The organism is Candidatus Zymogenaceae bacterium (genome assembly GCA_016931225.1).
Lineage (GTDB): Bacteria > Desulfobacterota > Zymogenia > Zymogenales > Zymogenaceae > JAFGFE01.
Map to the genome: position 1 here is coordinate 1 of JAFGFE010000041.1, position 43,089 is coordinate 43,089.

A 43,089-nucleotide genomic window follows, 5' to 3' on the forward strand; every position below is an offset into this window, starting at 1 on the left:
CTCCTTCAACTTTTTGAGTTGTTTGCCAGGAGGTATCTGACCACCTTTCTTTTCAACTGTCAAGTCAAGTTAATCTTGTCACACATAGCAGGACTCTCAAAGTTTCCCTTCCTTCTCATTTCCATTTCGCCGATGTAAAAGTCCCCAGCTTCAAAATATCTTCCGGTTTCCTCGTAATTCATGCGAAGCTGTGTATACAGCCTGTAAACTTCGTAATGATAATTTTCCTTATTATTTTTGAGTTTCTCTAAACCGCGGGCAATCCAGTTTTTTATCTTGCTCCTTCTGCTCATTAATTTATCTATAATCCATCTCAATGTATTTTGGAATACACCACACTGAAACGTGTCATCATACACCATGCACGGCTTCTTATGCCTGATGGAGCCGTATTCCCTGTTGGTCCAGTAGACTTCATGAAAATTGATCCATCTTAAATCAGTTCTGAGAAAACGAGTTTTCCCAAGATTAACTCCATCAAAAGTAATGCTGTCTCTATTTTCATAACTTACATTTATAAAAATAACCTTTGAATCGTTGGAAAAGTTTTTCTCTATAAATGCGATGCTGCCACCAGAAAGTACTTTAATACCGTAAAAACGTACACATTTTTCAAACAGAGTTCCTTTGTTGAAATATGTTTTTCCGTGGAAAGAAACCTCAGAGAAGCGTGCATTGCCTTTAAAACGTGTATGAGCAAAATGAGCTGTTTTTAAAAAACTGGCTTTGAAAAAGTCAACATCTTCCGAAAAATGTGTATCTCCAAAATAAGCGTCTCCATTGAAAAATACGTTTTCGAAATCAACTCTTCTGATAAACTGAGCTCCTTCAAAAGAAACATATTCATTGAATTTATATTTCTGAAATTTTGCCTCGCAATAAAATTTTGATTTTACAAAGAAAGTTCTAGAATGAATAGATCGGACTGATTCATCAAGTTCTTCAAACTTGAAATTTTCAGGAAAAATGAAGCCGCAAAACTCATTGTCACCGTCTGAAAAGAATAATTCTAAAAAAAGTCTGGTGAATCTTTCACAGTCTTTATTTTTATCGTCAAAATGAAAGAAACAAAGTGTTTCCCCTTCGGAGTTTGTTTGTTCGTCAAACTGATGTGGGCATCTACGTATAACGCTGTGATCATTTTCGTTATCCCAGTATTCCATTCTGTAATCACACATATCAATCCATCCACTATTTAAGGATGTTGAATGCTATTTCGGCTTAAATAATCCACCCCCTGAGCGACACGTCCCTTCGATCATGTACTCCCCCGAGAATTTCTCACTATGGGGAGGGGAAAAATGCAATGCTCATGCAATACTGTTAATCAAGATATTTCTCTCTGTTTTGTAAAATTAAGCAATTCATTTGTCAAGCATTTTATACACAAATGCTTGATTATTTATATGACTTATACCTGGACGGTTTTCTCGAAGAAAAGAGAGCGGAATCGAAGCCCTCCGCTGGGCGCTCGGAAAAAACAAGCGTTATAAAATATCCCTTGACACGGAGAAGAAAGTCCGGTAAGAGAAGAAGAAACATCAGACCATATGACCATTAGCGTGGAGCACCATGGAACCGATCAGCAGAACCAATATATCAAAATCGATCGTCGACCAGGTTGTCGATCTTATCGCCAGCGGTGAATACCGCCCGGGGCAGCGGCTTCCGTCGGAACGGGAGCTGATGGAGACCCTGGGCGTGGGGCGGTCCTCCATCCGGGAGGCCTTCCAGGCGTTAGCGATCATGGGCCTCATCGACATCCGCCCAGGCCAGGGGACCTTCGTCCGGGAGATCACCACCGATGTGATCATCCGAAGCAACGTCTTTGCGCCACTGCTGACCCCCGAGGCAACCGGCGAGCTGGTGGAGGCCCGCCTGGCGGTCGAGCCGACCATCGCCGCACTAGCGGCCCAGCGGCACACGGAAGAGGAGCTCTCGGCCGTCGACGACATTCTCTCCCACTGCGAGCGGGCGCTTGCCTCGGGGGAGCCGGTCTACAGCCTCTCCGCCTCGTTTCACCTGTTGATCGCCCGGGCGTCGCACAATACCGTCTTTATCCGCTTCATGGAGACCCTCGCCACCCTGATGGCCGCCCGGGGCGCCCGCATAGAGGAGCACACGGACTTCATACATTGGGAGCTGGAATCCCACCGGACGGTGCGGGACGCGGTGGCGGCAAGGGACGGCGATGCGGCACGAAAGGTGATGGAGGAGCATATCATTGAATCGTCACGCTTCTACTTCGAGGTGGGGGGCGTGTAGCACCGTTTCGGGGCGGGCCCCTTCGGACGCCCGGCCGGATGAGTCAAGTGGCTGGGCGAAGCGTTGGGTTTTCCCTGCGGGATTCCCTCGGTATGCGTGACAACGGTCCCGCACGCAGGGCCCCTTTCACGAATGCCCGTTCTCGCCGCCGGGCGTGTTAACCGAGGCCGGATTTGTCCTCGGCGTTGCCGCCTGTTAGCCCGTCCCCGGCAAAAAGCCGGCGGGGCGGCAGGGCCGGGTCGAGCAGGGAGCGGTGAGTGAGTACGCATCATTTATAAAATATATGACGTGATAGAAAACCGTATTCCGCCTTACCTGCACAGAGGAGGGATCGACTCATGAGCGCTCACACATCCATCGCCTCGTCCGAGCGGCTTTCCGCATGGACGAAGATAAAGTACGCGTTCGCCGGCCTGGGCGGCGGCATGACCGACCTGCCCCTGGATATTCTCCTGCTCCCCTTTTATACCGAGGTGCTGGGCGTGCCCACGGCCATCGCCGGGTGGGTCGCCCTGGCTGCGGGCGTCTGGGACGCCGTCACCGACCCGGTCATGGGTACCCTGTCGGACGCAACCCGCACGCGCATGGGGCGGCGCAGGGTCTATTTCCTCATCGGCGCCGTGCCTCTCGGGTTCAGCTTCTGGTGGCTGTTCAACCCGTTCATGTCTAACTTCGCGGCGTCGTTTTTGGCGGCGTTTTTGATCTTCCGCCTGTCACTGACGATGGTGCTCATCCCTCACTTTGCCCTGGGGGCGGAGCTCTCCCCCAACTACGACGAGCGCACCAGCATCATGGGGTACAACCGGGGGTTCTGGATTTTGGGGCTGCTGTTCGGGGTGTTCATCCCGGTGGCGCTGATGGAGGTCTATACCGATGATCCCCACAAGCCCTACGCCATGATGGGCCTGATCATGGGGATCTTCATCATATTCAGCGTCCTGGTTACCTTCTTCGGCACGAAGGAGAATCCGGAGTGCTGGCGTGAGACCAGGCGGGTGTCCTACCTCCAGGGTCTAAAAATACTGTTCAAAAACAAACCCTATGTGATCGTCCAGGTGGCCTACCTCCTGTACCACACCGCCCAGGCGATCCCGGTGACCCTCCTGTTCTACTACGCGGTTCACTGGCTGCACATTTCAGAATCGGACATGCTGCTCTCCATTCCCTTCTATCTGGTTCTCGCCATCGTCAGCGTGCCGCTGTGGGTAAAATTTACTCAGAAGACCAATAAGAAGCTGGCGTTCGGCGCGGCCCTGTTCGTCTCAACCATGGGCGCGCTGTTGTTCCTGACCGTGCCCGAGGGCGGGGCCGCCGTCCTCTTCTACTGCCTGATGGGATTCATGGGCGTCGGCTACGGCGGCATGATGACGATCCCCAGCTCCATCCTGGCCGACGTGGTGGACGTGGACGAGCTGAAGACCGGCGAGCGGCGGGAGGGGCTCTACTTCGGCACCTGGGACTTCATCCGCAAGCTGGCCTCGAACCTGGGCAAGTGGGCGCCGATGATGGGGCTTGCGCTCCTGGGATACATCGAGGGGGCGGAGGATCAGCTCCCGTCGGTGCGGGAGGGCATCAGGCTGATGTTCTCCGTCGGTCCGGCGATCGTGTTTCTCATCGGTGTTGCGGTGATGCTGAAGTTCCCCATAACCCGGGCGGAGCACGACGACATCAGAAAACAGCTCGACGAGATGAGACGAAAGGGGGAATAGACCAATGAGATACCTGGTTGTAGAGGCCCACCCCGACGACATGGTCTTTTTCTGCGGCGGAACCGTGGCCCGGCTCATCGAGAAGGGCCACGAGATATTCGTCCTGACAATCACCGATGGTCAGCAGGGTACCCTGAATCCGACGTACGATACGACCCAAAAACTCGCAGACATCATGCGAGCCGAGCACGCAAGGGCGTGCACATCCCTGGGGGTGAAAGATGTGACGTTCACAGGGCTCATGAATCATTTTCTGGAGAACACCCACGAGCTTCGGGAGATCATCGTCCGACACGTCCGGGAGGTGCAGCCCGGCGCGGTCTTCACCCTGGATCCGTGGAATCAGGACGAGAACCCGGACCACCGGGCCGTGGGCATGGCGACCCTGGAGGCCTGCTCGTTTTCCCACATGCACCTGTTTCACCCGGAGCATCTCGACCAGGGACTGAAAACGGCGATGGTCGCGAAGGTGATCCTCTACAAGACCGACCGGCCCAACAGCTACTACGATATCTCAAGCACCCTCGCAAGGAAGGTCGAGGCGGCGCTGGCCTATGAGAGCCAGATCGAGCTGATGCGGGACGAGGGGATACGCCGCCTCGAGGTATTGGGGAAGAGCCATCCGCTTTTCGAGGGGGATTTCGCACAGATCGTCGGCGGCGGCGTGCAGGGCATGGCCGCCGAGGCCGGAATGAGTGCGGGCCTCGAGGCGGCGGAGGCATTCCACGTGCGGGGCCTGGGCATCCTTGAGAACATCAAGGAGCTCATCGGCGGCCTCGACGTCGAATAACGGATTGACCGCAACGGGGAGATACGCACCATGACATACACCTATCGATGCACAGGCTGCGGCGGCGTTTTCGGGGGGGAGAAGTTTCTCTCCCGCTGCGCCGAATGCAACGGCGTGCTGCTCATCGAGCCGGACTTTTCGGGGAGGGAGAAGGAGCTGCGGGAGCTTTTCGACGGGACTGTTTCCGACATGTGGAAATACGTCCCCCTGCTCCCGGTTTCGGCCCCCGCCCCCGGAGAGGGGCTTTTTGAGGGGGGAACGCCGCTGATCGAGTCCCGGCGGATCGCGGGGGAGTGCCGCGTCTCCCCCCTTGTCTTCAAGGTGGAGATACCGAATCCCACAGGCTCGTTTAAGGATCGCCAGGTCGCCGTGGGGATTCAGAAGGCGAGGGAGGTCGGCGCGGATACGGTGGCGGTGATTTCCTCCGGGAACGTGGCGGCGGCGGCGTCGGCACTGGCGGCGAGATACGGACTTCGGTGCCTGGTCTTCGTCCCCTCCACGGCGCCCGTGGAAAAGCTCACCCAGTCGGGGGTCACGGGCGCCCGGGTCATCCGGGTGGATACCGAGTCGTCGTCCGTGGTCATGGGGCTTGTGGACGATGCCTGCAAAGAGCGGGGGTGGATGCACCTCTCCACCGCCGGGAGCATCAATCCCTTCGCGGTGGAGGGGTCGAAGACCATCGCCTACGAGCTGTTCGACCAGACGGGCGGGCGGCTTCCCGAGGTGATCTTCGTTCCGGTGGGGGGAGGGGGGCTCTTGGGGGGGCTCTATCGGGGATTCTGCGATCTCATTGCACTGGGCCTGATCGAGAAATCCCCCAGGCTGGTGGGTGTTCAGGCCGAGGGGTGCGCACCCCTGGTGCGGGCGATCACCGACGGGCTGGACGCCGATCGCATCATGGCTGAACCCTGGAAGAATCCGAAGACCGTCGCCGGCGGAATCGCCGACGATATCCTCTTCGACGCCCACCGGGCGCTGCCGGCGGTGCGGGAGTCCAAAGGCTCCGCCGTCGCCGTGACCGATTCGGAGATCATGGACGCCGTGTCCCTCTTGGCGTCGAGGGAGGGGATATTCGCGGAACCCTCCGGCGCCGCCTCCCTGGCGGGATTCATGCGGATGGCCGTCGGGGAAGGCAGAGATAAGTATAAGAATGCATGCTGCCTGATCACCGGCTCCGGGTTGAAAGACATGGACGCCGCCGGTCGGATCGGCGCACGGATTACCCCCGTTAAACCGGAACTCAAAGACATTCTGGATATAGCCTTGATATGAAAGACAAAACGCCGAAAGCTGGGAAGGGCGCCGCTGCGAGCGGCGCCGGGAAATTTGCGATCGATCCCGATACTGTCATCGACTTTCTCCGATCGATTCTCGTCATCAACACGGAAAATCCCCCGGGAAACGAGGAGCCGGTGGCCCGGGTGATCGCGGGTCGCCTGATGCCCCTGGGATTCGAGGTTGAATTTTTTGAGCCGGAACCGAAGCGAACAAGCCTTTTGGCGGTGCTCCGGGGGGAGGGGGGCGGCAGGTCGCTTTTGATGAACGGTCACATCGATATCGGCCCCATCGGTGAGGGATGGACGAAGGACCCCCTCGCGGGAGAAATAGAGGACGGGAAGATATACGGTCGGGGCACCGGAGACATGAAGTCCGGCGTCGCCGCGATGGTCTGCGCCGCCGAGGCGGTTGTCGCATCAAGACTGAAGCGACGGGGAGATCTCTACCTGACATTCGTTGCCGACGAAAGCTCCGGCGGACACAAGGGAAGCGGCTATCTAATCCGCCGGGCGAAGATCGATGCGGATATGGGGGTTATCTGTGAACCCAGCGGCGGCCACATCGGCATCGCTCATCGGGGTACGGTCTGGGTATCGGTGGAGGTAATCGGAAAATCGGGTCAGGCCACGAAACCGAACTCCGGCGTAAACGCCATTTCCTGTGCCGCCGGGGTGATTGCCGCCCTGGACCGAGAGCTGCCGCCCATTCTGAAAGAGATACGTCATCCCATTCTCCCCGAACCGTGCTTCAACTTCGGGACCATCGCCGGCGGGATAAAGACAAATGTCATCGCCGATCGATGCTCCTTCACCATCGACAGGCGGACGATCCCGGGAGAACGCACGGAAGAGGTGATCGAGCAGGTGCGCACCATCGCCGATCGGGCGCTTCTGGGCACCGGGGCGCAGGTTACGGTGAAAGCCGAGATGGTGGTGGAGGCCTCGGAGGTGTCGCCCGATCTGCCGATCATCGACGAGTGCAAAAGGGCGATGGCGAAGGTGGTGGACATGGAGCCGCTGTTGGGCGGAGGCGGCGGATTCACCGACGCACACTGGTTTACGAACGACCTGGGCATCCCGACGGTCATCTTCGGCCCCTGGTATCTCCACTTCGGAGACGGGAGCATCTCGGACATTCCGGACGAGTATAATTATATCGAGGATATCATTACGGGTACCACCGTGTACGCGCATTTGATTGCAAATATCATCGGATAGCGTTAAAATCAGATAAATAATAGTCAAATAAATATTATAATAGTATAGGTGAGGACGGCAATGACTGAAGAAAAGAAGGGCGGCATCCTGTCCCGCTGGCTGCTGATCAAGTATGCCTGTGCGGATCTAGGCGGCGGCATGACCGATTTTCCCATTGCGATTTTTCTCATACCATTCTATACCGAGGTGATCGGCTTGGGACCGGCCCTGGTGGGGTGGATCGCCCTGGCTGCGGGTATCTATGATATCTTCACCGATCCGTTTATGGGGGCCATTTCGGATCGCACCCGCACCCGGTTCGGCAGGCGCAGGATATATTTCCTCGTGGGCGCCGTGCCGCTGGGGCTGTCGTTCTGGTGGCTCTTTTCCCCCATCTCCGGCATGGAGGCAGCGAGCTTTCTCATCGCCTACCTGGTGTTCTATACCTGCATGGATGTCGTCTTCATCCCGCATTTCTCCATGAGCGCGGAGCTGACCCCGGACTACGACGATCGAACCCGGGTACAGGGATACAACCGAAGCTTCTGGATCATCGGCCTGCTTCTGGGCGTCGCCATTCCTCTGGTGCTCATGGAATTTGTTTCCACGGATCGATCATATTATTCTCTTGTGGGCCTCATCCTGGGCGGCATCATGACGGCGTCGGTGTTCATGACGTTCTTCGGTACGAAGGAAAATCCGGAATTCTGGCGGGATGAGAAGGTCTCCCTGAAGGAGGGCATCAAAGCCATTTGTTCCAATAAAAATTACCTCCTTCTCGCCGTGGCGAATCTCCTCTACAGCGCCGGCTGTTCCATTCCGAACACGCTCCTGATCTATTATGCCATCCACTGGCTCGGGGTTGAGGAGGACAAGGTGATCGCCGCTGTGCCCATCTACCTGGTCTTCAGCATGATATCGGTGCCGATATGGGTGAAGATATCGAAGAAGCTCGAAAAGAAGCCGACGTATATTCTGGCGTTTCTGGTCGCCGCCGCCGGGGGATTCTTATCGCTGCTCATACAGCCCGGACAGTTCTATTTTCTGTACGCGGTGTTCGCCGTCGCCGGCATCGGCTACGCCGGACTGATGGCCGTTCCCGGATCGATGGTGGCCGATGTGATCGATCTCGACGAGTACCATACCGGCGAGCGCCGGGAGGGGACCTTCTTCGGCGTGTGGGAGTTCTTCCGCAAGGCCTCCAACAACACCTCGATCTGGCTGGTGCTGCAGCTTCTGGCCCTGGCGGGATTCGTGCAGCAGCAGGAGATTCAGGCCCCCGGTGTGGACAACGTGATCCGCCTGATGTTCGGCGGCCTGGCGGGGTTGGTGTACCTGGCGGGGGCCGTGGTGATGTTGTTTTATAAATACGACAAGAAGGCCGTGGCCGAGATTCAAAGAAAACTCAGGGAAAAGAGGCTGCCGGTGTAATACACATCCCCCTGGTATAGAGAGCGTATCTTAAAAAATCAGATATGTCTTAATCCGCTTCGTTAAAGGCCGGGGGGGAGTGATATCACTCCCCCCCGGCCTCGTTGTCTCCAGCGGCTTCGAGAGGCGGGTTGAGGACGACCATCGTCGCCCGGATTCCCGGGCGGGACCCGCCCACGTGGACGGGGTCACACATCCCCCTGGTAGAAATCGCTCGCGGATTAGTCCGCCAGGGCGATTACTTCTATCTCGATGTCGAAATCCATCGGAAGCTGTTTGACGGCCACGCAGCTTCGGGCAGGGGGATTTTCTGTGAAGAATTCCTTGTAGGCCTCGTTCATGACGGGGAAATTCGCCATGTCGGTCAAAAACACGGTGGTCTTGACCGCTTTCGAAAGGTCCGAACCCGCCGCCTTCAGGATGGTGTCGATATTTTTCAGGATGATCCGTGTGGCCCGGGGAATGTCCCCCCGAACCTGTTCGCCGGATTCGGGATCAACGGCGACGTTTCCCGAAACGAAGACGAATCCATTCGCCTTGACAGCGTGGGAATAGGGACCGCCCTTGCCGAAGGCGTCAACATCGATACAGATTTTCATGACCGCTCCATTGTTGTGTGGATAAAAAAGGAAAGAATTCAGTCGTTTGTTTCATATATCATACCGGGGTGATGTCTGCAAGGGCGATGATACCGGTAAAAGGGGGCGTGATGGAAAAAGTTCTTGCATTTATTGCATGAATGAGATACAAAAAGATGACATTGCAACAGTGAAGAGGAACACACATCATGCTCGATACGCTCGCCCGGCCGTACGACTTTTCCGAAAAAAGAGCCCCCAATCGGCTTGTGGCCCAGGCCATGGAAATAAACAGCGCCACCGAAGACGGGCGCGTTACCCCAGAGATCATCCATCGCTACGAAGAACTGGCTCGGGGGGGGTGGGGCATCGTGTTTGTGGAGGCGATATCCATCACCCCGGACCATATGGCGAGGAAGCACGGCCTGGTGATCTCGGAAGACCGCCTGGACGGATACAAACGGCTTGTGGAGCGCTTCAAGGAGAGAAACGATCGATCCCTCATCCTCTTTCAGCTGACCCACTCGGGACGCATGAGCGGAAAATTTTCCCGGCCGGTCAGGGCGTACGGCGGGGACGACTCCGACCTGCCGGTGCTGACTGAGGGAGAGCTGGACGATGTCGCCCGGTCGTTCGTTTCGGCGTGCGCCCTCGCCCGGGAGGCCGGGGCAGACGGGGTGGATTTGAAGTCCTGTCACGGCTACCTGGGGGGGGAGCTCCTTCGGCCCGGGAATACCCGCAATGATTCCTACGGCGGGAGCGCCGAGAACCGCGCCCGGATGATATCCGAGACCGTCCGGGAGGTGAAGGGGCGCTATCCGGATTTTCTGGTCGGGAGCCGGATCTCGCTCTTCGAGGGGGTTCGGGGGGGATGCGGCACGGCCGGGCCTGATGAGATCATCGAGGATCTGTCGGACATCCTGTTGGTGCTGAAATACATCGTGGACGCCGGGGCGGATTTCATCAACGTCTCCGCCGGGATCCCGGCGATTCATCCCCAGCTCACGAGGCCGGAGAACAAGTGCCTCTTCAATTTCTATCACCACTTCAGGTACGCGAAGAAAGTGGTCGATCGCTTCCCCGGCCTCGCGGTCATCGGCTCTGCCTACTCGGCGGGGAAGGAGACGGCCGTCTATTGGGCTTCTGAAAACATAGAAAGGGGGTACGTCCACTTCGCCGGATTCGGGCGGCAGAACCTGGCGGACCCCGGCTTTGCGGGGAAGATCCTCAAGGGAAGCTCAAATATCCACCGCTGCATCCTGTGCGGCGGGTGCTCAAGGCTTTTGGGAAACCAGGAGAGAGTCAGATGCATCCAGTATGACAAAGAGAACGGATAACGGCACATAATACACATAATATATAATATATCGTTCCGTAAAACCCATTGAATCCACCACATCCATGACAAAAGAAAATCACACCGAAACCCTTCCCGTTGGTGGGGTCAAAACCCTCCAGGACATCGCTGCGCTCTGCGGGGTGTCGGCCAGCACCGTCTCCCGGGTGCTCAACAGCGAGCCGAATATCTCTCGGGAGACGACCCGCCGGGTGATGGACGTGGTCGGGGAATACGGGTTTACTCCCGTGAAACGGAAGCGCTCCCTCGCCAGGAGCCGGGCACAGCTTTGTGTGGTCGTGCCCGACAGCACCGCGACGGCGGACAACCCTTTTTTCGACATGGGCGAGCTCCTCCAGGCCATCGGCGGCGCCTTTGGGAATAATCGGAAGAGCATCGAGACCGTCTCCTTCTCGGAGCTGGAGACGGAAAGCGCCCCGGACCTCTCTGCGACAGACGGGGTGATCTTTGCATTCGGGCGCCCCGGCGAGCGGACGAGGAGCCTCCTGGTGGAGAAACGGATCCCGTATATTTTTCTCAACCGGATCATGGATGACGAGAACTATGTGTCGTGCAATCACTACAAGGGCGCGCTCAGGCTCAGAAAACACCTGGAAGAGAGGGGATGCGGCCGGGTCGGGTATCTCGGATGCACGTCCATCCCGGTGAACGGTGACCGACGCCGGGGATACGAAACCGGCACTCGGGAGGCGGGAGTATACAGTGACGATGAGGTCGTCTGTGAGGTTGCGGGCATCGGGGATGTCGGCGCGGATACGGCGGCCTTCTTTGTAAAGCGAGGGTGTGACGGGGTGATGTGCTTCAACGACAACTTCGCCATCCGGTTTGTCGCCGCCCTTAGCAATGCCGGAGTGTCGGTCCCCGGGGACATGAAGGTCACCGGGTTCGACGACTCGCCCCAGAGGCGCGTCTTCACCCCGACCATCACCACCATCAGCCTCTCCACCTTCGAGATGGGCTTTTTCGCCGCCCGGTGGCTGCGGGACAACATCCAGCATCGAGAGACGAGAAGACTCCGCCTGGAGGTGGAGGGGAGCCTGCTTACCGGGGAGACCACCATGGGGGGGAATCGGCATGACTGAGGGAGAAAAACAGATGAAAACGGCCCTGGTGACCGGGGGAAGCGCGGGCATCGGGAGTGCGATCGCTCTGGGGCTTGCCGGGGAGGGCTTTTCCGTGATCATCTCCGGACGCCGGCCCGGGGGGGAGGTGGCGGGATTACTTGAATCCCTGAACGAACGGGCGGGACGGAGTGGTGCCCGCTACGTCCGGGGAGACCTGGCCGACGAGGCGACCAGGGATGAGCTGGTCCGGGTGATCAAGGAGGAGTACGGAATGCTCTCGGTCCTGGTGAACAACGCCGGGGTCACAACGAGGGGGAGAAAGGACATGCTCGAGCTTACCGAGGACGACATGTTGTGGCTGTTGAGGATCAATCTCATCGCCCCCTTCCTCTTGTCCTCGGCCCTGGCGCAGCTTTTGGGGGGAGGGGATGAGCCGGGATACATCGTCAATATATCGTCCATTTCCGCCTATACGGCGTCGGTCAACCGGGCCGACTACTGTATCTCCAAGGCGGGCCTCTCGATGATGACCCTCCTCTTCGCGGAAAGGCTCGCGGCGATGAACGTGCGGGTGTTCGAAGTGCGGCCGGGCATCATCAGGACCGACATGACGGAGGGAGTCGCCGGGAAATATGATCGGATGATCGAAGGGGGACTCCTCCCCATAAAAAGGTGGGGGGAGCCGGATGATGTGGCGAGGGCGGTATTGGGGGTCGTCCTGGGGTATCATCCCTACAGCACCGGCACCGTGATCAACGTGGACGGCGGGTTTCACATCAGGAGGCTCTGAGGGTATGGAGAGGGGATCCATCATCGTAGACGGTATCGATGTGCCGGTGATCGCGTGCCGGGTCTGTGTGGTCGGCTCCGGGGCGGCGTCGCTCAACGGCGCGGTGCATCTGAAGCGGATGGGGGTGGATGATGTGGTCGTCGTTACGGAAAGACTGGGGGGCGGCACGTCCGCCAACGCCGGCTCGGACAAACAGACATACTGCCGGACGAATCCCGCGGCGGAGGGCGGGGACGGCGTGCTCTCATTCGCCCGGGATCTCTTTTCCGGCGGCGCCATGCACGGCGACATCGCCCTGGTGGAGGCGGCCCTGTCCCAGCGGGAGTTCTTCCACCTGGTGGAGCTGGGGGTCCCCTTTCCCCACGATCGATACGGGGTCTACCCCGGATACCGGACCGACCACGATTCTGTGGGGCGGGGGATCTCGGCGGGACCGCGGACGTCCATCGAGATGTTCCAGCACCTGTATGATGAGGTCCGGCGGCTTTCCGTCCCGATCGTAGATAATGTTCGGGTGATCGGCTTGATCGTCGCGGAAGATTCGGACGGGCGGCGAATCCGGGGCGTGGCGGGGATCCGGGAGGACGGAGACGAGAACGACCCGGCGATGGGCCTGGTGGCGATCCGGGCCGATTACGTGATTTTCGGCGTGGGTGGGCCCGCGGGGCTCTATCGAGACAGCGTCTATCCAAAGGTACAGATCGGCGGGCTGGGGGCGCCGCTTCTGGCGGGGGCCCGGGCGAGAAACCTCACAGAATCCCAGTTCGGCATCGCGTCGGTCGGGTTCCGGTGGAACCTCTCGGGCAGCTACCAGCAGGTGCTGCCCCGATATCTCTCTACGGAGCCGGACGGGACCGATCCGAGGGAGTTTTTGGCCGACGTGTTCCCCGCAGCCGATGAGCTTTTTGCCGCCCAGTTCCTGAAGGGATACCAGTGGCCCTTCGACGTACGCCGGGTGAAGGACGGCGGGTCGTCGCTGATCGATCTCGCCGTCTTCCGGGAGACGCATATCCGAAAGCGGCGGGTGTATCTGGATTTTACCGAAAACCCGCGGACGGCCGCGGGCGGCGCCTTCGACTCCGACACGGCCCCGCCCGAGGTCCGGGATTACCTCTTCGCCTCCGGGGCGACGGGCGGACGTCCCGTCGATCGCCTGCGGGCCATGAACGAGCCGGCATACCGATTGTTTCTGGATAACGACGTAGACCTCGCCCGGGAGCGGCTCCCCGTGGCCGTCTGCCACCAGCACGTCAACGGGGGACTGGCGGGATCATCCTGGTGGGAGTCGAACATACGGAACTTTTTCCCGGTTGGGGAGGCGAGCGGCACACACGGCGTCAACCGCCCCGGCGGCAGCGCCCTGAACGCGGGGCAGGTGGGATCGCTCCGGGCTGCGCAGATGATCGCCCATCGGATTCGCTCGGCGGGGGGCGACTCCGGGTCGCTCTCCCTCGACGGGGCCGACCGGCGGTTTCTCGCCGAGACGCTTGATCTGTGCCGCGGCTTTCTTGGGGACGGCCCGGCCGTCGATCCGGCGGCCGAGCTGCAAACGCTTCAGGGGCGCATGTCCCGACACATGGGGATCATCAGGGACAGAGAGGGAGTCGCCCGTGCGATGACGGAAAACAGAGAGATGCTCGCGCGAAACATGGGGGGATCCCTCGCCGACCGAAATCAACTGACGGCGCATCTTGTGACCCTGGACCTCCTCCGGACGGAAGCGGCGGCGCTGTCATCCATGGCGTGTCTCCTGGAGGAGCTCAAGGGGCCCCGGGGGTCGTTTCTGCTGGGCCGCGGGGACGCCGTTCTTGACGGCGTCATCGAGGGGCGGGAGAGGGGTGTTGTGCCGGACACGCACCTTGACGATCGGGCGGTGGAGTGCGTTCTCGGGGAGGACGGTCGATTTCGGGCGGAGCTCGTCCGTGTGCGGCCGATCCCCGAGGAAGATCGCTGGTTTGAAACGGTGTGGTCTGCATATCGGAAGTATGATATATTTTCATGAACCGTGAAGGGGAGATCGACATGACCGAGCGGGTATTGGCGGTATCGGCGGGGCTGATTCACCCGAATTGTGCGGCGCGGGGGAGATTGCGCCGCATCATTGAGGGCATACCGGACATACAGGCGGCCTGGACGGGCGACGTTGCGGATCTTGCGGCCCTGGACGGGGGGGGATACGACGGCGTGATCCTCTATTTTCAGCGAAAGACCATCGATGACGAAACCCTTGACGCCCTCGATCGATTCGTCACGGGTGGTGGGGGGCTTCTGGCGATACATTCCGCCTCGGCGTCGTTCAAGGAGGTCCCCCGATATTTCGACATCCTGGGGGGGCGGTTCGTCACCCACGGGAAGATCGAGCCCTTTACGGTGAGGCGGACAGACAAGGCGGCGCCCTTCTTTTCCGTGACCGATCCCTTCACGGTCACCGACGAGCTCTATATTCATCGGTATGATAATGATGTCACCGTCCACTACGCTGCGGAGGCGCCGAACGGTCCGGAGCCGGTGGTCTGGACGAAGGAATATGGGAAGGGTCGAATCTGTTATCTCTCCCTGGGCCACCGGGCGGGGATCTATCGCGAAGAGGCGGTCCGCCGGATCATCGTCGAGGGGCTTCTCTGGACCCTCGGGCGGGAGAGGGGGAGGGTGTCATGAAAAGGTGCAGAATGGCGATTATCGGCTGCGGGGATATCGCCCGCTTCACCGCCCTGGGGTGCCTTTTGAACAGGAAGATGAAGGCGGTCGCCTGCATGGATATAGACGGTGAGAGGTCCCGTGCCTTCGCCCGGCGGTTTCGCATCCCGAATGCGTATGACGACTTTGATACGCTCCTCGGCCGGGACGATCTCGACGCGGTCTACCTGGCCGTCCCCCACAACCTCCACCGACCGATGATCGAGAAGGCGATTGCCCGGGGGCTGCCGGTGTTGTGTGAAAAGCCCGTCGCCGCCGACATGGACGACGCCGTGGCCATCTGCGAGCTGTCCCAAAAGAGTAAGATCCCGGTGGGGATCAACTATCAGTACCGCTACGACTCCGCGTGTTACGCCCTGGTGGAGGCGTGTCGTGAGGGGGCGCTGGGGGAGGGTCGGTACGGACGAGTAAACGTGCCCTGGAACCGAAAACGCACGTATTTCGACGGCTCCCCCTGGCACAAGAGCATGGCCCACTCCGGCGGCGGGACGCTTTTGACCCAGGCGAGCCACGTGATCGATATCGCCCTCAGCGCCCTGGGGGGACGACCCGTCACCGCGATGGGGATGACGGGTCGAAAGGTCTTTACCGACGTGGAGGTGGAGGATTTCGGGACGGGGCTGATCGAGATGGAGGGGGGTGCGGTGCTTTCCGTCACCAGCTCCATGGTCGCCGTTCCGGAGCGGAAAATCCTCATGGAAATCTACGGGTCCGGCGGCACCGTGACGTATGAGGGACCGGATTTTCCGAAGGTGCGGTTTTACGGGACGAAGGTGACAAAGAGGCGTCCCCCGATCCGGGGGGTGCACGCGCTGTTTCGCAGCATCGAGGGATTCCGTCGCTGGATCACGGGCGGGGAACAATACCTGACTCCCGCGGCCTCGGCCCTCTCGGTGCTGGCGGCGGTAAAGGCGCTGTATCGATCGGCGGAGAGCGGGAAGAGGGAGCCTGTGGACGACAGATATGTGAAATATATATAAATAAGCCACGGGATGTGGGAGGCCGTTTTCAAGGGCGCGCATATCGTATATATAAAAAACCAGTATTTTAAAATGCGGGGTCTCGTATGAATGAGAACGGAAGCGGGAAGCTGAAGCTTTCCACGAAGCTGGGCTTCGGCGTCGGAGATATCTTCGGCGGCGGTGCCATGATGATCATCGGATTTTATTATCTCTATTTCCTCACCGACGTGGTGCTGCTGACGCCGAAGCTTGCGGGAATCGTCTTTCTGATCAGCAAGGCGTGGGACGCGGTCACCGATCCGCTGATGGGGGTGATCTCCGACCGGACCCGCACCCGCTGGGGGCGGCGGCGGCCCTATTTCCTGGCCGGCGTGGTCCTGATCTTCCTCTCGTTTGTCGCCATGTGGTTTCCGGTGGACTTCGGCCGGGAGATGCACCGGTTCATCTTCATCCTTGTGGCCTACGTATTCTTCTCCACCGTCATCACCATGGTGATGATCCCCTACAATGCACTGGTGCCGGAATTGACCCCGGACTATGACGAGCGAACGGCCCTGACCACCTTTCGCATCGCGTTTTCCGGCTTCTCGTCTCTCTTGTGCGCCGTAATCCCCTGGGAGATCGTCAAGGCCTTCGATCCGGACATCCGCCAGGGATTCATCGTCATGGCGGTGGCGTTCGGGCTCCTGTTCGCCCTGCCGTTCATCGCGGTCTTTTTCACCACCCGCGAGCGGATGGAGTTCCAGACCAAGCCGGAGCGGATCGATTTCAAGAAGAACTTCCTGGAGCCGTTTAAGACGCCGACCTTCGTCAACGTGCTGTTGATGTATCTCTTCGCCTTCGTGGCGATGGACGTGGTAATGTCCATCGTTATCTATTTCATGACCTACTATCTGAATCAGGGCGACGCCACCAACTACGTCCTGGGAACGCTTTTGGTGGTGCAGCTTGCGGTGATACCGCTCTATTACCTCCTCAGCAAGAAAACCAGCAAGAAGACGTCCTTTACCACTGCGGCGGTATTCTGGATCGCTTCGATGGGGTTCAGTTTTCTCATCGGGCCGGATTCGCCGGTCTATTTCGTCTACCTGTTCGGCGGACTGGTGGGGGTGGGAACCGGCGGGATCGTCATCATGATTTATTCGATATTCGCGGACGTCCCGGACGTGGACGAGCTGTACTCCGGCGAGCGGCGGGAGGGAATCTATTCGGGGATGTTCATGTTCATGAGGAAGCTCAGCTCCGCCCTGGGGATCTTCCTCGTCTCCACCCTGATCGACTGGGCGGGGTACCTGGCGCCGATCGGCGGCGTCCAGCAGGACCAGACGAACAATTTCATCCTGGTGCTTCGCGTCATCTTCATGGTGATCCCCGTCGTCTTTCTTGCGCTCTGTATTTATAACGCTGTCCGCTACGTCATGACGCCAGCGTTGCACCAGCGGCTCAAGGCGTTCCTGGAGCGGCGCCGGGATGCGGATGTGATGACCGACGAGCTTTCGCAGGAAGAGGCCGAGATCAAGCGTCTTTTTCAAAGGACGTAGACGATGAGTGAGAATGAAAAGAATACGGGAGCGGAACAGGCCTTCGTCCACGAATTTGCGGATACCACCGGTGTGGCCGATTTCACCTTTAAAAACGTGGACCCTCCGCCCGCCGGATACCCCTCTCCCTCTCCCGACGAGTACAGTTTTTTGCCCTTTGCGGAGTCTTTCGAGGATCGAAAAAAGGCCTTTGTGACCCACTGCCTGAACAATCCGGCCTGCGACCACATCAAGGGCTACTACTACGAGCTGATCCGCATCAGTGAGGGGAAGGGGCCGGTGTATGAGTCCCTCATCGACGCCGCCCTCACCTACATCGATCAGCGGTTCGACTGCTCCGACTTCGTCATGCTGGGCATCATCAGGCTTCTGTATCAACTGGCGGAAAATGAGCTCGTCTCGCAGGACCTCCTGGATCACGCAAGAAAGACGATCCTCGATTTCAAGTACATGCCCGACGAGCCGGGGATAGACTCCATGTGCTACTGGACGGAGAACCACGTCATCATGTTCGCCGTCAACGAATACCTGGCGGGGCAGCTCTACCCGGAGAGGGTTTTCACCAATTCCGGCATGACCGGACACGAGAAGATGACCGTTGCCAGAAAGCGTATCGAGAAATGGCTGGAGCTGAGGTTTCAGACCGGGTTTTCCGAGTGGCTCTCCCACATCTACTACGACGAGAACGTGACGGCGCTCATCAACCTCGTCGACTTCGCGAAAGACCCCCAACTGGTACGGGGGGCGGAAATCGTCCTCGATCTCCTTTTTCTGGACATGGCCCTCAACTCGTTTCACGGCACCTTCGGCTCGAGCCACGGGAGGAGCTATGCCGAGGAAAAGAGGGACGGGACGGTTGAATCCACCACCGATATCCAGAAGCTGATGTTCGGCATGGGGAGATACGCCGGGGCGGACAACATGGGGGCGGTGTGCCTTGCCCTCTCCGATTCGTATCGGCTGCCCCGGGCGATCCAACAGATCGTCCTGGATACGGGCCGGGATGAGGTCGAGAACCGACAGCGCATGGGCATCCGCCTGGATCAGGCGAAACGGTGGGGCCTCTCCTATGACGACTTCGACAGCGGCATACACTTCCTCTCCCTGGAGGCGTACCTGCATCCGCTGACCGTGAACCTGGTCATGAGGATGTTCGACGCCTACCGCTGGTGGGACAACCAGTTTTTTTCACCGTTCAAGCCCTTTCGGGGACTCATCCGGGCTCTTCGCTCCCTGGGGTTGATGCCCGCCCTCGCGTGGCTGGTGAAAAAAGACGCCTGCCGCAACACCCGGGAGGAGGTGAACCTCTATACCTATCGCACCCCGGACTACCAGCTTGCCTGCGCCCAGGATTACCGCAAAGGCTACGGCGGTGACCAGCAGCATATCTGGCAGGCCACGCTCTCGCCGAAGGCGGTCTGTTTTACCACCCATCCGGGCCACGAGGAGAACACCAGCGGGGGATACTGGGTGGGCTCCGGGACGCTGCCCCGGGTCGCCCAGGAAAAGAGTGTGCTTGTCGCCTGCTACAGGGCCTCGAAGATGCCGGGGCTGTATATGACCAACAAGCTCTTCTTCACCCACGCCTGGTTCCCGAGAAAAGAGTTCGACGAGGTCCGGGAGGAGGGTGGATGGATATTCGGCCGGAAAGGCGACGGGTACATCGCCCTTTATTCGAGAAACGGCTACCGATGGCAAGATGAGGGGGAGGATAAAGGCTGTGAGGTCATCGCCGACGGCCGAAAGAACATCTGGATATGCCAGATGGGCAGGCGGGCCGTGGACGACACGTTCGATGAATTTATTTCTAAGGTGGCATCCGCCCCCCTTCGCTTTCGGGGATTGTCGGTCGTCTTCGAATCCCCCACGGAGGGGAGCATCCGGTTCGGATGGCGGGGGGCCTTCCAAGTGAAGGGAAAGAGGGTATCCCTTTTTGACTATCCGAGGTATGATAATCGATACGTCGACGCCCCGTTCCCGCCGGATACCGTCGAGGTGGGGGCGGGGGGGCATTCGGTGACACTGAATCTGAAGCGGGGGATACGACGGGTCAGCGAATACTGCGGGTAGGGGCATTGGATCGAAGACGAAGCGCCCGCCCGGGGAGGGGCGTATGAATGAAAAAACAAAAACAGTACGGAGGTCTGCATGGCGAGATTCAGTCGCCTTCACACCCTCACGGCCATGAAAGATACCGGACTGGTGCCGGTGTTTTACCACTCGAATGTGGATACGGCGGTGAAGATCGTCGATGCGTGCGCCCGGGGAGGGGCGGTGACGCTGGAATTCACAAACCGGGGGGACGGGGCCGTGTCGGTGTTCGAGAAGCTGGAGGAATACTGCCGGGAGAGGATTCCCGAAGTCATCCTGGGTGTGGGATCGGTGGTGGACGCCCCCACGTCGGCCCAGTATATCAACGCGGGCGCGAACTTTGTGGTGGGGCCGGTGCTGGACGAGGAGACGGCGTTTGTGTGCAACGCCCGCAAGGTGCCCTACAGCCCCGGCTGCGGCAGCGCCACGGAGATCGCCCGTGCGCACCAGTTGGGTGTTGAGATATGCAAGATATTTCCCGGCGATCTCGTGGGGGGACCCGGATTCGTAAAGGCGGTGCGGGGCCCCATGCCCTGGACGGAGCTTATGCCCACCGGCGGGGTTGACCCCACCGAAGAATCACTTACGGCATGGTTTTCCGCCGGGGTGTGCTGCGTGGGGATCGGCTCGAAGCTGCTGACGAAGGAATTGATACAGCAGGGGGACTTCGACGGGATACGAAAGAACGTGCATACGACGATAGATATTATCAAGAAGATCAGAGGCGCGGCGTAATCCGCGTCCGACAAGGGGAATCGATACCGATGAAAAAATTGGATGTATCAAGCGCCGCGCAAAAACCGGTGGCCGCCTTCGGCGAGATCATGCTGAGGCTCGCCGCCCCAAACTTCGAGCGGTTTTTTCAGTCTCCCGTGTTGTCGGCCACCTTCGGCGGGGGGGAGGCGAATGTCCTGTCGAGCCTGGCGCTCCTGGGGATGAGGGCGAGATTTCTCTCGGTCCTTCCGGACAACGACATCGGAAGGGGCGCGATTCGGGTTCTCAGGGGCCTGGGGGTCGATATGGACCATGTGACGATAACTCCGGGATCCCGGATGGGGATATATTTCCTGGAGCGGGGCGCCAACCAGCGGCCGTCCAAGGTGATCTACGACCGCACCGGCTCCGCCATCGCCGAAGTCGCCCCCGGCATGATAGACTGGGAGGCGGTGCTGTCCGGCTGCGGGTGGTTTCACGTCACCGGCATCACGCCGGCCCTCTCGGAAGGGGCGGCCCGGGAGACGAAGACGGCCCTTGCGACCGCCCGAAAGCTGGGTTTGATCGTCTCCATGGATCTCAACTACCGCTCAAAGCTCTGGAAGTGGGGGAAGAGTGCCCCGGAGGTGATGGGAGAGCTGGTGCGGTATGTCGACGTGGTGGTCGCCAACGAGGAGGATTGCCAGAAATCCCTGGGCGTCGGCACGGACATCGACCCCACCGGCGGGGAGATCGACGCAGCACACTACGAGAAACTTTCGAAAAAGATGTTCGCCGCATATCCGGACATCAAGATTCTGGCGATCACGCTGAGGGAGAGCATCTCCGCCTCGGCAAACCGGTGGGGGGCGCTGATCAGTGACGGGTCTGAGGTTCATTTTTCCCGGAAATACGACATCACCCATATCGTCGATCGGGTGGGCGGGGGAGACAGCTTCGCCGCGGGCCTCATCTACGGGCTCTGTCACCTGGATGGTCCGAAAGAAGCCCTGGAATTCGCCGTCGCGGCATCGTGCCTGGCCCACTCCGTCGAGGGAGATATGAATCTCTCGACCCTCGACGAGGTGATAAACCTCTATTCAGGAGACGCCACCGGGAGGATCAAGCGGTGAGGTGACGGGGGACTCATCGAGGCGCTTCATACACGCCCCCCCCTACACCCCGTCGGATTCCGTGAAATGTAACCCGGCCGCAATCGGTGCGGCCCGAACCATATCGTCGATACAGATTCGGGAGGACGTCATGGGTGTGATGAAACGTGTCCGCAAGAACGGGATCGTGATTTCCTCGGTCTTTTTCTGCCTGACGGTCACGGTCGCAATCGGCTTGGATGCCCGGGCCGCGGACCTGGACGTAACGCTGCGGGTGAAAAACACTCTTTCCGTCCCCCGGGCGGGGGAGCCGGTCACCTCCGGGGTGCCGATTCCCGAATCTATCGGGCTGATGGACGCGGGCGATGTGGTGCTCCTGGGTCCCGACGGTATGCCTCTGCCTCTGCAGGCCGTACCCCTGGCCCGGTGGGGCGGCGGTCCCGACGATCCAAATCGCCCCATACGCTGGCTGTTATTGGATTTTCAGGCGGACGTACCGACCCACGGGATATCGTCGTATCGCCTGACGACCGGTGAAGCGCCGCCTGCGCCCGCACATGCTGTGACGGTGACCGACGCCGGGAATACCGTGACGATCGACACCGGGGCGGGTACGTTTATCGTCAGCCGTGAAGACGGCTCGGTGAGCGGCCCCGGTATCGCCTCTCCGGTGCGCCCGGTCCTGGCGGACGGAAATGGCGTCCGGCGTTATCCCGACGGGCCGGTGACTGTTGATACCGTTATGTCCGGTCCCCTACGGGTGTCAATACACGTCTCCGGGAGCTTCCCCGACGCCGGGGAGGGTTCCGTGGATTTCACCGCCCGGTGGTGGTTTTATGCGGGCACAACCACGGCACGGCTCTTTGTGACGATCGAGAACAACACCCCCTCGCCGCTGGTCGAATACGGCCAGATCGACTGCTACGATATCGGTTCTTCGGGATCGGTGACGTTTGCCGACTTCTCCCTGGTGACGACGGGCGATGTGGGGAAGGGCCTCACGTATCTCGTCGCCGGAGACGACCCGAATCCGGCACCCTGGGCCGCCCCGGCGGGAGGGGGGGAGGCACCCATGACCGGGCCGCTGACGGATGAGCTGGTGCTCTATCAGGATTCCAGCGGCACGGATGAGTGGGATCACTACATCACGTTCACCGACTGGGACGGAAACTCCCTCGATACCCGTCCCCGAATGCAGGCATACGTGGGCTTTCGGGGATACATCGTCACGGAGGGCGGTGGGACCATCGCCGCCGGGGACCACTCCGGGGGGTGGGTCTCCATTTCGGGGGATAAAGGATCGCTGACCGCAGGAATCGCGGACTTCTGGCAGAGCTTCCCAAAGGCGATTCGGGCCTTTCCCGACGGGACGGTGGAGATTGGGCTCTTTCCCGATGAATACGCCGAAGGGTACGGGGGCGGCCGGGGGGGCGCATACCTCCACACCCTGAGGCCCGGCGAGCACAAGACCCACGAGGTGGCGCTGGCCTTTGTCCCGAAAGGGACATCGCCCCCCTCGGGCGACGCATTGTGTGCCCCCCTCTTCGCCGCGGCGGCGCCCTCGTGGTATGTAAAAAGCAAAGCCTTCGGCCCGACGGCCCTGCCGGACAGGGGCCGATACCCCGATTACGAGACGTACCTGGACTACCAGCTTTCTCCGTCGCCGGAAAAGGTTGGCATGGAGGAGTTGTTCGACACCCTCTTCGACGCGATATCCGGCACCGACTTTTTCGGGATATATGATTTCGGCGATTGGCCCATCGACTACGAGGGATACGAGGCGGCCCCCCTCAACGGAAAGTACGACAACGACTACGGCCTGTGGCTCCAGTACCTGCGTCGGGGAGATGTACGCTGGTTCGAGCTCGCCCGAGCGCTCGATCGGCACGTCGCCGATATCGACATCCTCCACACCCTCCACACCCCCCGGCACTGGAGCGACGGCATCGCCTTCGGACACAGCCATCACGACGAGGACGGTTTTACCAATCCCCACAGAAACGGCGGCGGCAACCATCCGGACACCGCATACGGCATGAAGGGGATGCTGCTTCTCTATTATCTGACCGGGTATGAAAAGGCGTATGAATCCGCGATGGAGCTGGCCGACTGCGTCGCCTATCGGGTGGAGAACGACGCCAACGTCTGTCATCTCATCACCGGTGCCGTATGCAGCGGAGAGGGCTACGCGCTGCCGGACGGGATGTACGATTCCGGCTGCCGTCCCGCCGCCAACTGCCTTTCAATCCTGACCCAGGCGTACCGGGCCACGGGAGATGATCGATACCTCGGGCTTGCCCGGACGGTGGTGACCTGGGCCGATCCCGGGGCCCAGCCCTATATCCACGGGGAGACGGGGGGTGACCTCTATGTGAAGCCGTGGCAGTTGAACATGTACCTTTCAGCCCTGGCGGATTACCTGGAGATGCACCGGGAGTTCAGTCTTGCCGACACCGCCGGGGGGCGCACGGCGTATCTCGCCTATGCCGACTGGCTTGTCGATTATGCGCTTCTGGAGCTTGTACCTCTGGACGGCACATCCCGGGCGGCGTATCCCTACGAGTGGTGGCTGGACGGCCGCACCGGCGATCCCGCCGATGAATGGTCCAGCGGCAACAACGTCCCCTCTATAAATAACTGGCTCCTTCTGGGTGCGGACGTCATGGCGTATGCGTACGCATTGGGCGGCGATACGAAGCACCGCGATGCGGCCGGGGCCCTCTTTTTTACCGGCAGTCGGGATCCCTGGTTCGAAGGGGATTACTCCGGCTATTCGGAATCGAAACAGGCGGTCAACGGCATCGCGTTCGGCCATCTTTTTCTCTTCGTGGAGGCGAGAAAATAGCACAGATCGGGTGCAGGCCGCACAGATTTGGTACGTACCTCCTTCAAAATTAAAAAAAAACCCTTATGAACATTTTTATGAAGTTTGTGTAAAGAAAAGCTTGAAATCTCAGTAAGGCTTTGTTATATAACACTCAATATATTCATATCAATCGCGTATCCGCTTTCTCTTTCACACGGGAAATACTTAACACACCCTTTCCTACTCACGATCACGCTGACCATACCGCGCCTTTTAACGGAACAATCCGCACAGGAGCCTTATGGATCTCAAGCGATCGTATTTCGAAGATATCAAGCTGTTCGAGAGCGGCGTCGTTCTGTTTTGGAGCGTCGTCCTCTTGGCCCTCCTCATTGCCTTCCCGCTGTTTGCAAAAACGTACTACATCTACATCGCAAGTCTCCTCTTAATCAACATCATCGTCGCTATCGGCCTGAACCTGCTGGTGGGCTATACCGGTCAGGTATCCCTGGGACATGCGGGATTCCTCGCCATCGGGGCGTACACGTCGGTGTTGCTGATGCTCAAGCTCGGATTCCCGTTCCTTGTGGCCCTGCCGCTGGCGGGATTGGTGTCGGCCCTGTTTGGATTCATCCTGGGGCTTCCCGCCCTGAGGATGGAGGGGCCGTATCTGGCCATCGCCACCCTGGGGTTTGGGATATCCGTCGAGCAGATCCTGGGTTTGATGGAGAAGGTGACCGGGGGCCGCATGGGGCTGGAGACGCCGCCGTTTCGGGTATTCGGGCACACCCTCAAGGGCGACCTGGTTGTCGGGTCATTCGCCCTGGGAGAAGAGCAGCAGATATATTTTCTCATCATGATCGTCACCGTGATCATGACGTTCTTGGCGATCAACCTGGTGCGCTCCCGCATCGGCCGGGCCTTCATCGCCATCCGGGACAGCGACATCGCCGCGGAGAGCATGGGCGTCAACCTGACCTACTACAAGACCCTGGCCTTCGCCGTTTCCGCTTTTTTTGTGGGGGTGGCCGGCGCACTTCAGGCCCATATGATCACCTTCATCGCCCCGGTGCAGTACAACCTTATCCAGTCCATCTATATGCTGGCTATGGTGGTGGTGGGGGGGCTGGGATCGATACTCGGTTCCATCCTGGGGGCGATACTCTTTACCATGCTGCCCCAGCTTCTTGCGGAGTTGGGCTGGCTCAATTCGGTCATCACCGGCGCCATCATGGTTCTCATCATCGTCTTCGAGCCCCTGGGACTTCGGGGACGATGGATAAAGATAAAAATCTACTGGAAGATGTGGCCGTTTTAACGGGACCGTTTGGATAGGGATATATGAGCGAATTTGAAAAGATACTGTTTATCGTGCTCCAGGGGCTGGCCACGGGCAGCCTCTACGGGCTGATCGCCCTGGGGATCGTGATGATCTACAAGACGTCCGAGGTCCTCAATTTCGCCCACGGCAACATGGGGATGGTCATCGCCTTTGTGAGCTATCGGCTGATGGAGAAATTCATGGCTCCCCTGACCGAAATCGTTCATGGGACGATATCGACGGTCCCGTTTCTCTCGTGGATGGGGGAGGGATTCATCGTCTCGGCCATCTTTGCGTGCGTGCTTATTGTCAGCTTCATCGCGGCGTTCGTGCTGGGCATGATCATCGAGTTGACCATCCGCGCGGCGGAGGAGCCGAATATGCTGGGTCTCATCGTCATCACCATCGGCTGGTGGCTGATGCTGGACGGCGCCGCCATCCCGATCTTCGGCACCCAGGATCACCGCATGCCGGAGCCGCTTTCCCATTTTAAAATATACAAGCTGGGCAACGTCCCCCTCAACCAGCTCGACGTGATCATCTTCGCCATTACCGTCATCATTATCGTCATCATGTTTCTGTTCTTCCGCTACGCCCGGGTGGGCGTCGCCATGCGGGCCACGTCACAAAACGTGGACGCCGCCCGGCTGATGGCCATCAACACAAACCGGGTCTTTGCCCTCACCTGGGGGATCAGCTCCATGCTCGGGGCGTTGGCGGGGATTCTGACGGCGTCCAAGTTCTTTCTCAACAACAGCATGATGCTCTATCCGTTCTTAAAGGCCTTCGCCGCCGCCACCCTGGGGGGACTCACGAGCCTCCCCGGCGCCATCGTGGGAGGGTGGATACTGGGGGTGTCGGAAAACCTCTTCGGCCGCTACGTCTCCATGGATTTGAAGACGCCGTTTGCCTTTCTGGTGATCGTCCTCGTTCTGGCGATACGCCCCAGCGGGCTTCTGGCCCGGCATTACGAAAAGAAGGTGTGAGGGATGTCATTTAAAATCGCATGTAACTCTGAAGTAGACTGCCGCGATCATCGATACTCATCATAACCATTTTTTAACCTCATAAAAACATGAGGAGGGAACAATGAGAGCAATCAAAATCATTTTTGTATGTGCGCTGGTCATCGGCCTGTTCTGTGCGGTGGCATCGGCCCAGGAGGTTCCCGGCGTGACCGAGGATACCATCCTCATCGGCACCACCGGCCCTCAGACCGGTCCGGCCAACGCTTGGGGCGCGGTCCAGCGGGCTATGTGGACCTACTTTCAGGCACTGAACGACGCCGGGGGGATAAACGGCAGGAAGCTAGAGCTGATCATCCTGGATGACGGCTACTACCCGCCAAACGCCCTGGCCAACGTCAAGCGGCTGGTGGAGGAAGAGGAAGTGTTCTGTATCGTGGGCGTTCTGGGCGCGGCCAACGCCGAGGCGGTCAAGGAATATCTGGATGAGAGCGACGTGCCCTGGATGGGCGTCATCGCCGGTCATCGGGGCATCTCCGAGCCGCCCCTCGATAATGTCTTCGTGGGTTATCCCCAGTATTATCTCGGCTCCCAGGCGCTGACTTACTACGCCGTGGAGGAGCTGGGCATCGAGAAGATCGGCGTGTTTTACCAGAACGACGAGTTCGGCGGCGACGGCAAGGCCGGCGCGGAGGAGGCACTGGCGGACCTGGGACTGGAAGTTGTGGCGGCGGTTCCCTATGAGGTGTCCGACACCGACTTTTCAAACCACGCTCTAACGATGATGGAGTCCGAAGCCGAGGCGGTGGTGCTCTACGGCACCGCCAAGCACTGCGCCCTGTTTGTGGGAAGCTGTGCCGCCCTGGGATACCTGCCCCAGTGGCTCGGCACCAGCGCCATTTCCGACCCGGTGATGATCAGTCTCTTGGGTGAGGCGTGGGACGGCGCCATAGTGGCAAATTTCGCCCCCAACCCACAGGATGATTCCGAGGCGTCCGTCTGGTATCGGGAACAGCTGGAAAAATACGCCGAGGGTGAGGCCGATACGGCTCCGGGGACTTTTACCATTGCAGGATTTTATTTCGCCGAGTACCTGGTCGAGGCCCTCAAGCGTGCGGAGGAACCGCTGACGAGGGAGGGCCTCATAGAGGCCCTGGATTCCTTCGAGAACGTCACCGGTATGTTTATCCATGACGTCACCTATACCGACGACGACCATCGGGGACAGACTACCTTCTATCTGATGCGGGCCGACGCCGAGACGGGCGAGCTGGTCAAGATCACAGATTGGATATACCCCAGGGAATAGAATCACAGAACAACATATGGGACGGGGCGAAACGCCCCGTCCCGAACGTGTGAGGTGAGGGGAAAAAACCGGTGGAATCCGGTTTCTTGAAGAAAGACAGTACGGCCGACGAAAGCCGGGCGTGCATGATTACAGGTATGCGGGCGGCATATGGCACTTCTTTCGGTTTCCAACCTTTCGATATTTTTCGGCGGGCTTGCGGCCCTCGATGATGTCTCCTTCGACGTCGAGGAAGGTCAGATATTTTCCATCATCGGCCCTAACGGCGCGGGCAAGACCACCATTTTCAACTGCATCAGCGGCAGATACCGACAGGATTCGGGAAAAATCGAGTTTGCCGGTCTGGACATCTCGAAAAAAAGACCCGATTATATTGCCCGAGTCGGCGTGGCGCGGACGTTTCAGAATATCGAGCTTTTTTCCCACATGACGAGCCTCGATAATATTCTCCTGGGTCGCCATATCCATATGAAGCACGGTGTGCTGCGCTCGATGTTACGGTTCGGGAAATGGGCCAACCGGGAAGAGATCGCCCAGCGGGAGGTAGCCGAGGAAATCATCGATTTCCTGGAAATCCAGTCCGCTCGCGATCAGTTCGTCGTCAACCTCCCCTACGGCACCAGGAAGCTGGTGGAGCTGGGACGGGCGCTGGCCCTCAAGCCGAAGCTCTTGCTTCTGGATGAGCCGTCGGCGGGGATGAACCTGGAGGAGCGCCAGGACCTGATGATCTGGATCGGTGATATCCGGGATGAGCTGGGGATTACCGTGGTGCTGGTGGAGCACGACATGAACCTGGTTATGGGTATCTCCGACGAGGTCATGGCCATCAATTTCGGAAAACAAATCGCCCGGGGTACCCCGTCCCACGTACAGGGTCATCCCGAGGTGCTGACGGCCTATTTGGGGAAGCAAAATAGCCAAACGGCCGACGCCGGCCCGCGAATCACCGCGCCTCGATCGAAGGAGGTCGCCGGGCGTAAGGAGGCGAAGCCGCTCCTTTCGGTATCCAACATCGAGACCCTGTACGGAAAGATAAACGCCCTGAAGGGGATTTCACTGGAGGTCAAAGAGGGGAGCATCGTGACGATACTGGGGGCAAACGGCGCGGGCAAGACGACGCTCCTCAAGACGGTGGCGGGTCTCCTTGACGATCAGCCGGAAAAGGGAACGATTACCTTTAAGGAAAAGCGCATTGAGCGCAAAAAGGCGGTGAAAGTGGCGCCACTGGGCATCTCCTACGTTCCCGAAGGGAGGGAAATCTTCCCGGAGCTGACGGTGATGGAGAACCTGAAGATCGGGGCGTACGCCCGGCACGATAGGGAGGCGATGGCCCGGGATCTGGAGCGGGTGCTCGGGTATTTCCCAATACTCTCCCAGCGGGCGCGGCAAACTGCGGGAACTCTCTCCGGCGGCGAGCAGCAGATGCTCGCCATCTCCCGGGGTCTCATGTCCCGCCCCCGTCTTCTCATGCTGGATGAGCCGTCCCTGGGGCTGGCTCCGATACTGGTCAACGAGATTTTCGATATCATCAAGACCATCAACGAGGAGGGGATCACCATCCTCTTGGTGGAGCAGAACGCAAACATGGCGTTATCCGTGGCGGATTACGGATACGTGCTGGAAACAGGCAGGATCGTCCTTTCCGACGTGTCCCGTAACCTCCTTGAAAACGAGGATGTGAAGGAGTTTTACCTGGGGGTGGGGAAAGACGTTTCCGAAGAAGGCCCAAAGCGCTACAAGCGCAAAAAAAGATGGCGATAGTGATACCGGTCACTGGCCCGCGTGCGATGATGTCATAGTATAGGCATTGAAAAGATATCTCGAAAACAGCGAGGTGTTTTTGTGAGTACGGCACAGACACGACAATCGGCACACACCATCAATACGGTGCCGGATCTGTTTTTTTCCCAGGCGGAAAAGTACGGCGGCAGGGTTGCCATGCGTACGAAGGAATTCGGCATCTGGCGGGAGATCGGCTGGGACGAGTACGCCCGGCACGTTCGTGAGGTGGCCGGTGGGCTTCTGGCCCTGGGGCACGAACCGGGAGAGCGGGTCGCCCTGATCTGCGAAAACCGCCCGGAATTTCTGTATATTGACCTGGGTATCCAGTCCGTCTCCGGCATTACCACCGCCATCTACACCACAAACGCCGCCAGCGAGGTGCACTACATACTGGATCACTCCGAGGCCCGGTTCTATTTCGTTGAGGACCAGGAGCAGCTCGACAAGGCGCTGGAGGTGGTCGATGAGCTCCCGAGGCTCGAGAAAATCATCGTCATCGATATGACCGGGCTTCGCGGCTTTCAGGATGAAAAGGTAATAAGCTTCGGTGATTTCATGGAGATGGGGCGGGAATATATACAGGAACATTCGGACGCCCTCTCCCGACGCCTGAACGCCATGAAAACCGATGACCCTGCCCTGATCGTGTACACCTCCGGCACCACCGGCCCGCCCAAGGGGGCGATGCTGTCCCACGGGAATATCCTGTGGACCGTGGATTCTTTGGGAAAGTCCAACCGTATCTATGAAAACGACGAGGTATTGTCCTACCTGCCGCTCTCTCATATCGCCGAGCGGGTCATGACGGTGTTCAACGGCATCCATTTCGGTTACACCATCAACTTCATCGAGAACCTCGACACCGTCACGGACAACATGCGGGAGGTCTCCCCCACGGTGATCTTCGGCGTTCCCCGCATCTGGGAAAAATACCACTCCGCGGTACTGCTCAGGATGAAGGACGCCACCTGGTTCAAGCGCGTCCTGTTCGCGGTCGCTTTGATGGTGGGGAACCGGTATGTACAGCAGAAGTTTTCCCGTTCGGGTGTCACACTTCCGATGAAGATCCTGTACGCACTTTTCAATTTCACCGTGTTCAGAAAACTCCGAGAGAGACTGGGAATGGATCGGGCGCGGCTGGTAATTTCCGGCGCGGCTCCCATCTCTCCCGCGGTGTTGGAGTTTTTTCACGCCATCGGAGTTCCCATACGGGAGGTATACGGTCAGACAGAGGATTCCGGTCCCGCCACGATTCACCACGAGGGCGATATCAAGCTGGGCACCGTGGGAAAACCGCTGCCCGGCGTGGAGCTGGATATCGCCGACGACGGTGAGATACTGGTGAAGGGCGGGAACGTGTTTCTCGGCTATTTCAAGAATCCCGCCGCTACGGAAGAAACACTGAAGAACGGCTGGCTCCATACCGGAGATGTGGGTGTCATCGACAATAAGGGATACCTGATTATTACCGACCGAAAAAAGGATATTCTCATCACCGCCGGCGGAAAGAACGTCGCCCCGCAGTTTATCGAAAACAAACTCAAGTCATCTCCCTACATCAACGACGCCATCGTCATCGGCGAGGGGAAGAAATATCTCACGGCGCTCATCCTCATCGACGAGGAAAATGTGACGAAATACGCCCAGGAGAAGCGCATCCCCTTTACCACGTACGCCAACCTTTCGAAGAATCCGGAGATACATGCGCTTATCCATCGGGAGGTGGAACTGGTGAATAATGATCTGGCCCAGGTGGAAACCATAAAAAAATTCACCATACTTGACAAGCGCCTTGACCAGGAGGACGGCGAGCTGACCCCCACCATGAAGGTCAAGCGCAAGAAGATCAGTGAGATGTATGAGGACATCATAGAAAAGATGTACGCTTCGTAATGTCGGGGGGGCATACACAGATGACAGAGAGAAACAGTGCGATTCGCCGTCCGATACTGCCAGCATTCCGTCCGCCGCCGGATTCACACACTCAAGACGGACGTTTCCGGTGATTCTTCGGCGGCTAATGGTAAGAAATTATATGTCTATGTGTATTAAAATATGGATAATTAAGTATCATATTGAGAAATTTGAATATAATCTGAATACAGATTTAAAGGTTTTTTGTGTTGACTTCTCTTCTGAAAAAATTTAAAATATTTTACGAAGAATGTGTGCATTGTACAAAGAAATACTTCATCGCCGGGATTGTTTCAAGTGTTCGGGATAATTAAAAAAATTGCTCCGGCATGAGGTGAGCGGACATGGCGGTGAATGAACAGGCATGACATAAAACACGGGCTGACAATGATCAAATTTTAATAGGATTCGCTCATTCGGATGCTGCATGTCTGGCTGATTCTCAATGTGAGTTACTCCTGTTTTCTATATTAGTTCTGGTAGATTGTGTTGAAAAAAAACATCGTTCTGAGGTCTCTACTGCTTTTATGCAGTATTCTTTTTATTATCCCCGTCAACGTCTTTTCCATCCTCATAGAAGACGAAGAGTCAGGAACCGATCTATTTTTGATGGGACTCGGGATCGTTCGGGTGAATTATTCCTCGATCGGGGGGAACGAAGTCGATTTTGAGGAAAGCGATCGGGGGCTCCCGGATTATTTCTCCAACACCACCACCGTGGATATCCTTGCCGACGGGGTGCTCTATCACTATTACGACGTGGAGGGATATCTCCACTACCGGGAAAGAACGTACAACTACGAGCCGAACCTCGAATTCTACCTAAAAATTCAGCGGGATAAAAATTATCTGTCGGCGGGCGACCATGATATGGGAGTCTTCACCGACACCCTCTTCACCAGGTTTGAACCGGAATTTCGAGGCGGCACCATTCACCTTGAGGGCGAAAAGTACGGCCTTGAATTGGTCGGTGGCGCGGTGCGAGGCGAACAGGCCGAGGAGGAGATCGCCGCCGACGGCTCATCCGGACCCTACTACCTGTCCAATTTCCCTCTCGTTGAGGGGAGCGAGACGATCTATCTCCGAGTCAGGGACAAGAACAATCCCTCGCGCATCGTCAAGGACCAGAAGATGCGCCGGGGTGTTGACTACCGCATCGATTACGACGACGGAGAGATCACCTTCACCCGCAGGGTTGACGCCACGAATTTTGCGGGAAATCCGGTGTATATCCGCGCCACATATGATTACGACGATCCAAACGGCGGATACAACCGGTACATCTCCGGCTCACGCCTGTGGGTTCAGCCCCACGAATATGTCCGGCTGGGAGTGACCTACCTCAACAACATGCCGGATAGTTCCAGTCTTTCCACCATGTGGGATGAGAGGCTCCAGGTATACGGAACAGACCTGAATATCAATGTCAACGATGAATTTCTCCTTCAGGGCGAGATGGCAATCAGCGAGGTGCCCAATTCCGCCGATGACCTGAGGCGCTACGCCTATCGGGCCAATCTGCTCTGGCGGCCCGACGACCGATTCCAACTGTGGGGAAACTACTACCGTGTCGAGCGGGATTTTCTCACCTTCGGTACCACAAGCCTCTCGATGGACAGCGTGGTGGAGGAGATATTGTTCGACAATCCCTTCACGTTCAAATCGGGCACGGCGGATTACGATTTGAACCCGGAAATCGAGATCGGACTGGGGACCGACGAGGAATCATGGAATCTGGGCGCCCAGTATGAGTTTATACTGGATCATACTCTCACCGCCGGATATACCGAAACCCGGGACAACATTCCCCACGATACCCTGCTTCCCACGACCACCAGCAGGGACATGTATATCAATTACACCTACACGCCCGCGGGGAAATTCCACTATATCGCGGGATTTGAGATGCTCATGGAAGAGGACGACTCCAATCCCCAGAGCTTGGACGATCGCACCTGGCGGGCGCTTTTGGGGGCGCGGGGGATGCTGGGCGAAACCGGCGTGACGGGCCCGGTGCACCTGGAAACGGTGTATATTTTTGAAAACTATCAAAACCGCATCGATTCCCTGGATGACACCAGGACACATTACATTCTCGCCAGGGTGGATATGGAGCCGGTCCCCGATTTTCGTCTGTATCTCGAGCAGGATGAACTCCTGACGGACGGCGAGGACCGGAGCGGACTGACGCTTCGGGAGGACACCACCTACTTTGGATTTGCCTACGATAAAGAGAATTTCTCCATTGGAGTCGATTACAAGTTCGCACAAATGGACGACTATGTTGCGGGGTATGTCACCGACCGGGAGCATGTGGTCTCCACCATTATCACATACCGACCCATGACGACGATAGTATCCCGGTTCAAGTTCGAGCTGGGTCTTTCCGAGGATATGACGACCGATCCCCGGACCGAAACATATGATTACCTGACCCAGGCGGAGATCATCTGGGATATTACTCCCAACCTCATCCTGAGTCTCTTGTACGAGATGGAAATGACTCAGGATATCTCCGGCCCCGCCCGGGATGAGACATATGAGGATGAGGGAACGGTGATACTTGAGTATTCATCCGAGAGCGATATCGTGGCCTTCTATCTGGAATATACCCATGACCGAAGCCGGATCAGGACCTACCCGTTGGACACCATCACCACCGATACCGACACCATCATTGCGGGGGGGAAATATCGTTTTATCGAGGACTGGGAGCTGGTGGGCGGCTATAAATATGCTATCACCCACGGCGAAGTGGACAATCACAAGATGGACGGCTTTGTGGAAGTCGGGTATGAGCCCTGGGAATTTCTCAAACTGTCGGTGGGGTACGAATATCAGGAGTATTACGACCGTGAAGATCATTCCAATGACTTCGACGCACATATCGGGTACTTCAAGGCGACGGGCAAGTTCTAAACGGCGGTGAATAAAAATGAAAACCACACTTAAAATTACAGCACTGATTCTGATACTGACGGCCCCGGCGCTGGGTGTTTTCGGCCTTCCCCACGACCTGGGAATTGCCGGATCTCCGTCGATCTCGATGGTGGCGGTGGGTGACTTCGACATCCACGCCGCGCCGCCCAGGCGGACCGTGGACGCCGGCGACAACACCTTCTACACCGTTGTGGTCAAGTTTCACAATTTCGACGGCCCGGTGAGCCTCTCTGTTGAGGGGCTTCCCGCCGGCGCCGACTGGTCCTTCGATAAGAATCCGGTTGAGCCGAACGGACAATGTGAAAGCTGCGGCAACGCCGAGACAAAGCTCCGCATCAGCACGGAAAAAACCGCGCCCGCGGGTACCTATACCCTTACCATCGTCGGTGAAAGCGATGAGGTGGGCAGGCGCACCGACACGGTGACGCTGGTCATCGAGGGAGGGCAACAGGGCGACTTCGACATTCAGGCGTCCCCGTCCTCGAGGACCGTCGACGCCGGCACCGGCACCTTCTATGCTGTTGTGGTCACGTTCGATGATTTTGACGACCCGGTGAGCCTCTCGGTTCGGGGGCTGCCCACGGGTACCGACGGGTCCTTCGACGACAACCCGGTTGCACCGGATAAAAACTGCGGTTGTGATAAGACCGAAACGAAGCTCCGGATCACCACGGAGAAGACCGCGCCCGCGGGTACCTATACCCTGACCATTGTCGGCGAAAGCGAGGGGGTGGGCACACGCAGCGACACGGTGACGCTGGTTATCAAAGGAGAGGAGCCCGAGGGGCATCTCGTCGCCGATCCGACGACCAATACCATCGACCCGGGTGACGCCGCCCGATACACCGTCACCGGCAGGTCCAATGCCGACTTCGAGGCGGAGCTCTCGGTTTCGGGGCTTGTCGCCGGGATGAGCGCCTCATTTGAGCCGACGGCGGTGATCACGTCTCAATCTCCCTCTACCGTGCTTGTCGTGAAGACAGATGCGTCCGTCGCCGCGGGCACATACAAGCTGGATGTGAAGGCGAGCGGCGGCATAGACGACGGCGTCACCGTTACCCTGATCGTGGGCGACGGTCCGGTTGAGGAGGAGTCGGGGAATCTCTCGGTGAGAAAATCGGCGACGCCAACCAGCGTCAAGGTCGGTAGCGTCGTCATCTATACCCTGCATATCGATAACACGGGACGGGGGGCCGTCTCGGATGTCGTGATCAGGGACACCCTGCCCACGGGCGTCGGATATGTCTCCGGCAGCACCATCAAGGACGGTAAGTTTTTCTCCGATCCGACGGGATCGTCCACGCTTCTGTGGCGGCTGGGAGAGCTTGCCGCGGGGGAATCGATTACGCTGAAGTATCACGTGACGGTCAAGGGGAACGCCTCACGGGGCCTGATGACCAACAGGGTGGTCGTTACCGGTACGGATCGTCGGGGTGTGAAGCTCTCGGATACCGACACCGCGGACATCTCACTTTCCGGGGACGTGATGGAGAGAAAGGGAAAAATAAAGGGAAGCGTCTTTGTGGACGCCAATGAAAACGGGATGAAGAACGCGGACGAGACCGGTCTGGGGGGCGTCACCCTGGTGATGGAAAACGGAGAGCGGGTGACGTCTGAAGAAGATGGTTCGTTCCTGTTCGATGAAGTCAAGCCGGGTGAGCACCTGGTCGCCCTGGACGAGAGAAAGCTTCCCGACGACTATTTCCTGATTGGGGAGTCATCGATCATCGTATCCGTTTTCTGGGGGGGGACCTCCCGGGTGGAGTTTTCCCTGGGATACATCCCGCCGCCCCCGCCGCCGCCCACCGCCGAGGAAATGCTTGCGTTGAGGGAGGCGGAAAAGAAGGCGCTGGAGGAAAAGAAGAAACAAGAGGAAGAGAAGAAAAAACAGGAAGAGAAAAATAAAGAATCCACAGGCAAGGTATCCGGCCGAGTGTATGTCGATTCTAATGATAACGGAGTGTACGATCGCGGTGAAACGGGGGCGGAGGGAGTTGTGGTGCTTTTGGACGGAACGAAAACCGCGACGACGGATCGAAGAGGGAACTTTGCCTTCGACAATATTTCCCCCGGTGCCCACGTGGTCTCCCTGCTCACCGACAGCGAGTTTTCCGATTCATTCCGACCGGGGAAGAAAGATCGCGAGCGGGTGACGGTTACAAGCAACGTGACTCATCTGGTTGAGCTGGCGGTGTTTGAGGTACACAAACTCACGGTGGAAATAGAGTTAGATATTCAATAACATAAAACTTCGAGCGGTATGGTCATGGTTGCCAGGTATATTCGGGTAATAACGGTTCTTTTATGTCTGTGTGTCGGGGCGTTCGTTCTCGCTCAGGATGTGGGGCTGGTTTCGCCGCCCTCAATCGAGGTCTGCGGCGAGGGTACGTTCACCATCACCGTGAACAATCCGGGGGCGACACCAACTGACGATATCACAAATGTCGTGGTAACCGCCACACTGCCGGCGAATTATGAGTATTATTCCGCCTCCGGTTCGCCGAGTACTGCGGGCCTCCCGGACGTGGTATGGACCGTCGGAGACATGGCGGGCGGAGCCTCATGGTCGGAGACGCTCACCATCGGCCCGAACTGTTTTGCCACTACCGGGGGCACACTTGATGTAACGGTTACCTATACCGACTCCCTCTTAAACCCCCAGTCAATCAGCGACAATTCTCCCTCAATACTGGTTACCGAGCCGAACCTGGTGATCGAACTGACCGACGGCATCGGCGGGTCCACCCTGGTTCAGGAGCGGGAGGTGGGGGACACCGCCGAGTGGTACATCAGGGTCATCAACACCGGGCCGGGCCGCCTGAATAACGTGGAACTGGACGCGTCCTTCGGTGCGGGACTTACCGACACCAGCGGAATCGTATGGCCGGTGACCATCGGCGATATCGACGGATACACCACATACGATTTCTCGACGGCGCATGGGACCGTCACCGCAACGGTGGATGCGTGTTTGGACATCGCCACGATATTTACCGCCGAGTATGACGGATGCGACGGCGCCACCGCCCCATGTACCCGGGTGACCGAAGAGGTGGAGGGGAGCGTGGAGCTCCTCTACAACACTCCGAACCTCCAGTATGATTTTTACGACGCCGCGGGGGCGACGGTTCTTTCGAGCGTGGATATTCCCTACTGCGGCTCCTATACCGTCAGGGTTATCGTTGAGAATCCCGGGGCCGACGCAGGGAACATCAGAAACCTCACATTCGAGGCGTCTTTTCCCGAACAGTTGATCCTCCTCAATGTATACGACACCGATGGTGCGTATAACGTGACTTTTGGTCCTCCCGGCGGTACGTATGATCCCGCCATATACGCATATGTATATACTATTTCGGTGGAGAATAACAATCCCGCCCTGGATTACGTCATCGCCCCCAATGGTACGGTGGAGTTCTTCTTCGAGATGGAATGGGAAAACCGCTGTTTTCCCGCCGACTGTGAGGCTCTGGTCTTCGAGCCGTACTTTTACGACGACTGCGGCGAGCCCTTCTATCCCCCGGTGAAGGAGCTGGCGGTGGGAGACGCGCCGACGGCGCCCTACTTTACCGTGGTGAAAACAGGGCCCGACAACTTGTCCGAGGGCGATACAGACACCTACACCGTTACCGTCACCCTCGATGCTGACGCCATCGCATCGGTGGACGCCCAGGTCCAGGATACGTTTCCGGAAAGCTTCACCGCCAGCAATGCGGATCGTTCCGGAGTAATCGATAACAGCTCAGGAGTGAAAACCGTTACCTGGCCCGTGGTTTCATTCGCTCCAGGCGTGCCGGAGGTCTTCACCTTCGATCTCACCGCCAGTTACCTGGGAACCGATTGTACCGTCGGCGTGGAAAATTATGTTGAGCTGATAAACGTTGTGCCCATCTGTTACATCCCCGGCGCCCCTCCAATACCCTGCCCGGTGACACCGGACGATGATTACCTGAACCTGGTGGGAGACGATCTTTTAACCATCGAGAAGACTGACCCGAACGGTGACGGCGACTCGCTCTATATGGACGGCAGTGCGGCCACCTACCGGGTGACCGTGGGTTACGACGGCCCCCTGTGCGATTTCGGCGGCACCCTGCAGACCCCGCCCATAACGGTGGTCGACACCTATCCCGCCGGCGGAATTATTTCTAATCTCGTCACGCCCGCAACCGTTATTGCAAATGTAGATCATACCTCCCGGACGATCACCTGGGATATCCCCGTGGGATATACGGGCGCCTTTCCGGTCGTCCTGGAATACGACATGGCGATCGGTACCGCCGGTGACGGGTATTCGGCGGATTTGTGTATCTGCGGTACCGTCGTGTCAAACAGTGTGACGGCGGAGTTGGCCGACACAGACTGCATTATCTGTAATGCGTCGGAGACCGCCGCGTCATTCAACCTCGGCGTCGATTGCGACGATGAACTGATAGCCCCGTTTACCTCATTAAAGGTCGCCAATCCGGGGATCGAGGACCTGTGCGACTGTGTTACCTACACCAATACCCTGACGTTCAACGCCTCGATCGATACAGCGGGATCCACCTGGGCTGATATTTTCTTTACCGAAAACGGCGACAACAATCAGCTTTTCGACAACGCGGGCTCGTATGAGACAATCGGCCCGGCCACATTCACCCTGAACAGCGGTGCACCGATAACACAAAACATAACCCTGGGGTCTCCGATAGACCTCAGTTTTCTCCCCGGCACACCCGACGCCGGCGATGTGCTCGAGATCGAGTATACCATCTGTTTTACCGGCGGAGCCACACCCAGCGTACCCGGTGACTTCGTCGATTGGTCGGATTTTATCGTTTCCGGCTTTCCCAACAGCGTATGTACTACCAGCGACGAGTTTCACGAGGGCTGCTGGGTGACGGCCCGGGATCTTCCCCCCAACCTGGCTGTGTCCACATTCTGCCATTACCAGGGCGGCGTCTGTTCGTCGGTTATCCGTCGGTGCGAGGAATCCCTCTTCACCTTCCATCTCAACCAGACTAATCCCTCCTACGGGGTGCGCATCGAGGTGGATCTCGATGGTGATTTTTCCACCACCGGCGGATCGAATTACGATTATGTAGATTACGTGGGCCCCATACCGGCGAGTGCCGACACCGGCATCCTGGATGGATACTACGGCGCCCTGGACACCTCTGTTGCCGGGAGGCTCATTTGGGATATCGGCGATCTGACCGGCTCGGGCGACGGGAGCTTCAGCTTCTACCTCCAGAAGAACTGTGACGACGAAAATCGTGTTGAAGCACGGGTAATTTACTATGACACCTGCGGCGTCGAGTCGATAGACGCCATGTCATACGAGGCCGGCCGAACATGGGGAGGGGACATCCTGATCAAGAAGACCCCGGAGGTTATCTTTGTCACCGATCGCATCACTCCCCCGGAGTGGGTGTTGTACGTGACAAACCGGGGCAGCGGGCCCGCCTTTTCTGTGGATGTGGTTGACGTGCTGGGCGAGGGTCTGGAATACGACCCCGGAAATCCCTATACGATCTCCGGCGTTGCCGCGGGGGAATCGGTGCTCTTTACCCAGACCAACGACTACCCGAATCCGGGGGAGACCACCTTGGAGTGGATCGTCAGCAAAATCCCCCCGGGTGAGACGGTGGAAATCACGTTGCCCGCGTATATCGTCGATTGCAACAATCGCACGAACAGCGTCATGGCGCTCTGGGGATGTGGTCCCACGGGCTATTGTGATGACACCGCTCCGGTGTACTCACATGTAGAGGAGCTCACCACAAAGGTGACCATCACCCAGCACTCCAGCACCGATGTTGACCTGTGTAAAAACAACGTGAGCACCGGCACCATCAAGTTCCAAAACATCGGGGAGTCAAACGCCTACAGCCTGGTGGTGACCGAACAGCTTCCCGACGGGCTTGAATATATTCCGGGTTCCTACACGATAGACTGCGACACCGACTGCGGCGTCGGCGTCAATTGCTGCGAAAACCCCGCGAGCTTCAGCTACAACGCCGGCACCCGCACCCTGACCTGGGAGTTCTGGAACCAGCCGGGAGACGCCGGCATGAGCCCGGGGGCGGAATATACCATCACCTTCGACTACGAGCTTTCCACCACCGGCTGCGTCGATTATGTCGACGGCAGCACCATGTTACTGAACCTGGAGTATGAAACCGTCTGCGGCGACGCAAAGACCGTCGCCACAAACTCACTGAGCTCCCAGGAGGGGAATCCCGAGATCGAAGTGACCAAATCCCCGGACCCGGTATACGGTGAGCCGGGTGATTCGGTATCCTGGACGATCGTGCTGGAAAACACCGGGAACATGACCGCGTATGACGTGGTGATGACCGATGATCTCCCAGACAACACCACGTTTTTCAGTATTACCCCGGTTGCAAGTCCCGCCCTCACTCCGGTCAGCGTGGTCGATCCCTATTCCTGGGAAGTGGTCGATATGAATCCCGGCGATTCGTTCACCTATACGCTCACGGCGACCATTATTGCCGGCGGGTGTGACGTCCCGCTGGACAACGTGGCGGGGGTGGACTGGGGCTGCTGCTCCGGGGAGAGCGATTCGGCGAACGCGGGACTGGTAACCCAACCGGATGTTTCCCGCAATGTTTCGGCGAGCGGCATTGTCACCACATGCGGGGCGGGAATCGAAATAGTATTTACCAATGGGGCCACTTCCGCATACCATCCCCAAATTGACAGTACGCTTCCAGCCGGGTATTCACATGTTGACGGCAATACTTCTATCGTCAGCGACCTGCGCGGGCCGCTGACCAACACATCCGGAATAGATGAGCCCATCAACGCGGGATCGGACGGCCCCGTTACCCTGACTTGGGACGAGGACTATTTCGGCGGCGAAATTTTACAGAACGAGACCATCACCATCACCTACGATCTGGTCAGCAGTCCCGGCACCTGCGGCATAGACAAGACCGGTTCCAACAGTGTGGTGGTCACCTACGATGACTATTGCGGCACCGGGCCGATCGTCATGGCTCCGGCAACCGTTGATCTCACGGCCACCGCTCCGTCGCTGACCATAGACAAGGATCCCAATTTTCAGACTGTCCCCCCCGGTGGATATGCCGAGTGGACCATCGAGATAGACGAAACCGGCGGAGGAACGGCCGACGATTCCGTTATCATCACCGACGAGTTGGGATCAGATTACGTCCTTGGCACCATCATGGCCCCGAACATTACCGACTATACCGGTTATACGGCGACGCCGACCATCACGCAGCCGGGCGGGGCGGGCAATCCCATATTCGTTGAGTGGACCGGGCTTTCACTGGACGCCAACGGCGATATCGACTTCACCCTGAGGGCGTATCCCGATTCCGGCTCACTGGAGGCGAACCTTTACAATACCGTCACCGTCACGATAGAGTGCGGGGCCTGTACGGCGGCGTCCGCCGTCGATACGGTCTATACCGGGTATTCCAATATTTCAAAGGACATCATTCCCGTAACCGCCACCATCGGCGAGATCGTGCCCATCGAGATTGTCACCACATATTACGGCAGCACGACCGGATACACGAATGTGATCGTTGAGGATGTCCTGCCCGCCGATATGACATACGCGGGTTCGTGGAGTGTCTCGTATGTTGGCACGGACACGGAACCCACCGTCACCTTCGACAGCTATAACGCCGGTACGAACACCGTTAGATGGAACCTCTCGGGTTTCACCGGGCCCACCGACGATATCCATATACTTTTTGATGCGATGGTCCTCAACACCGCCACAAGCGACGACGGTGACACCCTGACAAACACCGGGAGGACATCATACGACGCCGCCGGCTCTTCTTTTACGGACACCGCCACCGACACCATCGATCTTGTAGAGTCGCTGTTGACCATCACCAAGGATGACGGCACCGGCGGGATAGACGTAAACGCCGGGGATGTGATCACCTATACCATCACCCTTGAGAACACCGGCAATTCCACGGCGTACGATGTTGAGGTGACGGACGTGATCCCGACGGGACTTGAGTACGTTACGGGATCGATCTCCGGAACCGGCGCGGACGACAGCCTGGCTCCTGACCTCTCGTGGAGTATACCGAGTATCGCGGTGGGACCCGCCAATGCGGTTGTGTTGTCCTACCAGGTAACAGTGGGCGACGACGTACAGCCTGCGGAGGTCCTCTGGAACGACGCCAATGTGACCTGGAGAAGTCTCGATACCACAAACGGCGAGGAGCGGGAAGGCAGCGGAACGCCTGCGTATAACGATTATTTTGACAGCGCCCAGGATTCGCTCACCATCGCCACCGCCCACAACATCACGAAGACGTTGATCGATCCTCCCGGCGGGAACGTGACGGTCGGCTCGGAGGTAACGTATCATATTGTCTACGAGCTTCCTGACGCGACGATACCGAGGGTTATCATTACCGACACCATCGGTGAGGGGCTGAGGTATTACAGCGGGATCAATTACGCCGAGGTGACGTTCCCGAACGGGAGCACGGCGA

The 43,089-nt window shown here is 58.2% G+C and carries 27 protein-coding genes; 25 read left to right on the forward strand and 2 right to left on the reverse strand.

All coding sequences use genetic code 11. The annotated features are described in order from the left end of the window. Positions 1-59 precede the first annotated feature (59 nt). Entirely contained in the window at positions 60-1,163 is a 1,104-nt protein-coding gene (locus tag JW885_16285) for a pentapeptide repeat-containing protein (GenBank protein MBN1883722.1), read from the reverse strand. A gap of 409 nt (positions 1,164-1,572) precedes the next feature. Here JW885_16285 and JW885_16290 point away from each other — a divergent pair, with 409 nt between their 5' ends. The 6 genes from JW885_16290 (at position 1,573) to JW885_16315 (ending at position 8,669) form a co-directional block, all read left to right on the forward strand. Continuing rightward, positions 1,573-2,265, forward strand: coding sequence for a FadR family transcriptional regulator (locus tag JW885_16290; GenBank protein MBN1883723.1), 693 nt, complete (start codon positions 1,573-1,575; stop codon positions 2,263-2,265). A gap of 338 nt (positions 2,266-2,603) precedes the next feature. Then, positions 2,604-3,974, forward strand: coding sequence for an MFS transporter (locus JW885_16295; protein MBN1883724.1), 1,371 nt, complete (start codon positions 2,604-2,606; stop codon positions 3,972-3,974). Positions 3,975-3,978: 4 nt separating this feature from the next. Beyond that, a complete protein-coding gene (locus JW885_16300; GenBank protein MBN1883725.1) occupies positions 3,979-4,764 on the forward strand; it encodes a PIG-L family deacetylase in 786 nt (261 codons plus the stop codon). Positions 4,765-4,794: 30 nt separating this feature from the next. After that, complete coding sequence (thrC, locus tag JW885_16305) at positions 4,795-6,036, forward strand: threonine synthase (protein MBN1883726.1); 1,242 nt, start codon at positions 4,795-4,797, stop codon at positions 6,034-6,036. Then, positions 6,033-7,259 (forward strand): M20 family metallopeptidase, encoded by a 1,227-nt coding sequence (locus tag JW885_16310; GenBank protein MBN1883727.1) that lies wholly within the window; start codon positions 6,033-6,035, stop codon positions 7,257-7,259. Before thrC ends, JW885_16310 begins: the two co-directional genes overlap by 4 nt. A 60-nt stretch (positions 7,260-7,319) precedes the next feature. After that, positions 7,320-8,669 carry an MFS transporter gene (locus tag JW885_16315; protein ID MBN1883728.1) on the forward strand — a complete coding sequence of 450 codons (1,350 nt, stop codon included), beginning with the start codon at positions 7,320-7,322 and terminating at the stop codon, positions 8,667-8,669. Positions 8,670-8,890: 221 nt separating this feature from the next. On the opposite strand, the gene JW885_16320 is transcribed toward JW885_16315, so the two are convergent. Next, complete coding sequence (locus tag JW885_16320; GenBank protein ID MBN1883729.1) at positions 8,891-9,268, reverse strand: hypothetical protein; 378 nt, start codon at positions 9,266-9,268, stop codon at positions 8,891-8,893. A 188-nt stretch (positions 9,269-9,456) separates the two neighbouring features. On the opposite strand from JW885_16320, the gene JW885_16325 reads away from it, so the two are divergent. The 19 genes from JW885_16325 to JW885_16415 form a co-directional block, all read left to right on the forward strand. Continuing rightward, positions 9,457-10,584, forward strand: coding sequence for a hypothetical protein (locus tag JW885_16325; GenBank protein MBN1883730.1), 1,128 nt, complete (start codon positions 9,457-9,459; stop codon positions 10,582-10,584). Positions 10,585-10,648: 64 nt separating this feature from the next. Further along, positions 10,649-11,686 (forward strand): LacI family DNA-binding transcriptional regulator, encoded by a 1,038-nt coding sequence (locus tag JW885_16330; GenBank protein MBN1883731.1) that lies wholly within the window; start codon positions 10,649-10,651, stop codon positions 11,684-11,686. Between the two features lie 13 nt (positions 11,687-11,699). After that, positions 11,700-12,458 carry a 3-ketoacyl-ACP reductase gene (locus JW885_16335; GenBank protein MBN1883732.1) on the forward strand — a complete coding sequence of 253 codons (759 nt, stop codon included), beginning with the start codon at positions 11,700-11,702 and terminating at the stop codon, positions 12,456-12,458. Positions 12,459-12,462: 4 nt separating this feature from the next. Next, entirely contained in the window at positions 12,463-14,460 is a 1,998-nt protein-coding gene (locus tag JW885_16340) for an FAD-binding protein (GenBank protein ID MBN1883733.1), read from the forward strand. Next, positions 14,457-15,116 (forward strand): ThuA domain-containing protein, encoded by a 660-nt coding sequence (locus tag JW885_16345; protein MBN1883734.1) that lies wholly within the window; start codon positions 14,457-14,459, stop codon positions 15,114-15,116. Before JW885_16340 ends, JW885_16345 begins: the two co-directional genes overlap by 4 nt. Continuing rightward, entirely contained in the window at positions 15,113-16,135 is a 1,023-nt protein-coding gene (locus tag JW885_16350) for a Gfo/Idh/MocA family oxidoreductase (protein ID MBN1883735.1), read from the forward strand. The genes JW885_16345 and JW885_16350 overlap by 4 nt, the downstream gene beginning before the upstream one ends. Positions 16,136-16,221: 86 nt before the next feature. Beyond that, entirely contained in the window at positions 16,222-17,658 is a 1,437-nt protein-coding gene (locus JW885_16355; protein ID MBN1883736.1) for an MFS transporter, read from the forward strand. Between the two features lie 3 nt (positions 17,659-17,661). Continuing rightward, positions 17,662-19,728: a hypothetical protein gene (locus JW885_16360; protein MBN1883737.1), complete on the forward strand. Its 2,067-nt coding sequence runs from the start codon at positions 17,662-17,664 to the stop codon at positions 19,726-19,728. Positions 19,729-19,806: 78 nt separating this feature from the next. Next, positions 19,807-20,484, forward strand: a complete 678-nt coding sequence (locus JW885_16365; protein MBN1883738.1) for a bifunctional 4-hydroxy-2-oxoglutarate aldolase/2-dehydro-3-deoxy-phosphogluconate aldolase — start codon at positions 19,807-19,809, stop codon at positions 20,482-20,484. Positions 20,485-20,513: 29 nt separating this feature from the next. Then, positions 20,514-21,575 carry a sugar kinase gene (locus JW885_16370; GenBank protein MBN1883739.1) on the forward strand — a complete coding sequence of 354 codons (1,062 nt, stop codon included), beginning with the start codon at positions 20,514-20,516 and terminating at the stop codon, positions 21,573-21,575. A 130-nt stretch (positions 21,576-21,705) separates the two neighbouring features. Beyond that, entirely contained in the window at positions 21,706-24,399 is a 2,694-nt protein-coding gene (locus JW885_16375) for a hypothetical protein (GenBank protein MBN1883740.1), read from the forward strand. Positions 24,400-24,661: 262 nt separating this feature from the next. Further along, on the forward strand, positions 24,662-25,678 hold the full coding sequence (locus JW885_16380) for a branched-chain amino acid ABC transporter permease (GenBank protein ID MBN1883741.1): 1,017 nt from the start codon (positions 24,662-24,664) through the stop codon (positions 25,676-25,678). A gap of 23 nt (positions 25,679-25,701) precedes the next feature. Next, positions 25,702-26,667 carry a branched-chain amino acid ABC transporter permease gene (locus JW885_16385; protein MBN1883742.1) on the forward strand — a complete coding sequence of 322 codons (966 nt, stop codon included), beginning with the start codon at positions 25,702-25,704 and terminating at the stop codon, positions 26,665-26,667. Positions 26,668-26,770: 103 nt separating this feature from the next. After that, complete coding sequence (locus JW885_16390; GenBank protein MBN1883743.1) at positions 26,771-27,955, forward strand: ABC transporter substrate-binding protein; 1,185 nt, start codon at positions 26,771-26,773, stop codon at positions 27,953-27,955. A 150-nt stretch (positions 27,956-28,105) separates the two neighbouring features. Next, entirely contained in the window at positions 28,106-29,716 is a 1,611-nt protein-coding gene (locus tag JW885_16395; GenBank protein MBN1883744.1) for an ATP-binding cassette domain-containing protein, read from the forward strand. 177 nt (positions 29,717-29,893) lie between these two features. Beyond that, entirely contained in the window at positions 29,894-31,630 is a 1,737-nt protein-coding gene (locus JW885_16400) for an AMP-binding protein (GenBank protein ID MBN1883745.1), read from the forward strand. 510 nt (positions 31,631-32,140) lie between these two features. Further along, positions 32,141-34,570 (forward strand): hypothetical protein, encoded by a 2,430-nt coding sequence (locus JW885_16405; GenBank protein MBN1883746.1) that lies wholly within the window; start codon positions 32,141-32,143, stop codon positions 34,568-34,570. A gap of 16 nt (positions 34,571-34,586) precedes the next feature. Continuing rightward, entirely contained in the window at positions 34,587-36,833 is a 2,247-nt protein-coding gene (locus tag JW885_16410; protein ID MBN1883747.1) for a DUF11 domain-containing protein, read from the forward strand. 24 nt (positions 36,834-36,857) lie between these two features. After that, on the forward strand, positions 36,858-43,089 hold a 6,232-nt coding region (locus tag JW885_16415), incomplete at its 3' end, for a DUF11 domain-containing protein (GenBank protein MBN1883748.1).

Coding starts and splice junctions, on each gene's coding strand:
- JW885_16285 (MBN1883722.1), bottom strand. CDS start 1,163: ATGGAATACTGGGATAACGAAAATGATCACAGCGTTATACGTAGATGC.
- JW885_16290 (MBN1883723.1), top strand. CDS start 1,573: ATGGAACCGATCAGCAGAACCAATATATCAAAATCGATCGTCGACCAG.
- JW885_16295 (MBN1883724.1), top strand. CDS start 2,604: ATGAGCGCTCACACATCCATCGCCTCGTCCGAGCGGCTTTCCGCATGG.
- JW885_16300 (MBN1883725.1), top strand. CDS start 3,979: ATGAGATACCTGGTTGTAGAGGCCCACCCCGACGACATGGTCTTTTTC.
- thrC (MBN1883726.1), top strand. CDS start 4,795: ATGACATACACCTATCGATGCACAGGCTGCGGCGGCGTTTTCGGGGGG.
- JW885_16310 (MBN1883727.1), top strand. CDS start 6,033: ATGAAAGACAAAACGCCGAAAGCTGGGAAGGGCGCCGCTGCGAGCGGC.
- JW885_16315 (MBN1883728.1), top strand. CDS start 7,320: ATGACTGAAGAAAAGAAGGGCGGCATCCTGTCCCGCTGGCTGCTGATC.
- JW885_16320 (MBN1883729.1), bottom strand. CDS start 9,268: ATGAAAATCTGTATCGATGTTGACGCCTTCGGCAAGGGCGGTCCCTAT.
- JW885_16325 (MBN1883730.1), top strand. CDS start 9,457: ATGCTCGATACGCTCGCCCGGCCGTACGACTTTTCCGAAAAAAGAGCC.
- JW885_16330 (MBN1883731.1), top strand. CDS start 10,649: ATGACAAAAGAAAATCACACCGAAACCCTTCCCGTTGGTGGGGTCAAA.
- JW885_16335 (MBN1883732.1), top strand. CDS start 11,700: ATGAAAACGGCCCTGGTGACCGGGGGAAGCGCGGGCATCGGGAGTGCG.
- JW885_16340 (MBN1883733.1), top strand. CDS start 12,463: ATGGAGAGGGGATCCATCATCGTAGACGGTATCGATGTGCCGGTGATC.
- JW885_16345 (MBN1883734.1), top strand. CDS start 14,457: ATGAACCGTGAAGGGGAGATCGACATGACCGAGCGGGTATTGGCGGTA.
- JW885_16350 (MBN1883735.1), top strand. CDS start 15,113: ATGAAAAGGTGCAGAATGGCGATTATCGGCTGCGGGGATATCGCCCGC.
- JW885_16355 (MBN1883736.1), top strand. CDS start 16,222: ATGAATGAGAACGGAAGCGGGAAGCTGAAGCTTTCCACGAAGCTGGGC.
- JW885_16360 (MBN1883737.1), top strand. CDS start 17,662: ATGAGTGAGAATGAAAAGAATACGGGAGCGGAACAGGCCTTCGTCCAC.
- JW885_16365 (MBN1883738.1), top strand. CDS start 19,807: ATGGCGAGATTCAGTCGCCTTCACACCCTCACGGCCATGAAAGATACC.
- JW885_16370 (MBN1883739.1), top strand. CDS start 20,514: ATGAAAAAATTGGATGTATCAAGCGCCGCGCAAAAACCGGTGGCCGCC.
- JW885_16375 (MBN1883740.1), top strand. CDS start 21,706: ATGGGTGTGATGAAACGTGTCCGCAAGAACGGGATCGTGATTTCCTCG.
- JW885_16380 (MBN1883741.1), top strand. CDS start 24,662: ATGGATCTCAAGCGATCGTATTTCGAAGATATCAAGCTGTTCGAGAGC.
- JW885_16385 (MBN1883742.1), top strand. CDS start 25,702: ATGAGCGAATTTGAAAAGATACTGTTTATCGTGCTCCAGGGGCTGGCC.
- JW885_16390 (MBN1883743.1), top strand. CDS start 26,771: ATGAGAGCAATCAAAATCATTTTTGTATGTGCGCTGGTCATCGGCCTG.
- JW885_16395 (MBN1883744.1), top strand. CDS start 28,106: ATGGCACTTCTTTCGGTTTCCAACCTTTCGATATTTTTCGGCGGGCTT.
- JW885_16400 (MBN1883745.1), top strand. CDS start 29,894: ATGCGTACGAAGGAATTCGGCATCTGGCGGGAGATCGGCTGGGACGAG.
- JW885_16410 (MBN1883747.1), top strand. CDS start 34,587: ATGAAAACCACACTTAAAATTACAGCACTGATTCTGATACTGACGGCC.